The sequence below is a fragment of the Nocardiopsis sp. LOL_012 genome, from assembly GCF_048060475.1.
Taxonomy (GTDB): Bacteria; Actinomycetota; Actinomycetes; order Streptosporangiales; family Streptosporangiaceae; genus Nocardiopsis.
In genome coordinates this window covers 1-55,335 of the sequence record NZ_JBHMIV010000018.1, presented here as the reverse complement: position 1 = coordinate 55,335, position 55,335 = coordinate 1, and the positions used below count along the sequence as shown (strand labels likewise).

The 55,335-nt window shown below is 71.5% G+C and carries 54 protein-coding genes, 1 tRNA gene and 2 pseudogenes (1 of these 57 only partly in view); 27 read left to right on the top strand and 30 right to left on the bottom strand.

All coding sequences use genetic code 11. The features are described 5' to 3' along the window. The 4 genes from ACFHWE_RS13650 to ACFHWE_RS13635 form a co-directional block, all read left to right on the top strand. A protein-coding gene (locus ACFHWE_RS13650) for a CRISPR-associated protein (RefSeq protein WP_416601720.1) crosses the window boundary here: on the top strand, positions 1-1,546 show its 3' portion. It extends 605 nt beyond the left edge of the window; the window shows 1,546 of its 2,151 coding nt (coding positions 606-2,151); the start codon falls outside the window, past its left edge; its stop codon occupies positions 1,544-1,546. 173 nt (positions 1,547-1,719) lie between these two features. After that, positions 1,720-2,619: a polyphosphate polymerase domain-containing protein gene (locus tag ACFHWE_RS13645; protein WP_416601718.1), complete on the top strand. Its 900-nt coding sequence runs from the start codon at positions 1,720-1,722 to the stop codon at positions 2,617-2,619. 31 nt (positions 2,620-2,650) lie between these two features. Next, positions 2,651-3,337 (top strand): DUF4956 domain-containing protein, encoded by a 687-nt coding sequence (locus tag ACFHWE_RS13640; protein WP_416601717.1) that lies wholly within the window; start codon positions 2,651-2,653, stop codon positions 3,335-3,337. Continuing rightward, complete coding sequence (locus ACFHWE_RS13635) at positions 3,337-5,073, top strand: CotH kinase family protein (protein WP_416601716.1); 1,737 nt, start codon at positions 3,337-3,339, stop codon at positions 5,071-5,073. The genes ACFHWE_RS13640 and ACFHWE_RS13635 overlap by 1 nt, the downstream gene beginning before the upstream one ends. 74 nt (positions 5,074-5,147) lie before the next feature. Here ACFHWE_RS13635 and ACFHWE_RS13630 read toward each other — a convergent pair whose 3' ends face one another. From ACFHWE_RS13630 to ACFHWE_RS13615, 4 genes and pseudogenes are all read right to left on the bottom strand, one after another. Continuing rightward, complete coding sequence (locus tag ACFHWE_RS13630; RefSeq protein ID WP_416601816.1) at positions 5,148-6,611, bottom strand: sensor histidine kinase; 1,464 nt, start codon at positions 6,609-6,611, stop codon at positions 5,148-5,150. Beyond that, a complete protein-coding gene (locus ACFHWE_RS13625; protein ID WP_416601714.1) occupies positions 6,608-7,339 on the bottom strand; it encodes a response regulator transcription factor in 732 nt (243 codons plus the stop codon). The genes ACFHWE_RS13630 and ACFHWE_RS13625 overlap by 4 nt, the downstream gene beginning before the upstream one ends. 215 nt (positions 7,340-7,554) lie before the next feature. Then, complete coding sequence (locus ACFHWE_RS13620; RefSeq protein ID WP_416601712.1) at positions 7,555-7,803, bottom strand: DUF397 domain-containing protein; 249 nt, start codon at positions 7,801-7,803, stop codon at positions 7,555-7,557. 80 nt (positions 7,804-7,883) lie between these two features. Further along, positions 7,884-8,633 (bottom strand): annotated as a pseudogene (locus ACFHWE_RS13615) (helix-turn-helix domain-containing protein); the annotation flags it as partial. Between the two features lie 224 nt (positions 8,634-8,857). On the opposite strand from ACFHWE_RS13615, the gene ACFHWE_RS13610 reads away from it, so the two are divergent. Next, the gene (locus ACFHWE_RS13610; RefSeq protein WP_416601710.1) at positions 8,858-9,106 is read left to right on the top strand and encodes a hypothetical protein; all 249 of its coding nucleotides are present in this window, start codon (positions 8,858-8,860) and stop codon (positions 9,104-9,106) included. A 48-nt stretch (positions 9,107-9,154) separates the two neighbouring features. On the opposite strand, the gene ACFHWE_RS13605 is transcribed toward ACFHWE_RS13610, so the two are convergent. Next, positions 9,155-10,156: an AraC family transcriptional regulator gene (locus ACFHWE_RS13605; protein ID WP_416601708.1), complete on the bottom strand. Its 1,002-nt coding sequence runs from the start codon at positions 10,154-10,156 to the stop codon at positions 9,155-9,157. A 128-nt stretch (positions 10,157-10,284) separates the two neighbouring features. On the opposite strand from ACFHWE_RS13605, the gene ACFHWE_RS13600 reads away from it, so the two are divergent. After that, on the top strand, positions 10,285-10,713 hold the full coding sequence (locus ACFHWE_RS13600) for a DUF6069 family protein (RefSeq protein WP_416601706.1): 429 nt from the start codon (positions 10,285-10,287) through the stop codon (positions 10,711-10,713). Positions 10,714-10,774: 61 nt separating this feature from the next. Here ACFHWE_RS13600 and pgl read toward each other — a convergent pair whose 3' ends face one another. The 5 genes from pgl to tkt all read right to left on the bottom strand — a co-directional run bounded on the left by pgl (position 10,775) and on the right by tkt (position 17,399). Further along, on the bottom strand, positions 10,775-11,521 hold the full coding sequence (gene pgl, locus ACFHWE_RS13595; RefSeq protein WP_416601814.1) for a 6-phosphogluconolactonase: 747 nt from the start codon (positions 11,519-11,521) through the stop codon (positions 10,775-10,777). Between the two features lie 2 nt (positions 11,522-11,523). Continuing rightward, positions 11,524-12,444 (bottom strand): glucose-6-phosphate dehydrogenase assembly protein OpcA, encoded by a 921-nt coding sequence (locus ACFHWE_RS13590; RefSeq protein WP_416601705.1) that lies wholly within the window; start codon positions 12,442-12,444, stop codon positions 11,524-11,526. A 16-nt stretch (positions 12,445-12,460) separates the two neighbouring features. Continuing rightward, positions 12,461-14,011, bottom strand: a complete 1,551-nt coding sequence (gene zwf / locus ACFHWE_RS13585) for a glucose-6-phosphate dehydrogenase (protein ID WP_416601812.1) — start codon at positions 14,009-14,011, stop codon at positions 12,461-12,463. A gap of 92 nt (positions 14,012-14,103) precedes the next feature. Beyond that, positions 14,104-15,213, bottom strand: coding sequence for a transaldolase (gene tal, locus ACFHWE_RS13580; protein WP_416601703.1), 1,110 nt, complete (start codon positions 15,211-15,213; stop codon positions 14,104-14,106). A 92-nt stretch (positions 15,214-15,305) separates the two neighbouring features. Continuing rightward, positions 15,306-17,399: a transketolase gene (gene tkt, locus ACFHWE_RS13575; RefSeq protein ID WP_416601701.1), complete on the bottom strand. Its 2,094-nt coding sequence runs from the start codon at positions 17,397-17,399 to the stop codon at positions 15,306-15,308. 639 nt (positions 17,400-18,038) lie between these two features. Here tkt and ACFHWE_RS13570 point away from each other — a divergent pair. Further along, positions 18,039-19,007, top strand: coding sequence for a heme o synthase (locus ACFHWE_RS13570; protein WP_416601699.1), 969 nt, complete (start codon positions 18,039-18,041; stop codon positions 19,005-19,007). 66 nt (positions 19,008-19,073) lie between these two features. Here ACFHWE_RS13570 and ACFHWE_RS13565 read toward each other — a convergent pair whose 3' ends face one another. Further along, positions 19,074-19,484 carry a hypothetical protein gene (locus ACFHWE_RS13565; RefSeq protein ID WP_416601697.1) on the bottom strand — a complete coding sequence of 137 codons (411 nt, stop codon included), beginning with the start codon at positions 19,482-19,484 and terminating at the stop codon, positions 19,074-19,076. Between the two features lie 136 nt (positions 19,485-19,620). On the opposite strand from ACFHWE_RS13565, the gene ACFHWE_RS13560 reads away from it, so the two are divergent. Further along, positions 19,621-20,907: a PrsW family intramembrane metalloprotease gene (locus ACFHWE_RS13560; protein ID WP_416601696.1), complete on the top strand. Its 1,287-nt coding sequence runs from the start codon at positions 19,621-19,623 to the stop codon at positions 20,905-20,907. Here the strand turns inward: ACFHWE_RS13560 and ACFHWE_RS13555 are convergent. From ACFHWE_RS13555 to ACFHWE_RS13545, 3 genes are all read right to left on the bottom strand, one after another. Next, on the bottom strand, positions 20,843-21,949 hold the full coding sequence (locus ACFHWE_RS13555; RefSeq protein WP_416601694.1) for a COX15/CtaA family protein: 1,107 nt from the start codon (positions 21,947-21,949) through the stop codon (positions 20,843-20,845). The two genes, ACFHWE_RS13560 and ACFHWE_RS13555, sit on opposite strands and share 65 nt — an antisense overlap. A 74-nt stretch (positions 21,950-22,023) precedes the next feature. Then, positions 22,024-22,956 (bottom strand): EamA family transporter, encoded by a 933-nt coding sequence (locus tag ACFHWE_RS13550; protein ID WP_416601692.1) that lies wholly within the window; start codon positions 22,954-22,956, stop codon positions 22,024-22,026. 6 nt (positions 22,957-22,962) lie between these two features. After that, positions 22,963-23,328: a hypothetical protein gene (locus ACFHWE_RS13545; RefSeq protein WP_416601691.1), complete on the bottom strand. Its 366-nt coding sequence runs from the start codon at positions 23,326-23,328 to the stop codon at positions 22,963-22,965. 133 nt (positions 23,329-23,461) lie between these two features. Here ACFHWE_RS13545 and ACFHWE_RS13540 point away from each other — a divergent pair, with 133 nt between their 5' ends. Then, entirely contained in the window at positions 23,462-24,172 is a 711-nt protein-coding gene (locus tag ACFHWE_RS13540; protein WP_416601689.1) for an RICIN domain-containing protein, read from the top strand. Positions 24,173-24,250: 78 nt separating this feature from the next. On the opposite strand, the gene ACFHWE_RS13535 is transcribed toward ACFHWE_RS13540, so the two are convergent. The 3 genes from ACFHWE_RS13535 to ACFHWE_RS13525 form a co-directional block, all read right to left on the bottom strand. Further along, positions 24,251-25,039, bottom strand: a complete 789-nt coding sequence (locus ACFHWE_RS13535) for an inositol monophosphatase family protein (protein ID WP_416601688.1) — start codon at positions 25,037-25,039, stop codon at positions 24,251-24,253. An 84-nt stretch (positions 25,040-25,123) separates the two neighbouring features. Continuing rightward, positions 25,124-25,951 carry an ABC transporter permease gene (locus ACFHWE_RS13530; RefSeq protein WP_416601687.1) on the bottom strand — a complete coding sequence of 276 codons (828 nt, stop codon included), beginning with the start codon at positions 25,949-25,951 and terminating at the stop codon, positions 25,124-25,126. 1 nt (position 25,952) lies between these two features. Continuing rightward, positions 25,953-26,894: an ABC transporter ATP-binding protein gene (locus ACFHWE_RS13525; protein ID WP_416601685.1), complete on the bottom strand. Its 942-nt coding sequence runs from the start codon at positions 26,892-26,894 to the stop codon at positions 25,953-25,955. Positions 26,895-27,212: 318 nt separating this feature from the next. Here ACFHWE_RS13525 and ACFHWE_RS13520 point away from each other — a divergent pair, with 318 nt between their 5' ends. From ACFHWE_RS13520 to ACFHWE_RS13485, 8 genes are read left to right on the top strand one after another with little or no spacing between them, the layout of a single operon-like run. Continuing rightward, a complete protein-coding gene (locus ACFHWE_RS13520; RefSeq protein WP_416601810.1) occupies positions 27,213-27,998 on the top strand; it encodes a helix-turn-helix transcriptional regulator in 786 nt (261 codons plus the stop codon). Between the two features lie 27 nt (positions 27,999-28,025). Beyond that, positions 28,026-29,438: a Fe-S cluster assembly protein SufB gene (sufB, locus tag ACFHWE_RS13515; RefSeq protein WP_416601684.1), complete on the top strand. Its 1,413-nt coding sequence runs from the start codon at positions 28,026-28,028 to the stop codon at positions 29,436-29,438. 1 nt (position 29,439) lies between these two features. Further along, entirely contained in the window at positions 29,440-30,600 is a 1,161-nt protein-coding gene (sufD, locus tag ACFHWE_RS13510) for a Fe-S cluster assembly protein SufD (RefSeq protein WP_416601682.1), read from the top strand. Further along, a complete protein-coding gene (locus ACFHWE_RS13505) occupies positions 30,593-30,928 on the top strand; it encodes a non-heme iron oxygenase ferredoxin subunit (RefSeq protein WP_416601680.1) in 336 nt (111 codons plus the stop codon). The genes sufD and ACFHWE_RS13505 overlap by 8 nt, the downstream gene beginning before the upstream one ends. A gap of 7 nt (positions 30,929-30,935) precedes the next feature. After that, entirely contained in the window at positions 30,936-31,697 is a 762-nt protein-coding gene (gene sufC, locus ACFHWE_RS13500) for a Fe-S cluster assembly ATPase SufC (protein WP_416601678.1), read from the top strand. A 2-nt stretch (positions 31,698-31,699) separates the two neighbouring features. Next, positions 31,700-32,998 (top strand): cysteine desulfurase, encoded by a 1,299-nt coding sequence (locus ACFHWE_RS13495; protein WP_416601676.1) that lies wholly within the window; start codon positions 31,700-31,702, stop codon positions 32,996-32,998. A 20-nt stretch (positions 32,999-33,018) separates the two neighbouring features. Beyond that, positions 33,019-33,492 (top strand): Fe-S cluster assembly sulfur transfer protein SufU, encoded by a 474-nt coding sequence (sufU, locus tag ACFHWE_RS13490; protein ID WP_028648264.1) that lies wholly within the window; start codon positions 33,019-33,021, stop codon positions 33,490-33,492. Next, complete coding sequence (locus ACFHWE_RS13485; protein ID WP_416601675.1) at positions 33,492-33,860, top strand: metal-sulfur cluster assembly factor; 369 nt, start codon at positions 33,492-33,494, stop codon at positions 33,858-33,860. Before sufU ends, ACFHWE_RS13485 begins: the two co-directional genes overlap by 1 nt. Positions 33,861-33,920: 60 nt before the next feature. Here the strand turns inward: ACFHWE_RS13485 and ACFHWE_RS13480 are convergent, their stop codons facing one another. Together ACFHWE_RS13480 and ACFHWE_RS13475 are read right to left on the bottom strand one after the other, a co-directional pair. Then, positions 33,921-34,664 (bottom strand): DUF2470 domain-containing protein, encoded by a 744-nt coding sequence (locus tag ACFHWE_RS13480; RefSeq protein ID WP_416601673.1) that lies wholly within the window; start codon positions 34,662-34,664, stop codon positions 33,921-33,923. A 149-nt stretch (positions 34,665-34,813) separates the two neighbouring features. Next, entirely contained in the window at positions 34,814-37,105 is a 2,292-nt protein-coding gene (locus tag ACFHWE_RS13475) for a hypothetical protein (protein ID WP_416601671.1), read from the bottom strand. A 613-nt stretch (positions 37,106-37,718) separates the two neighbouring features. Here ACFHWE_RS13475 and ACFHWE_RS13470 point away from each other — a divergent pair. Beyond that, entirely contained in the window at positions 37,719-38,552 is an 834-nt protein-coding gene (locus ACFHWE_RS13470; RefSeq protein ID WP_416601669.1) for an SGNH/GDSL hydrolase family protein, read from the top strand. A 91-nt stretch (positions 38,553-38,643) separates the two neighbouring features. Here the strand turns inward: ACFHWE_RS13470 and ACFHWE_RS13465 are convergent, their stop codons facing one another. The 5 genes from ACFHWE_RS13465 to ACFHWE_RS13445 all read right to left on the bottom strand — a co-directional run bounded on the left by ACFHWE_RS13465 (position 38,644) and on the right by ACFHWE_RS13445 (position 43,602). Then, entirely contained in the window at positions 38,644-39,759 is a 1,116-nt protein-coding gene (locus tag ACFHWE_RS13465) for an EAL domain-containing protein (protein WP_416601667.1), read from the bottom strand. Between the two features lie 233 nt (positions 39,760-39,992). Beyond that, the gene (gene fabF, locus ACFHWE_RS13460; RefSeq protein ID WP_416601665.1) at positions 39,993-41,231 is read right to left on the bottom strand and encodes a beta-ketoacyl-ACP synthase II; all 1,239 of its coding nucleotides are present in this window, start codon (positions 41,229-41,231) and stop codon (positions 39,993-39,995) included. Between the two features lie 105 nt (positions 41,232-41,336). Then, the gene (locus ACFHWE_RS13455) at positions 41,337-41,576 is read right to left on the bottom strand and encodes an acyl carrier protein (RefSeq protein WP_416601663.1); all 240 of its coding nucleotides are present in this window, start codon (positions 41,574-41,576) and stop codon (positions 41,337-41,339) included. An 89-nt stretch (positions 41,577-41,665) separates the two neighbouring features. Continuing rightward, on the bottom strand, positions 41,666-42,622 hold the full coding sequence (locus ACFHWE_RS13450) for a beta-ketoacyl-ACP synthase III (protein ID WP_416601661.1): 957 nt from the start codon (positions 42,620-42,622) through the stop codon (positions 41,666-41,668). Between the two features lie 2 nt (positions 42,623-42,624). After that, positions 42,625-43,602 (bottom strand): ACP S-malonyltransferase, encoded by a 978-nt coding sequence (locus ACFHWE_RS13445; RefSeq protein ID WP_416601659.1) that lies wholly within the window; start codon positions 43,600-43,602, stop codon positions 42,625-42,627. Positions 43,603-43,847: 245 nt separating this feature from the next. Between ACFHWE_RS13445 and ACFHWE_RS13440 the strand changes: the two genes are divergently transcribed. Both ACFHWE_RS13440 and ACFHWE_RS13435 read left to right on the top strand, forming a co-directional pair. After that, a complete protein-coding gene (locus ACFHWE_RS13440; protein WP_416601657.1) occupies positions 43,848-45,068 on the top strand; it encodes a PucR family transcriptional regulator in 1,221 nt (406 codons plus the stop codon). A 279-nt stretch (positions 45,069-45,347) separates the two neighbouring features. After that, on the top strand, positions 45,348-46,187 hold the full coding sequence (locus tag ACFHWE_RS13435) for a hypothetical protein (protein ID WP_416601808.1): 840 nt from the start codon (positions 45,348-45,350) through the stop codon (positions 46,185-46,187). 12 nt (positions 46,188-46,199) lie between these two features. On the opposite strand, the gene ACFHWE_RS13430 is transcribed toward ACFHWE_RS13435, so the two are convergent. Then, positions 46,200-47,876: an alkaline phosphatase D family protein gene (locus ACFHWE_RS13430; protein WP_416601655.1), complete on the bottom strand. Its 1,677-nt coding sequence runs from the start codon at positions 47,874-47,876 to the stop codon at positions 46,200-46,202. 97 nt (positions 47,877-47,973) lie between these two features. Here ACFHWE_RS13430 and ACFHWE_RS13425 point away from each other — a divergent pair, with 97 nt between their 5' ends. From ACFHWE_RS13425 to ACFHWE_RS13410, 4 genes are all read left to right on the top strand, one after another. Continuing rightward, a complete protein-coding gene (locus ACFHWE_RS13425) occupies positions 47,974-48,378 on the top strand; it encodes a YjbQ family protein (RefSeq protein WP_416601653.1) in 405 nt (134 codons plus the stop codon). 186 nt (positions 48,379-48,564) lie between these two features. Then, a complete protein-coding gene (locus tag ACFHWE_RS13420; RefSeq protein WP_028648253.1) occupies positions 48,565-48,990 on the top strand; it encodes a DUF3052 domain-containing protein in 426 nt (141 codons plus the stop codon). A gap of 126 nt (positions 48,991-49,116) precedes the next feature. Beyond that, positions 49,117-49,587: a peroxiredoxin gene (locus ACFHWE_RS13415; protein WP_416601651.1), complete on the top strand. Its 471-nt coding sequence runs from the start codon at positions 49,117-49,119 to the stop codon at positions 49,585-49,587. A gap of 39 nt (positions 49,588-49,626) precedes the next feature. Then, a tRNA-Val gene (locus ACFHWE_RS13410) sits at positions 49,627-49,703 on the top strand. 178 nt (positions 49,704-49,881) lie between these two features. On the opposite strand, the gene ACFHWE_RS13405 is transcribed toward ACFHWE_RS13410, so the two are convergent. From ACFHWE_RS13405 to ACFHWE_RS13395, 3 genes are read right to left on the bottom strand one after another with little or no spacing between them, the layout of a single operon-like run. Further along, positions 49,882-50,469, bottom strand: coding sequence for an ATP-binding protein (locus ACFHWE_RS13405; protein ID WP_416601649.1), 588 nt, complete (start codon positions 50,467-50,469; stop codon positions 49,882-49,884). Continuing rightward, entirely contained in the window at positions 50,454-50,792 is a 339-nt protein-coding gene (locus tag ACFHWE_RS13400) for a recombinase family protein (protein WP_416601647.1), read from the bottom strand. Before ACFHWE_RS13400 ends, ACFHWE_RS13405 begins: the two co-directional genes overlap by 16 nt. Then, positions 50,789-51,103 carry a hypothetical protein gene (locus ACFHWE_RS13395; protein WP_416601645.1) on the bottom strand — a complete coding sequence of 105 codons (315 nt, stop codon included), beginning with the start codon at positions 51,101-51,103 and terminating at the stop codon, positions 50,789-50,791. The genes ACFHWE_RS13400 and ACFHWE_RS13395 overlap by 4 nt, the downstream gene beginning before the upstream one ends. Before the next feature lie 158 nt (positions 51,104-51,261). On the opposite strand from ACFHWE_RS13395, the gene ACFHWE_RS13390 reads away from it, so the two are divergent. Together ACFHWE_RS13390 and ACFHWE_RS13385 are read left to right on the top strand one after the other, a co-directional pair. Continuing rightward, positions 51,262-52,185 carry a helix-turn-helix domain-containing protein gene (locus ACFHWE_RS13390; RefSeq protein ID WP_416601643.1) on the top strand — a complete coding sequence of 308 codons (924 nt, stop codon included), beginning with the start codon at positions 51,262-51,264 and terminating at the stop codon, positions 52,183-52,185. After that, positions 52,139-52,267: a DUF397 domain-containing protein gene (locus ACFHWE_RS13385; protein WP_416601641.1), complete on the top strand. Its 129-nt coding sequence runs from the start codon at positions 52,139-52,141 to the stop codon at positions 52,265-52,267. The genes ACFHWE_RS13390 and ACFHWE_RS13385 overlap by 47 nt, the downstream gene beginning before the upstream one ends. 8 nt (positions 52,268-52,275) lie before the next feature. Here ACFHWE_RS13385 and ACFHWE_RS13380 read toward each other — a convergent pair whose 3' ends face one another. After that, positions 52,276-52,590 (bottom strand): transposase, encoded by a 315-nt coding sequence (locus ACFHWE_RS13380; protein WP_416601639.1) that lies wholly within the window; start codon positions 52,588-52,590, stop codon positions 52,276-52,278. 129 nt (positions 52,591-52,719) lie between these two features. After that, positions 52,720-52,968 (bottom strand): hypothetical protein, encoded by a 249-nt coding sequence (locus ACFHWE_RS13375; RefSeq protein WP_416601638.1) that lies wholly within the window; start codon positions 52,966-52,968, stop codon positions 52,720-52,722. 910 nt (positions 52,969-53,878) lie between these two features. Between ACFHWE_RS13375 and ACFHWE_RS13370 the strand changes: the two are divergent. Beyond that, a pseudogene (locus ACFHWE_RS13370) lies at positions 53,879-55,335 on the top strand (LamG domain-containing protein); the annotation flags it as partial.

Genomic DNA, 55,335 nt, shown 5'->3' with positions numbered 1-55,335 from the left:
GTCCCACCTGCGCCGACACCTGCGCCGCCAGAGCGAGGCGGAGGTCCTCGGCCCCCGGCAGGTCGCCGACCCGCTCCACCACGCCGCCTCCGTCGCCGACTTCGACGCCATCGTCCGCTACCGCCACCGGGTGTTGTGCGTGGAGGCCAAGACCCGGCCCGGCGACGTCGTGGCGCGCGCCGGGTGGACCGTGGCCAAGGCCCGCCGCGTGTTCGGCACCGCGGCACAGGTGCTGTTCGTCCACACCGGCCCCGCCGACCCCGCGTTGAGGAAGGCGGTCACCGGGTACAACCCCGCACTGTCGGCGAGGCTCGTACACGTGTGGAGTCTGGACGACCTCCTGGGTCGGCTGGCCTCCTTCGACGACCTGCGCAAGGCGTTCTTCCCAGGAACCGGGAGACCCGCCGCAGCGCCCGCCCCGGGCGTCCGGCCCGCGCCGCGCCCTCCGGCCCCGCACCTCCCCCCGCCCGAGTACCACCCCGGCCCTGGAGACGGCCCCCTCCTGGTCACCCCCTTGGGTGGCAGCCGCGTGGGCGCCCTGACCGCGCTGCACGCCCACCGGCCCTCCCGCGCGCTCATCCTGCCCTCGCGGCAGAGCCTGCGCGACAACGTGCGCACCGCAGCCGCCCGAGCCCTGCGCTCCGCCGAGTACCCCGGGGCCGGACCCGCCGACACCGCCCGGCTCAAGGAGGAGGGGTACCGGGACCGGGTGCGCCTGCCCGCCGAACCCGTCGACGGATCCGACGCCGAGGCCGTCGCCGACCTGGCCCGGGAGTGGATCACCTCCCAAACCGCCGGACCGGGGGAGCCGCCGCCCGCCGTCGTGGACGTCACGACCGGCACCAAGGCCATGAGCCTCGGCCTGGCCCTGGCCGCCCAGGAGACGGGCGCCTGCACGGTCTACCAGCTTCCCGGGACCCGCGAGGTGGTCTGCGCGGCCCACGGGAGGATCCCCCTCAAGGGCAGGGCGGCCGTGGACTGGCCGCTGGCCCTGACCGGCTACGCCCCGATCGGGGGACCGCTCGCCGAACACCTGTGCCCGCCGGCCCGCGGCCAGGTGGACGCCCCCCTCCTCGACGCGGCGCGCACCGCGCTGGTCCGTGCGGCGGGCGGACCCGTCGGCGTCTGGGCGGACACCTCCCTCACCGACCCCCGGGGGTGTCTGAGCGCACAGGAGCGGCCCAGCCTGGTGCTCACCTTCGACGACCGGGCGGTGGGGCTGGCCGCCCCCGCCTGGCACCGCCGCCGCCCCCACGGCGGAGGACGGCATCCGGTCACCCGCGGGGCGTGGGCCCAGAGCGTGTTCGCGGCCACCACCCACCTCCAGTTGCGGTGCGACGTGGCCGGGAAGGTGATCGCCCTGACCCGGCCGGGCGGAGACGCGGGGCGTGCGCGCGAACTGGTGGACTGGATCACCGGGGCCGAGACGGCGGAACCCGGTCCGGAGCCGCGCCTGTCCTTCGGGGAGCCCCTGCGCCCCCTGGTCGTGGACGCCGCCCCCGACGCGCTGCCCGAGCTGCTGCACACCGACGCCAGCCGACTGTGAAGCGGACCGGCGGCGGGATTCTCACCCGCCCCTAACCCTGAGCCGCGCACCCGTTCCCGCCTGCGATCGCGCACACCGCTCACAGGTTTCGCACAGGAAACTCCACGCCTCTTCACAGTTTCGTCGGATTCAGTGCTCTCTGTCGTCACCGAAACGATGATGAGGAGGCGTCCATGTCACCGAAGCATGGTGCCGGCGGTGGGCACCGCGCCCCGAAAGGCGTGGGAGACCGGCTCAGGGCCCCCGGCAGACTGCACGCGTTCAACCGGTACGAGATCAAGTACCTCGTCCCCGTCGGCAAGGTCGCCGACATCCGGGCCGAACTCGCGGGCCGGATGCTGGTGGACCGCAACGCCGGACCGGGCGGCTACGGCGTCTGGAGCGTCTACTACGACACCGACCGGCTCCGCTTCTACTGGGAGAAGGTCGAGGGCCTCAGGTTCCGCCGCAAACTGCGCATCCGCCGCTACGGCGAGACGGGCGACGCGCCCGAGGACACCCCGGTCTCCGTCGAGATCAAACAGAGGGTGAACAGGGTGACCCAGAAGCGCCGGGTCCTGCTCCCCTACGACACGGCCCGCGACCTGTGCGACCGGCGCGTCCGCGTCTCCCACCCCGGCGCCGACCAGCCCTTCGCCGACGAGGTGCTCGACCTCGTCGTGCGCCTGGACCTGCGCCCGGTCGCCATGACCGGCTACCGCCGCGAACCCTACGTCGGCACCGGCGCCGACCTGGGACTGCGCGTCACACTCGACCACCGCGTCCGGGGCCGCGACCGCGACTTCGACCTGCGGGCCGAGGCCGAGAACCGCTACATCATCGACCCCGGCCACGTGGTCATGGAAGTCAAGGCCGACGAGCGCGCCCCCTACTGGGTCACCGACATGGCGGCCCGGCTGGACCTCCAGGTGGAGCGCGTCTCCAAGTACTGCCAGAGCGTGGAGGCCTTCGGCAAGGCGCCCAGGTCCGTCTTCCACGTCCCCGAGGGCGACCACTCCGAGAGGCCCGGACCCCTGCCCGGGGCGGCGGCACCGCTCGGCGCACCGCGCCTCCTCCAGCCCCAGAGCCCGTGAACCCGTCCGCACCGACCCAAGGCGTTCCCCGATGAACCTCGACTTCAGCGTCACCGACCTGTCCGGCACCTTCAGCGTCATGGACGTCGTCCTGTCCCTGATGCTGGCACTGGCCACCAGCCTCGTGGTGGCCTGGACCTACCGGGCCACCCACCGCAACATCTCCTACAGCCAGAGCTACGTGCACACCCTCATCATCCTGGGCATGCTCATCGCCCTGATCATGCTCGTGGTGGGCTCCAACATCGCCCGCGCGTTCGCCCTGGTGGGCGCGCTCTCCGTGGTCCGCTTCCGCAACGCCATCAAAGAGACCCGCGACGTCGGGTTCATCTTCCTGGTCATGGGCGTGGGGATGGCCTGCGGCACCCGCTTCTACGCCCTGGCCGTCATCGCCACCGCCGTGATCTGCGCCGTCATCTTGCTCATGCACCGCTTCAACCTGTTCGCGCTGAACGTGCAGCGCCAGGTCGTCAAGGTCCAGGTCCCCGCGGACGGTACCGACCACGGCCCGCTGATCGACGACGTGCTCATCCGCCACACCGACGAGTACGAACTGATCAGCACCGAGACCGTGCGCGGCGGCTCCCTGCTGGAGCTGGCCTACACCGCCCGGCTCAAGAAGGGCGTCAAGCCCGGACGGTTGATCGAGGGACTGCGCGCCGTCAACGCCGGGCAGAAGGCGACCGTCCTGACCGGATACGACCAGACGGACCTGTGATGGCCGACCGAACACCGACCGAGCCCACCCCGCCGCACCGTCGCCTGAGGCACCGGATCCCGGTACGGCTGCGCCACCACTGGAAGCCGCTCGCGGCGGTCTGCGTGGGGCTGCTGGCCCTCCTCCTCGTCTTCGGCGAGGCGCGGGTACGCCCCTACATCACCTCGGAACTGTCCTCGGCGGTGACCGTCACCCAGGACATCGAGGGTACCGGCGACCTGTTCGACGGGGGCGGGCACAGCATCGAGGTGTCCTTCAACGAGGACGAGTACGCCGAGATGATGGCGACCTTCCGCGAGGAGGGGGAGAAGAAGTTCATCCAGGCCGACATCACCATCGACGGCACCCTGGTCACCGACGTCGGGTTGCGGCTCAAGGGCAACTCCACCCTGCGGAGCCTGAGCGGGGGCGGGACGTCCCAGGACGGCGGTGAGGGCGGCGGAGCGATGCCGCAGATGCCCGAGGGCATGGCCGAGGGGGAGGTCCCCCGGATGCCCGGGAACGCCACTGAGAACACGGGTGACACGGCTGCGAACGCCGCCGGGGACCAGGCCGCGGCCGGTGCCCCGCAGGGCGGCGGCATGGGCGGCACGGTCTCCCTGTCCGAGGAGGAGCCGGAGCGGTTGCCGTGGCTGATCAGCTTCGACGAGTTCGTCGCCGGGCGCGCCTACCAGGGCCACACCGAACTCGCCCTGCGCCCGGCCACGTCGGTCTCCGACACCGCGCTCAACGAGGCGCTGGCCCTGGACCTGACGGCGGCCTCCGGGCAGACCGCGCAGGAGTACACCTTCACCTCCGTGGCGGTCAACGGCGGCGAGGCGGTGCCCCGCCTGCTCATCGACCACCCCGACGCGCTGTGGAGCGAGGAGTTGGGGGAGGGCGTCCTCTACAAGGGGCGCGCCGGCGGCTCCTTCTCCTACCTGGGTGACGACCCCACCGACTACGAGGAGGCCTTCAAACAGGTGAACGCCGAGGGGGCACAGGACCTGCAACCGGTCATGGACCTGCTGAGGTTCGTGGTCGAGGCCGACGACGAGGAGTTCGCCGATGAACTGGACGCCTACCTGGACACGGAGTCCTTCGCCGCCTACCTCGCCACGCAGGACCTGATCTCCAACGGAGACGCCATGGACGGACCGGGCAACAACTACTATCTGTGGTACGACACCGGCCAGGAGCGCTTCACCGTGCTGTCCTGGGACCTGAACCTGGCCTTCGGCGGCATGGGCGGCGCCATGGCGGGCGGCGGCCCGGGCGCCTTCGGAGACCAGGCTACCGGGGAGGGCCAGGAGACCGGGGAGGCGGACGCGGCCGAGGGCATGGGGATGCCCGGAGGGACGCAGCCGTCCGGGGGCATGGAGCCACCAGGGGGGATGGGTGCGCCCCAGGGAACCGGCACGGACCAGGACGGAGCGGCCGCCGAGGACACCGGTGGGGATCGGGGTGGAAGGGGCGGCAGCGGCGCCCTCAAGGAGCGCTTCCTCGCCGACGAGGACTTCACCGCCCTGTACGAGCAGGCCTACGCCGACCTCCACGCATCCCTGGTCGCCGACGGCACCGCCTCCGACCTGCTGGAGTCGGCCGTCGACCGCGCCGCGCGGGCCGGTGACGACGGCGCTGAGGCCGCAGGGACGAGCCTGGCCGAACAGGTCGCCGCCGTCGCCGAGACCCCGCAGCGGGACGGCGGTTCGGCGATGCCGGGAGCCGTCGGGAACGCCCCGGAGGGGACCGGCTGATCGGGCAGGCGGCCCAGGGCCGTGGACGCGGCGTCACCGCCGCGCCCACGGCCCCGTCCGCGCCCGGTGCGGGCTCAGCCCAGCGGCAGGACCACGCGGAACACGCTTCCCCCACTGGCCGGGCACTCCGCCGTCAGATACCCCGCGTGGGCGGCGACGAACGCGGCGCTGATCGCCAGCCCCAACCCCGTTCCGGAACTCTGGCCCTGGCCGCCCACCTGGTAGAAGCGGTCGAAGACGTGTGGCAGCTCCTCCCGGGGGATACCGGGCCCCTCGTCGGCCACACTGATCACGGCGACCTCACCCACCCCGGGTGGGAGCCCGCCCACGTGTGCCGGCCCCGGGGGCGGCGGATCGTCCGTACGGGTCAGCCGCACCCGCACCGGGGTGCCCTCCGGCGTGTGGACCAGGGCGTTGCCCAGCAGGTTCTCCAGGACCTGCCCGATCCGGACGGCGTCGGCGACCGCGTGCACCGGTTCGGGGGCCTCCAGGGCGATCTCCCGCTCCGGGGCGCGGGCCCGCGCCGAACGCACCGCGTCGCCCGCGATCCCGGCCAGCTCCACGTCGCGCCGCTCGACCACGGGAGCCTCCTCGAACCGGGAGAGGACGAGCAGGTCGTCGACCATGCGGCCCATCCGCACCGCCTCCTCCTCGATCCGCGACATCCACCGCCCGGTGCGGGGGTCCGCGCCGACCACCCCCTGCTCCCGGCCCTGCCGGTACAGCTCGGCGAACCCCCGGATCGACGACAGGGGGGTGCGCAGCTCGTGGGAGGCGTCGGAGACGAAGCGCTTGGTGGTGGCCACCGACCGGTCGCGCTCGGCCAGGGCGCGGGAGAGCTCCTCCAGCATCGTGTTCAGCGCCGCCGCCAGCCGGTCGGTCTCCGTGTCCGTCCCGTGGTCGGGCACGCGCCGCCCGAAGTCCCCGGCGGCGATCGTCTGCGCGGTGGCCTCGATCCGCTTCAGCGGCCGGAGCTGGCCGCGCACCGTCACCACCGCGCCCGCGCCGAGCAGGAGCAGCACGGCCGCCCCCAGCGCGGTCTCGATGAGGACCAACTGGTTGAGTGTGCTGTCCACCCCGTCCAGGGACTGCGCGACCAGGTGGAACGTCCCGTCCTCGCCCTCGGTGGCCAGGACCCGCCAGGAGCCGTCACCGGAGGCGTCGGGCAGCTCGAAGGGCTCCCCGGACCGCTCGCGCAGGGCGTCGGAGTCCGTCTCCGAGAGGTCGGGCACGCCTTGGTCGCTCTCGGTCTGCCCCACGGTCTGGACCGGTTCCCCTCCGGAGTCCAGGACCAGGACGCGCAGGTCCGTGGGGAGCAGCGGCTGTGGCGCCTCGCCGTCCGGGACCGGGGGCCGCTCCGGCCCGCCCGCCCTGCTCAGGCCTTGGAGCCGGTGGTCGACCTCCTCCACCAGGGACCGGTGCAGCAGTGTCGTGCCGACCGCTCCGAAGGCGGCCAGCGCCACCGTGGCCAGGCACAGCACCGCCAGTGTCAGCCGCGCAGTCAGACTCAGCGAACGCGCGCGCCCGCCCGCGCTCACCGGCGCTCCCCGGACGGCAGCCGCAGGCTGTAGCCCACGCCCCGGACGGTGTGGATGAGGCGCGGTCCACGGGTGCCGAGCTTGCGCCGCAGGTAGCTGACGTAGAGCTCCACCAGCCGGGTGTCCTTGGTCTGGCCCTCCCACACGTGGTCGAGGATCTGCGGCTTGCTCACCACGCCGCCGGAGTTGACCATCAGGTAGCGCAGTAGGGAGAATTCGGTGGGGGAGAGCGCGACCACGTCGCCCGCGCAGCGCACCTCGTGCGCCCGCTCGTCCAGCTCCAGGTCCGCGTAGCGCATCACGTCCGCCTCCTGCTCCGCGGGAGCCCCGGACCTGCGCAGGATCGCCCGCAGCCGCAGGACCACCTCCTCCAGGCTGAAGGGCTTGGTGACGTAGTCGTCGGCCCCCGCCCGCAGCCCGGCCAGACGGTCCTCGACGGTGTCGCGTGCGGTCAGGAACAGCACGGGCAGGCCGGGGGCCGCACCGCGCAGGTCGCGGACCAGGTCCAGGCCGCTGCGGCCGGGCAGGGAGACGTCCACCACCGCGATGTCGGGGTCGAAGCCCTGAACCCGGGCCAGCGCCGTCTCGGCGTCGGGCGCGCCCCGGGTGGCGAACCCGCTCAGCTCCAGCGAGGAGGTGAGCAGTTCGAGGATGTTGGGCTCGTCCTCGACGAGGAGGACGCGTGGCGACCCGGACGGGTCCCGGCGGTCGCCGTGGTGCGTGGACATGCTGCGGCCCTGACTGTCGGTGGGCGGAGAACAGGCAGTGATGGTAGGCCGCGCGCGCTAAGGGAGGGTGAGAGCCGGAGGTGCGTGTCGCCCCGCGCTCCGACTTCTTCCCTCCTGGGGGCGAGGATCGTGCCGGGGTGAGATTTCGGGTCGATCTTCGCCGCACGGCGAAGGTCGGGCCTGCCGTAGCAGGGAAACTCCAGCGGTGTGGGGCCTCAGGCGTCGAAGCCGAACTCTCCGGCGCGGACGCCCTGGGTGAAGGCCGTCCACTCCTGGCGGGTGTAGACGATGTAGGAGCCCTCGGGGTGGTGGCTGTGGCGGACCGCCACGCGGCCGGTTCCGTCGCGCAGGGCCCCGGCCTCCACGCACGCCGCACCGCCGTTCTCGCTGTAGGTGCTGATGCGCCAGTCGATAGCGGCGCGTTCTTCGCTGGTGAGGTGCTGGAACGTCGGTTCGGGGGGCACGATGGCTCCTCGATCAGCGCCGAGAGGAACTCGACGGAGGCGTCTTCCGGCAGGGACTTGTCCCACAACCGATCATATCGAGCGGCGATCGGTTCGGTATCCGGCTGTTCGACGTAGACGGCCCCCTTGGGGGTCTCGGCGTACACCAGGTCGGGGTAGGGCTCATCCATCACGTAGTGCCTGAACCCCCCGGTCGGGCTTTCGTGCGCACCGGCGGAGAAGGGGAGCACGCGCAAGGTCACCGTGGGCAGCCCGGCGTGTTCGACGAGTTGTGCCAGTTGCTTCCGCATGATCTCCGGGGAACCGACGCACCGCCGGAGGACGGCCTCGTCCAGGACGGCGCGGATTCTCGGCGGCTCGGCGCGGGTGAGGAGCTTCTGTCGCTCCAACCGGAGTTCGGTACCCCGCTCGATGCGCTCCTCTGATCCGTCGAACTCCGCCGTGCGAATGATCGTCTCGGCATAGGCTCGCGTCTGGAGGAGCCCGGGGATCGTGGTGCTGTCGAACAGCCGGTGCTCGGTGGCCAGTTCCTCCAGCCACACGAAGTCGATGAACTCCTCCGAGGCGTCGGCGTAGCCGTCCCACCAGCCGGACTGCCAGACGCTCTCACTCAGCTTGAGGAGCCCGTCGCGTTCTCGCGGGTCGGTCACGCCGTAGAGGTCGAGCATGGCGAGCATGGCCGGACGGCGCACGGGATAGATCCCCTTCTCGAACCGGCTGATCGTCCCGTTGGTCCGCTGCATGAAATCGGCGACGTGTTCCAGGGTGAAGTCGTTGGCTTCCCGCAGTTCCCGGAGGCGTCGTCCCAGCCACCGGCCGCGCAGGGGCATCCGGTTCACGCGCTTCCTCTTCGCCATCGTCCCCTCTGATCTTCCAGCAGGATTTCTTTGGACAGAGTTGTGTTATCGGATTCCGCCTGTCGCCATAGCAGAAGGTGAGATGGCCATCACAGAGCGGGTATCGGCTGGTGGCCGGAACCGGAAACGAAGGCGGCCCGGACGGGAAGCGTGGAACCTGTCCGTCCGGGCCTGGTGAGCCACGGAAAGGGCCCTCCATGACGACGAACCCCCGCCCCGACTCCAACTCTGTCTACCAGAACACCCCCGAGCCCGCGCGTCCCCGAGCGTTCTTCGTGGACTTGTGGGACGAGGCCACCGATCGCATGGAGCACGCCTACTACGGCGTCACCGCGCCCGGCGGCCGGGGCGGCATGGCGCGGCCCGGCGACGGAACCGGCTTCCACAGCATCCGCAGCGCCGAGGCGTTCGCCGACCGCCTGTGCGGCGAACTCGTCTGGCTCTGATCCGCACCGCGGAGCCGCTCCGCCGGGGGCCGTCCCCCGGCGGAGCGCTCAGGAGGCGTCGGCGAACCCGGCGCGGTACCGGCCGGGGGAGAGGCCGAACTCCCGCTTGAACGCGTTGGCGAAGGCGAACTGGGACCCGTACCCCACCCGCGCCGCGATCGCGCTGATCGGGGCGTCCGACTCGCCCAGCAGCGCGCGGGCCCGGGTCAGCCGCCACCACGTGACGTAGGCCAGCGGGGGCCGCCCCACCAGCGCGGTGAACCTGCGGGAGAACGCCGCCCGCGACAGCCCCGCGCGCTCGCCCAGCTCCGCCACGGTCCAGGGGTGCGCCGGGTCCTCGTGCACGGCGCCCACCGCCGCGCTCACCGCCGGGTCGCTCAGCGCACCGGCCCACCCGCACGCGCTCTCGGGCTGTCCCTCCAGGTACGCGCGCAGGATGTACATCAGCAGGACCTCCAGCAGCGCCGGGACCACCGTGTCGCCGCCGTGGCGGGGGCCGTCCAGCTCCAGGCCGAGCAGCCCCACCGCCGTGGTGAGCTCCTGGTGCCGTCCCACCTGGGCGGGCAGGTGCACCACCCGGGGGAGTTCGGCGAGCATCGGATGGGGGCGTGCGGCGTAGGTCCGGTAGGCCCCGCCCACGGTCGTGCAGGAGGGCGGGTCCCCGTCCGGGGAGCCCACCGAGGCCGAACCGAAGCGCGGACGCGGCCGCGCCCCCTCGGAGTCGCACACGAACTCGCCCACCGGTCCCGGGCAGGTCGGGGGTGCCTGCGGCTCCAGGGCCGCCCCGCACGTCATGTCGTCGACGGGGGTCTCAGGACGGTCGGAGAGCACGTACTCGTGGCCGTGCGGCAGGAACACCACGTCCCCCACGTTCAGCCGCAGTGGTTCGACCCTCTCGATGCGCAGCCAGCACGACCCCTGGAGCACCACCTGGAAGCCCGCCCCGGACAGCCCCGGGAACCTCATACCCCACGGGGAGTGCCACTCGACTCGGGTCGCGCGCGGCTGCCCCGACCGGATCGTCCCGACCACGTCGCTGAGTACGTCCATGCGGTGAGCGTACCTCGGAGAACACCGACGGAAGACGCTCGCGCAAACAGGGGAGCGTCTGGCGCATGGAAAGTCTCACCGCCGGTCCCTACGGTCGATCCATACGCACACGACGCGAGGAGACGCCCATGCCCCAGACCGCCCCCGACACCGCCACCCCCGCCCGGCGCGGCGCGTGGCAGCCCCGCCTGACCGCCATCGCCGCCGCGGCCGTGGTCAACGTCCTGGTAGGCGCGGCTGCGCCCCTGGTGGGGGCCGACCTGGTGATCGCTCCGCCCGGGCAGGCAGAGTCCGCCGTCCCGCTGGCCGCCTTCGCCCTGTTCACCGTGGTCTTCGGACTCATCGGCTGGGGCACGCTCGCCCTCGCCGAGCGCTTCCTCGGCAGACGAGGCCTCCTGGTGTGGACGGTCGTGGCGCTCGTCTTCGCCGTCCTCTCCTGCGTCCCGTCCTTGACGGTGGGCGGCAGCGCGGCCACCGGCGCGCTCCTGGCCTCCACCCACCTTCTGGCGGCGGCGGTGATGATTCCGGTGTTCCGGCGCTCCTCGCCCACGGCCTGACCGGCCGCAGCACGGCGGCCCCGCACGGACGCGCTCGTCCGGACGGGGCCGCCCCTCACGCTCAGATCAGGGCCGCGGCCGCCTCGTCCACCCAGAACAGGGTCCGCTCCGCGCCGCGCGCACCCGCCACGGGCGCCTCGCCGGGGTCGCCGCCTGCCAGGCCGAGTCGCACGGCCTCCGCCTTGCCCTCGCCGGAGGCCAGCATCCACACCTCGCGGGCCGTGTTGATCGACGGCAGCGTCAGCGAGATCCGCCGCGGCGGGGGCTTGGGGGAGTCGTGCACCGCCGCCACGGCCGCCTCGTCCTCGCGCACCGCGGGCAGGCCGGGGAACAGCGAGGCCACGTGCGCGTCCGGGCCCACGCCCAGCAGACACACGTCGAACGGGGGGACCGGCGCCCGGCCGCGGGCCGCCGCGGTCAGCTCCCGCTTGTACCGGGTCGCCGCGTGGTCGACGCTGTCGCCGTCCATGCCGTCGGAGGCGGGCATGGGGTGCACGTGGTGCGCCGGGATCGTGATCCGGTCGATCAGCGCCTCGCACGCCTGCGTCTCGTTGCGCTCGGGGTCCTTCTCCGGCAGGAACCGCTCGTCGCCCCACCACAGGTGCACGTGCGACCAGTCCAGGCCGACGGCCCGAGCGCGCTCGCCCAGTGCCCGCAGGGTCGCGATCCCCACACCCCCGCCGGTCAGTGCCAGGTGGAACACGCGCTCCTCCCTTCCGGCCCGGGCGATCATGTCCGCCAGGCGCTCGGCGGCCGCCTCGGCGAGCCGTCCTCCGTCGGGGTGCCGGAGGACCTCGGGTCCACTCATACTCATGCTCCGCTTCCGGAGAGCACCGATCCCAGGTGGCCGGCGGCGCTCTCGTAGATCTCGTCAGGGTCCAGTCGGCGCAGCTCCTCGGCCAGCGACGTGGCCGCGCTGCGCCGCTCCAGGGCGACACGCTGGTCCGGCCGGCCCGAGCGCGACAGCGTGGCCACGCCCCCGTCCAGCCGGGTGAGGGAGATGTCCCCCCGGTCGGTGGCCAGGCGCACCCGTGTCAGGCCGGGGCCGTCGGAGACCTCGCGGGTCACCTCCACCCCCAGCCGGTCCGCCAGCCACGCCGCCATCAGTTCCGCGCTGGGGTAGCGCTCCTGCGCCGCCACCGACGCCGAGGTCACCCACCCGCACGGCTGGTCCATGGCGCTGGCCAGCAGTGAGCGCCACGGGGTGATCCGGGTCCAGCACAGGTCGGTGTCGCCCGGCGTGTAGTTCGCCGTGCGCCGCGTCAGGTCCTCCAGGGGGTCCTGCGCCTGGAACGCGTCGGTGATGCGGCGCTGGGCCAGGCGGCCCACCGGGTCCGAGGACGGGTCCTGCGGTCCCTGGCCCGGCCACCATGCCACGATCGGGGCGTCTGGCACCAGCAGCGGCGTGAGCACCGAGTCGGGGTGCTCGCCCAGCGGACCGTACAGTCGCAGCAGCAGGGCCTCGCCCGGTCCGGAGGTGCCCGGCCTGCGGATCTCCGCGTCGATCGCGGGTTCGGCGTCGGCGTCGCGCCGGATCAGGGCCACCACCCGCGAGGGGTGCTCCCGTCCGGCCTCGGTGGCGGCGCGCACCGCGTCGTAGTGTCCGGCCTCGTCGGTGATGATCACCAGGGTCAGGACGATGTTCATCGCGCCGCCGCCGACGCTGTGGCGCTCGGCCGTGAGCGCCTCGGTGATGGCCGCGGTGGTGGTGTTGGGCAGGTAGAGCGTCATGACGTCTCCTCGCGGATCACGGGCGCCGCCACTGGCGGCCGTCGCGGGCGAGCAGCGCCTCGCCCGAGGACGGCCCCCACGTGCCGGAGCCGTACTGCTCGGGCGGACCGGAGGCCGCCCAGTGCTCCTCCACCGGATCCAGGATCCGCCAGGACAGCTCGACCTCCTCCTGGCGCGGGAACAGCGGCGGGTCGCCGATGAGCACGTCCAGGATCAGCCGCTCGTAGGCCTCGGGGCTGCTCTCGGTGAAGGACTGCCCGTAGGTGAAGTCCATGCTGACGTCGCGCACCTCCATGCTGGCGCCGGGCACCTTCGACCCGAAGCGCAGCGTCACCCCCTCGTCGGGCTGGATGCGCAGCACCAGGGCGTTCTGTCCCAGTTCGGAGACGTCGGCGCGTGGGAACAGCTCCTGCGGGGCCCGCTGGAACACCAGCGCCACCTCGGTCACCCTGCGGCCCAGCCGCTTGCCGGTGCGCAGGTAGAACGGCACCCCCGACCATCGGCGGGTGTCCACCATCAGCTTCAGGGCGGCGTAGGTCTCGGTGGCCGAGTCGGAGGGGATGCCCTCCTCCTCCAGGTAGCCGGGGACCGCCGCACCGCCCTGCCAGCCCGCCGCGTACTGGCCGCGCGCGGTCCCGGTGGCCAGGTCCGGGGGTAGGGAGACCGCCGAGAGCACCTTCTGCTTCTCGGCGCGGATCGCGTCCGCGTCGTAGGAGACGGGCTCCTCCATGGACACCAGGGCCAGGAGCTGCAACAGGTGGTTCTGGATGACGTCGCGGGCGGCGCCGATCCCGTCGTAGTAGCCGGCCCGGCCGCCCACGCCGATGTCCTCGGCCATGGTGATCTGCACGTGGTCGACGAACCCGCGGTTCCACAGCGGCTCGAACAGGGTGTTGGCGAAGCGCAGCGCCAGGATGTTCTGGACCGTCTCCTTGCCCAGGTAGTGGTCGATGCGAAACACCGACGCGGGCGGGAACACGTCGTCCACCGCCGCGTTGAGCTCCTGGGCGCTCTCCAGGTCGTGCCCGAAGGGCTTCTCGATCACCACGCGCCGCCACGGGGTGGCCCCTCCCGGGCCCTCCCCCTCCTGGGCCGAGGCCAGACCGCTGCGCTTGAGCTGGGAGACCACGGTCGGGAACAGCTTGGGCGGCAGCGAGAGGTAGAAGGCGTAGTTTCCGCCCGTGCCGCGTACACCGTCCAGTTCGCGCACGGTCTCGGCCAGGCGGTCGAAGGCCGCGTCGTCGTCCAGGTTGCCGGGGACGAACCGGACACCTTCGCTGAGCTGGCGCCACACGTCCTCACGGAAGGGGGTGCGCGCGTGCTCCTTGACCGCCTCGTGGGCCTGGGCGGCGAAGTCCTGGTGCTCCCAGTCCCTGCGCGCGAACCCCACCAGCCCGAAGCCGGGCGGCAGCATGCCCCGGTTGGCCAGGTCGTAGATGGCGGGCAGCAGCTTCTTGCGCGCCAGGTCGCCCGTGACACCGAACAGCACCAGCACGCTGGGCCCGGCGATACGGGGCAGGCGGCGATCCAGGGCGTCACGGAGCGGGTTGGGCACCGCCCCGGGCATGACCGGTTCTTTCACGTTCCTGGTTTCCTGTCGGGTGCGGCCGTGGACCGGGACCCGTCCCCGCCTCGGCGGGGACGGGCGCGCCGGATGCGTCAGGCGAGCTTGTCGAGCTTGGCGGACAGGCCGTCGAGCAGGCTCTCCCAGGAGTCGACGAACTTGCGCACGCCCTCCTCCTCCAGTACACCGAACACCTCGGTCAGATTCACGCCGACACCCTCCAGCGCGGCGAAATCCGCCTCGGCCCGCTCGTAGGTGCCCAGCACGGTGTTGCCGGTGACCGGGGCGTGGTCGGCGGTGGCGTCCAGTGTGGCCTGCGGCATCGTGTTGACGGTGTCGCGCGCCACCAGTTCGGTCACGTAGCGGGTGTCCGCGTACTCGGGGTCCTTCACACCGGTGGAGGCCCACAGCGGGCGCTGCGGCGCGGCGCCCTGTTCGGCGAGCGCCGTCCACTCCCGGGAGGAGAACACCTCCTCGTAGGCCTGGTAGGCCAGGCGGGCGTTGGCGACGGCGGCGCGGCCGCGCAGGGCGCGGGCCTCGTCGGTGCCGATCGCCTCCAGGCGCTTGTCGACCTCGGTGTCCACCCGGCTGACGAAGAACGAGGCCACGGACTGGATCCGGGACAGGTCGTGGCCGTTGGTCCGCGCCAGCTCCATGCCCTCCAGGAAGGCGTCCATCACCTGGCGGTAGCGGGCCAGGGAGAAGATCAGCGTCACGTTCACGCTGATGCCGTGGCCCAGCGCCTGCGTGATCGCGGGCAGGCCCTCGGCCGTCGCCGGGATCTTGATCATCAGGTTGGGCCGGTCGACCATCCACCACAGGGAGCGGGCCTCGGCGATCGTGCGCTCGGTCTCGCGGGCCAGGCGCGGGTCCACCTCCAGCGACACCCGGCCGTCCACGCGGCCGGTGGCGTCGTAGACCGGGCGCAGGGTGTCGGCGGCCCAGCGGATGTCGAAGGCGGTGAGCATGCGCACGGCCTCCTCCACGGACACGCCGCGCACCGCGAGTTCGTGCACCTGCTCGTCGTAGGCGTCGCCCTCGGCGAGCGCCTTGTCGAAGATCGTCGGGTTGGAGGTCACGCCCGTCACGCGGTGCGTGCTCATCAGCGCGGCCAGGTTGCCCGACCGCAGCCGTTCGCGGCTGATGTCGTCCAGCCAGACGGACACGCCGGCGTCGGCGAGGGCCTCGATGGGTGCGTAGCTCATGTTCTCTCGTGACCTTCCTCGTGGGCGCCGCGCGCCCTCTCGCACACAGGGAGGCGGGGGGCCGCCGGGCGTCCCGGCGGCCCCCCGCGGCGTCAGCGCCCGGCCTTGGCGGAGCTGTCGCGCACCGCCGCGACGACCGCCTCCGCGGTGATTCCGAACTTCTCGTACAGGGTCTGGTAGGGCGCGGAGGCACCGAAGTGCTCCAGGCCCACGGAGGTCCCGGCGTCGCCCACGTAGGAGCGCCACCCCAGGGCGATGCCCGCCTCGACCGAGGTGCGCACGCGCACCGAGGAGGGCAGGACCCGCTCGCGGTACTCCTCGCTCTGGGCCTCGAACCACTCCACGCACGGCATGGACACCACGCGGGTGGGCGTGCCGGCCCTCTCCAGCTCGGTGCGGGCCTCCAGGGCGATGGGCACCTCGCTGCCGGTGGCCACGATGATCGCCTCGGGGGTGCCGCCGGCGGCCTCGGCCAGCACGTAGCCGCCGTGCACCGCGTCCTCGGCGGGGGCGTGGGCGGTGCGGTCCAGCACCGGCAGGTTCTGCCGGGTCAGGGCGAGCGCGGCGGGGCGGTCGGAGGTCTCCAGGACCTTGCGCCACACCACCGCCGTCTCGTTGGCGTCGGCCGGGCGGACCACGTCCAGGCCGGGGATCGCACGCAGCGACCACAGGTGCTCCACCGGCTGGTGGGTGGGGCCGTCCTCGCCCAGGCCGATGGAGTCGTGCGTCCACACGTAGGTGACCGGCAGCTTCATCAGTGCGGCCAGGCGGACCGCCGGGCGCATGTAGTCGCTGAAGACCAGGAACGTGCCGCCGTAGGGGCGGGTCGGGCCGTGCAGGGCGATGCCGTTGAGGATCGCGCCCATGCCGTGCTCGCGGACGCCGAAGTGGAGCACACGCCCGTAGGGGCTGCCCGGGAACATCGTGCTGGCCCGCTCGAAGGGCAGGAAGGACTGCTCGCCCTTGGGGGTGGTGTTGTTGGAGCCGGCCAAGTCGGAGGAGCCGCCCCACAGTTCGGGTAGCACGGGGGCGACGGAGCTGAGCACCTCGCCGCTGGCCTTGCGGGTGGCCATGCCCTTCTCGCTCGCCTCGAAGGAGGGCAGGGACTTCTCCCAACCCTCGGGGAGCTTGCCGGACTGGAGGCGGTCGAACAGGTCGCCGTGCTCGCCGGCGCCGCGGCGCCAGGCCTGGAACGCGGCCTCCCACTCGGTGTGCGCCTCGCGGCCCCGGTCCAGGGCCAGGCGGGTGTGCTCGATGACGGCGTCGTCGACGTGGAAGGGCTCGTCGGGCAGGCCGAGGATCTCCTTGGTGGCGGAGATCTCGGCGGTGCCGATGGCCGCGCCGTGGATCGCGCCGGTGTTCTGCTTGTTCGGTGCGGGCCAGCCGATGACGGTGCGCAGCTTGATGAAGGTGGGGCGCTCGGTCTCGGCCCTGCCGCGCAGGATCGCCTCGTACAGGGCCGCCACGTCCTCGACGTAGTCGCCGGTGGCGGTCCAGTCGACCTCCTCGACGTGCCAGCCGTAGGCGCGGTAGCGCTCCAGCACGTTCTCGCTGTGGGCGATGCGGGTGTCGTCCTCGATGGAGATCTGGTTGTCGTCCCAGACCACGGTGAGGTTGCCCAGGTTCTGGGTGCCGGCCAGGGCGCTGGCCTCGTGGCTCACGCCCTCCTGCACGTCGCCGTCGGAGCAGAAGGCGTAGACGTGGTGGTCGAACGGGCTGGCGCCGGGGCCCGCCTCGGGGTTGAACAGGCCGCGCTCACGGCGGGCGGCCATGGCCATGCCCACGGCGTTGCCGATGCCCTGGCCCAGCGGGCCGGTGGTCGTCTCCACCCCGGGGGTGTGCCCGAACTCGGGGTGTCCGGGGGTGAGGCTGTCCCACTGGCGCAGGGACCTGAGGTCGTCGAGCGTCAGGCCGTAGCCGGCCAGGTAGAGCTGGATGTAGAGGGTGAGGCTGGAGTGGCCACAGGAGAGCACGAACCGGTCCCGGCCCACCCAGTCGGGGGCGGCGGGGTCGTGCCTCATGACCTTCTGGAAGAGGAGGTAGGCGGCGGGCGCGAGGCTCATGGCGGTGCCGGGGTGTCCGTTACCCGACTTCTCGACCGCGTCCATCGCCAGCGCACGGACTGTGTTGACGGCGCGGTCGTCGAGGTCCGACCACTCCAGTTTCTGCGGTATGTGGGCGTTCACGGACTTGCCTCTCCTTCTCGTGCACCCGTTCGGCACGGTGTGCGTGAGGTGTCGTTGTCGGTGCGGTGTGCCGCCGCCGAAGCGCGGCGCCGCCAGGATTCGAGGAGGGGAACGAGTGTCACCCTGGGTACTGCGACCACGGCACGGCGTCTTCCCTCCCACCCGGGCATCACCCGGTACAACGGCGGAGGGGGTCGAGGGAATCCCCGCAGGGTCGGCCGAGTGCGACCCTATCGCTCATCCCCGGCGGGCCGTGGCCCGACACCGTCCATTACCCGCTGGTAGTGCGGCCTCGCCCGGGCCCGTCACCTGTGCCTGGGACGGGGCGGCGTGTGGCGTGCTGGCGGCGCGCCGGGGGGTGTGCGAGGGTGCTGTACACCCCTGGCCTGGCCCGGAGGGCGGGCCGGTCCGGAGGGCCCGCCTCGCGAGGGGGCTCGTCACCGGGGCCCGCGACGAAGTACTACAGTATGTCGTTGACGGGGTTTTCGCTGATCCTGACGTTTTGTCGGTCCGCTCGGCCCCGCGTGGCGAGCAGTGTCGAGACCTATCGAGTTGTCGAGGTATCCGCGTGTCTGGAATCGAGCCGGTCCCCCTTGCGGGGACGCCCACGAGCCGCCCGGACCCGAGGACGCGGTGCTGATGGCCCTCACCGACCGGTCCCCGCACTCGCGCTCGGCGGACGCCGGCGGCCCCGCAGCCGCCGGCCGGGCCTCCTTCACCGACCACGTGCGCGCCTACGTGGCCCTCTCCAAGCCCCGTGTCATCGAACTGCTGCTCATCACGACCATCCCTGTGATGTTCGTCGCGGCCGGCGGGGTGCCCCCGCTGGGCACCGCCGTGGCCACCCTGCTGTTCGGCACCATGTCGGCGGCCAGCGCCAACGCGATGAACTGCTACATCGACCGCGACATCGACCGTGAGATGCGCCGCACCCGCAAACGCCCCGGGGCGATGGACCTGGTCACCCCGCGCGGCGCCCTCGTCTACGGGCTGGTGCTGGCCGTCGGCTCCACCGCGGGGTTCGCGCTCCTGGTCAACTGGCTCTCCGCCGCGCTGTCGCTGCTGGCGATCGCCTTCTACATCTTCGTCTACACGATGCTGCTCAAGCGCCGCACCGCGCAGAACGTGGTGTGGGGCGGCATCGCCGGGTGCATGCCGGTCCTCATCGGCTGGTCCGCGGTCACCGGCGGCCTCGCCTGGGAGCCGTTCGTGCTCTTCCTGGTGGTGTTCTTCTGGACGCCGCCGCACACCTGGACTCTGGCCATGCGCTACCGCGAGGACTACGCAGCCGCCAACGTACCGATGCTGCCCGTCGTGGCCGGCGACCGCCGCGTGCTCCTGGAGTGCGTGCTCTACAGTTGGGCTACCGCCATCGTCTCCCTGGTCTTCTGGCCGGTCGCCGGAACCACCTGGTTCTACGGTGCCGTGGCCGCCGTGCTCGGCGCGCTGCTGGTGGTGCAGGCGCACCGTCTGCTCAGCCGCTCCCGCGCCGGGGTGAGCGGGTCCCGGTTGAAGACCATGGGCTTCTTCCACCTGTCCAACGCCTACCTGGCGCTGCTGTTCGTCGCCGTCACCGTCGACCCGCTCATCGCCGGCCTGCTCGCCTGACCCCGGCGCCGGTCGGAGCCCGCTCCGTCGCGGTTGGACGAGCACGGCGGAGCGGGCCGGGGCATGTCAGGACGTCTGGGGGGCGGGCGTCCGGCGCCAGGCCAGGACGGCGGCCCACGCCGCCACGCCGGTCAGGAGCAGCGCCACGGGCACGTGGGCCTGGATCGGTCCATAGCTGCCCATGGCAGCCTGGGGGAAGCCCAGCGCGAACGCGGCCGCGCTGACCAGCAGCAGCGTACGGGCCGCCCCCGGGCCGCGGCCGGCGCCCCACCACAGCCACGCGGCGGCCAGCACCTGCGCGCCCGCGGCCGCGTGGACCCCGAAGGCCCCGAAGTAGTGCAGCGGCAGCCCTCCCGGGTTGGTGGTCATGAACTGTCCGGCGGTCGCCCCCTCCCACAGGAGCAGGGCCAGGTGCGCGAGCGCGGCGACGCGGACGGTCCACAGAGCGGTCGGGGGAGCGGACGCCTTCGTGTCCATGAGGAGGCCTTTCAGTACGTGTGCGTGTATGCGGGTCGATTCTGTCCCAGGTATAGGAGTGGGCCGTGCGGCCTGCGGTTCGGTCTTCGCCCGGACGGGTTCTGGGACCGCTCCGTCCCGGCTACCATCGGTGCCCATGCCCCGACTCGACAGCAAGGCCATCCTCCAGGGCCGACGCTCCCGCTACTCGATGACCCTGATCACGGGCATCTCGGTCAGCATGGTGTGCCTCGTCGGCATGTTCGGCTACCTCTGGCTCCTCGCCATGGCGGGCGGCGCCGCCGCCGGGATCGACGGGGCCGTCGGCTTCGGTGTCAGCCTCGCCGCCGCGGTCGTGCCGGTGACCATCCTCGTTCCGCTCATCCTCATGCTCGACCGGATCGAGCCCGAGCCCGGGTCGGTGATGTTCTTCGCCTTCGTGTGGGGCGCGGGCGTGGCCGTGGTGGCCTCGCTGCTGCTCAACACCTGGGGCGCCAGCAACATCACCGTTCCGCTCTACGGCCAGGACCTGGGCGACTACGTGTCCACCGCGGTGGTGGCGCCCGTGGTGGAGGAGAGCGCCAAGGGGATGGTCCTGCTCGTCCTGCTCTGGCGCCGCCGCCACGAGATCGACACCTTCACCGACGGGGTGGTCTACGCGGCGATGGTGGCGACCGGGTTCGCCTTCACCGAGAACGTCCTGTACTTCCTCGGGGCCTTCTTCGACGGCACGCTCATCGCCACGTTCGCCATCCGCGGCCTCATCGCCCCCTTCGGACACCCCATCTACACCGCGATGATCGGGATCGGTGTCGCCTACGCGGCCATGAGCACCGGGATCGGGCGGGCCTTCGCCCCGGTCGCAGGATGGGTGGCCGCGGTGGCTCTGCACGGCATGTGGAACGCCTCGACCCGCTTCGGCTGGCTCGGGCTGGGCCTGGCCTACCTGGTGCTCTTCGTGGTGCTGATGTGCGTCCTGGCGACCGCTGTCAGGGACCGGCAGGCCCAGATCGGGGCCATCGCCCACTACCTGCCCAGGTACCTGGCCACCGGCCTGGTGACACAGGCCGACATCGCCATGCTCGGCTCCATGCACGCACGGCGCCGCGCCCGCGAGTGGGCCGCCCGCAACGCCGGCCGCCGGGGACGCGAGGCGATGAAGGAGTACCAGTTGGCCGCCACCGAGCTGGCGCTGCTGCACAAGAAGATGGACGCCGGCCTGGTGAGCACCGGATGGAAGGTGGACCGGGACTCGTTCCTGGCGCTGATGCACGTGGCGCGGGACACCTTCCTGGGGCGCGTGCCCGGACCCGTCGCCCCCGGCTGGGCCGAGCGGCCCGACGACTCCGGGTTCCTGCGCCGGGTGGACTTCGCCCAGGTCATCTCCCAGACGCGGGCCCGACAGGACGACGCCGCCCATCCGGGTCGGCGTTCTCCGCGCTGAGCTCGCGCTCGCCGCCTGGGACCAGTCGGGTGGTGGAGAAGTACAGGCGGGCGATCGCGATCCAGGTGAGGGTCGAGCCCAGCACGTGCGCGACCACCAGCCACTCGGGCAGCTCCAGCGCGTACTGGACGTAACCCAGGACCCCCTGCGCCACCACCACGGCGACCAGGGCCAGGGCACTCACCCTGACCGGCCTGCGCGCGTCGCCACGGAAGGCCGCGGCCGCGGCCGCGGCCGCGCCGAGCAGGGTCAGCCAGGCCAGGGAGGAGTGCATGCGCGTGACCGACTCCAGGGCGAAGCCCCAGCGCGGGGCCTCGGCGTCGCCGCCGTGCGGCCCGGTGCCGGTGACGACGGTGCCCGCCACCATCAGCAGGAAGCCGACCACCACCAGGCCGATGCCGAGGGCGTGCAGCCCGGGTCCGGTCGAGACCTGCGGGGTGCCCTCGGGCTCCTGGCAGCGCACGTACAGCGCCACGGCGATGAAGGTCACCACCAGGGACAGCAGGAAGTGGGCGCCGACCGAGGCGGGGTGCAGGCCGGTCCACACGGTGATGCCGCCGACCACGCCCTGGCCCAGCACGCCGAACGGGATGATCACGGCCAGCCGGGTCAGGTCGCGCCGCCGCGGCCGGGAGCGCAGGACCGCCACGAGGGTGATGACGCCGACCGCGAGCACCAGGAAGGTCAGGGTGCGGTTGCCGAACTCGATCGCCGCGTTGAGCGCCGGGTGGTCTCCGCCGACGGGGACGAAGCTCTCCGGTGTGCACTTGGGCCACTCCGAACAGCCGAGCCCCGAGGAGGTGACGCGGACGGTGGCCCCGGTGACGGCGATCCCGGCGTTGACCGCGACGTTGCCCAGCGCCCAGGCGCGCAGGGAGCGCGTGGTCGGCACCCAGATCGTGCGGGCGAGCAGGACCAGCGCCAGGACCCCGGCGGCGGCGACGGCGATCTGCCAGCCCCACAGGGGGACGCCGATCAGGTGGATGGTGTCCGGGGGGACCTGGGCCGCTGCCGTCGCCTGCGGGACCGTGAGCGCAAACATACGACAGACTGTAGTACACGCCCCCGGGTGCCCGTACTCAACCCCGGTATCCCGTTCGACCTGCGATGACGTGATCAGTCCGGGGGTGGGGCGGCGGGGTCGCGGACCCTCTTCCCGGTCTCCGGCCCCCGCTGTCGGCCCCCGCCGAGGGTGGCTCCGGCGCTGGCCGCGATGACGCAGGCGACCGCGAGCCACTGCCACGCGGTCAGCGTCTCACCGAGCAGCAGCAGGCCGGCCAGCGCGGCGGCGGCCGGTTGCAGGCTCATCAGCACCCCGAACACCCGTGGCGGCATCCTCCGCAGCGCCGTGAGTTCCAGCGAGTAGGGGACCACCGACGACAGGACGCCGACCGCGAGGCCGAACAGCAGCAGGCGCCAGTCCAGGAGCGCGGCCCCGCCCTGGGCCAGGCCCGCCGGAGCCAGGAACACCGCGCCGACCGCACCGGCGATGGCCAGCCCCGAGGCTCCGCTGAACCGTTGCCCCGTCGCCGCGCTGAGCAGGATGTAGCAGGCCCAGGCGGTCCCCGCCAGCACCGCGAACAGGACCCCCAGCGGGTCCAGCGCACCGGACTCCGCCCCGAGCGCGACCACGCCGAGGCCGGCCAGCGCGGCCCACAGCAGGTCGATCCGCCGCCGTGATCCCAGGATCGCGATGGCCAGCGGCCCCATGTACTCGATGGTTACGGCGATGCCGATGGGGATCCGGGCGAAGGCCTGGTAGATGAGGAAGTTCATCCCCGCCAGGGCGACACCGTAGCCCACCACCACCGCCCAGTCGCCCCGGCCGCATCCGCGCAGGGCGGGGCGTACCACCAGCCCCAGGAGTACCGCCGAGGTCAGCAGCCGCAGCCACACCACCGCGGCCGGCGGCAGGGCCTCGAACAGGCTCTTGGCCACCGCTGAACCGGTCTGTACCGAGACGACCCCGACCAGCACCAGGTAGACCGGGGGAACGGAGGCCGCCGCCGCGGCGGGGGAGAGGGCCCTGCGGACCGGCGATACGTTCATATCCGGTCATCCTATGTTTTCGTGCGCAGACTCCCGGGCCGGGGCATCCGGTCCCTGGGGCAGACGCCCGCCCCGGGCCGGGGCGACCAGGGCGAACAGCAGCAGCGCCCAGGCCAGGGCCACCACGGCGGGCTGGACGAGCGTCAGGAGCAGCCCGTACACCGTCCGCTCAGCCTGGCCGGTGAGGAGCTGGAGCCCCAGCCACAGGTAGGGGAGTGCCGCCGCCACCAGGTTCACCGCGAGCGCCGCCCACGCCGCCCCGCGCCGGGCGGGCCGCCGCCACAGCAGCAGCGCACCGCCCGCGGCCAAGAGGAAGAGAGGCGGTCCGAGCTCGCGGACCGCGACGAACCAGGGAACTCCTAGGGCCTCCATGACGGCCGACCCTATCGGTTCCGCTTCGGTGGAGCGCGGGGGCCTGAATGTGCGCGGAAGTACCCAAGTGGTGTGAAATGGTCCAGGGCCGCCCCGGCCCCGCCCCGGACCCGCCGCCTTGGGAGTGCCCCTCATGTTCGACCGTTTCGAGAGAGCCGTCCTTCCCCCCGGCGAGGGTGTGGTGCCCCGCTGGCCCTGGATCGCCGGGGCGGCGGCCCTGTTCCTGGCCGTGGCGATCGCCGGGTACGCGGTCGGCGCGCTGGTGCCCGCGGAGGAGCCCGAGGAGCCCGCCATGAACGTGGCCTCGGGCATCCTCGTCGCCCCGGCGGGCGCGCCGGAGGAGCCGGCCGGGGAACCCAGCGAGGAGCCCAGTGAGGAACCCTCGGAGGAGCCCGCACACCCGGCGGGGATCGACCCCGCGGCCGTCTACATGCTGTCCAACGTCAACGGCGGCCGCGTCCTGGACGTGGCCGGGGCGGCCACGGGCAACGGCTCCCCCGTCCACCTGTGGGACCGGCTCGACCAGCCGAACCAGCAGTGGCGCTTCATCCCCGTGGAGGGCGGATTCTACGAACTGGAGGGGGTGGCCTCGGGCAAGCTCCTCCAGGTGTCCACCGACCCCGCACAGGGCCCGACCGCCACCCTGCTCACCCGGACCGGCTCCCCCAACCAGCACTGGACCGTGGCCGACGTCGGCGGCGGGGTGATCAGGCTCGTCAACCGCCAGAGCGGGCAGGTGCTCACGGGGCAGGGCGCTGGCCAGGGCAACGGCACCGCCGTCGTCCAGGCCCCCGGCACACAGCAGGCCCACCAGCAGTGGCGGCTCGTCCCCATGGGCTCCTAGGAGCTGTTTTGAGCGCAGTGCCGCATGGCGGGGGCTTGCGAGGGCGTCCACGGGATTCTACAGCCCAGCGCCCCGGACTCAGTCGAAGAGCAGGGACCGGGCGGTCTTCCAGCACTCCCCGTCGGCGGCGTTGAGCAGTCCCACGGTCTCGTCGCCCGGCCGGTACCCGTCGCCGCCCGGGCGCAGGGACGTGCCGCCGGCCTCGGCCAGCATCAGGGTGCCGGGAGCGTGGTCCCAGGGACAGGTCTGTCCGAAGGCGATGAAGTCCAGTTCCCCCTCGAACAGGTGCGGGTAGTCCACCGCGGAGCAGTGCGCCCCCGGCCCCACGGAGGCGAAGGCCTCCTCCGCGCGCCGCCGCGCTCCGGCCGGGAGGGCCGTGGTCAGGACCAGGCCGCGCATCCGGGCGGGGTCGGTCGGCGCCGCCCCCCGGCGGACCCGCGCCCCGTCGCGCCAGGTACCCGAACCTCGTTCGGCGACGTAGACGCGTTCCTCCGTGGGACGCAGGATCCACGACGCGACGGTCTCCCCGCGGTGCACCAAGGCGGCCATCACCCCGAACCGGGTGTCGCCGTTGACGAAGTTGCGCGTGCCGTCGACCGGGTCGACCAGCCAGGCCGTCTCCTCCTCGTTCAGCGCCCTGAGCAGGCCGGGGTCGGCGGAGACCGCCTCCTCACCCACGACCGGCGCGGCGACGACCCCGCGCAGCCGGGCGCCGATCAGCTCCTCGGCCTCCCGGTCGGCCACCGTCACCAGGTCCCCGGGGCCCTTCTCCGACACCTCGTCCTCGGCCAGGGACCGGAAGCGGGGGAGGATCGCCGCCTCGGCGGCCTCACGGAGGATTTCGGTCACTGCGTCGACCTCGAACATGCCCTCATCCTAGGGACACGGCGCCGCGGCGGTTCGGCCGCCCGTGCCCTTGCGGTCTCCCGGCGCCGGGGCGTCCCCGAACGGTCACTCCCAGCGGAACAGGCGGCTCGCCAGCAGGGCGCCGACCGCGGTCCACACCGCCAGGACGGCGAAGGCCCCGACACCGGGCACCGAACCGTCGGCGAGCACCGAGCGCAGCCCCGACGCCAGGGCGGTGATCGGCAGGACGGACACCGCGCGCTCCAGGGACTCGGGGAAACTGCTGGTGGGGAACAGGACGCCGCCCAGCCCGAGCATGAGCACGTACACCAGGTTCGCCCCGGCCAGGGTCGCCTCCGCGCGCAGCGTCCCCGCCATCAGCAGGGCCAGCGACGCGAACGCCGCGGTCGCCAGCAGGACCAGGGCGAGAGCCGCCGCCGTGCCGGGGAGCCCGGCCGAGGGCGACCAGCCCAGGCCCAGCGCCACCGCGCACAGCACCGCCATCTGGATCGCCTGCACCCCCAGGACCGCCAGGGTCTTGGCGGCCAGCAGACCGAACCGGGACAGCGGCGTCGCGCCCAGGCGCTTGAGCACCCCGTAGCGGCGCTCGAACCCGGTCCCGATGGCCAGGCCGGTGAAGGAGGTCGACATGACCGCCAGCGCGAGCACCCCGGGGGTGAGCGCGTCCACCCGGGAGCCCTCGCCCACGTCGAGGACCTCGGTGAGGGTGAACCCCACCAGCAGCAGGACCGGGATGACCATGGTGAGCAGGAACTGCTCGCCGTGCCGGAGCATGACCCGCAGTTCCATCGCGGCCTGGGCGGTGACCATCCGCCACATCGGCGCGGCCCCCGGAGCGGGGCGGAACAGCGCGGCGTCCGGGGCTCCGGCGGCGGGAGCGGTGGTGGGTGTGCTGAAGGTGTGCTCGGTCATCTCAGTCGCGCAGTTTCCGGCCGGTGAGTTCGAGGAAGACGTCTTCGAGGGTACGCCGTCGCACGCGCAGGTCCTCGGCGAGGACGCCCTCGGAGGCGCACCAGGCGGTGACCGTGGCGAGGAACTCCGGCCCCAGTGCGTCGTCCTCGCCCGCGGTGACCACGTACTCGTGTCCGCCGCCCACGGCGGCCGCGGTCGCCACCGCGCCGCCCGCGGGCAGGGCGCAGCGCAGCGCCTCGGCGTCCAGCGGCACGGAGGCGGAGAAGCGCACCTCCCGGAGGTCGCCGGTCAGCTCGGCGGGGGTGCCCTCGGCGACCACGGAGCCGCGGTCGACGATGACGACGTGGTCGGCCAGGCGCTCGGCCTCGTCCATGTGGTGGGTGGTCAGGATCACGGCGACCCCGGCCGCCCGCAGCGAGGCGACCAAGTCCCAGGCGGCCATGCGCGCCTGCGGGTCCAGGCCGGCGGTCGGTTCGTCGAGGAAGACCAGCTCGGGGCGGCCGACGACGGCGCAGGCCAGGGAGAGGCGCTGCTGCTGTCCCCCGGACAGGCGCCGGAACGGCGTGCGCGAGGCCGAAGTGAGGCCGAGGCGTTCCAGCAGGAGCCCGGGGTCGATCGGCCGGGCGTGGAAGGAGGCCATCAGGCGCAGCCACTCGGCGGTGCGGGCGCCGGTGGGCACGCCACCGGACTGGGGCATCACTCCGACACGGGGCTTGAGCGCCGTGGCGTCGGCGGCCGGGTCCCTGCCGAGGACGCGGACGCTTCCGCCGTCCGCGCGGCGGAAGCCCTCACAGATCTCGATGGTGCTGGTCTTGCCCGCGCCGTTGGGGCCCAGCAGCGCCGTGACGGCGCCCCGGCGCGCGGTGAACGTCAGACCGGTGACTGCGGTGGTGGCGCCGTAGCGCTTGACCAGATCGACGACCTCGACCGCGGCTGTGTCCATGGGTCCCGAGTGTACGTGTGGGCCTGTGCGTCCGGTCACCGGCTCGTGGCGGAACCGGTGCGGGCGGGCCCGCCCGCACCCCGTGGGCCGTCCGCATCATGGACTGCCGTCTCACGATGTGATCGACCGGAGGGGGGTCGTCCCCTGTGGACGCCGAGGCCGCAGATGTCGGGCGGATGAAATCGCAGTTAGGCAAGGCTGACCTTCGTGATCAACGGCATGAGTGCCGGTTTGCCTACGCGGACTTATTTAGGCCACACTGATGTTGTCTAAAACGTGAGCAGAGCCGTCAGGACCGCCAGGGAGGAGGGGATCGCCGTGCCCGACACGTCCGGCGCCCCCCGCGCCCTGGCCGGACCCGAGCGCGGGGCCGAGAACGGCACGCGCGCACGGGTGGCCCGGCTCATCCTCGAACAGGGGCCGATCACCGCCTCCGCGCTGGGGGAGCGGCTCGGACTCACCCCCGCGGCCATCCGCCGCCACCTCGACCACCTGACCGGCGAGGGGATGGTCGAGGCCCGCGACGCCCGGCCCCACGGCGGACGGCGCCGTCGAGGCCGGCCCGCACGGGTCTTCGCCATCACCGAGGCCGGGCGGGACGCCTTCGTCCACGCCTACGACGACCTCGCCGCAGGGGCCCTCCGCTTCCTCGCGGAGACCGCCGGCCCCGAGGCCGTCGGCGCCTTCGCCCAGCGCCAGGTCGCCGACCTGGAGAGGCGCTACCAGCCCCTGTTGGACGCGGTACCCCGGGAGCAGCGGGTCCGGCTCCTGGCCGAGGCCCTGTCCAACGACGGGTACGCCGCCACCGCGGGCAGGGCGCCCGCGCCCGGCGGCGGCGACCAACTGTGCCAGCACCACTGCCCCGTGGCCCACGTCGCGGCGGAGTTCCCGCAGCTCTGCGAGGCCGAAATCGAGGCCTTCTCGCGGCTTCTGGGCACTCCGGTGCGCCGACTGGCCACCATCGCCCACGGTGACGGCGTGTGCACCACGCACGTCACCCCCGCCGACGACGTCCCCGGGCAGGCCCGGGACGGGCGGGCGGCGAACCCCGCACAGAACTCCACCCGCCCGGCGGCGGATGGAGCACCGCAACACGACAAGTGACGTCTGAAGTCCAGGAGGAGTCCGCGCATGACGTCTATCGCGCATCCCGAGCTCGAAGGGCTCGGAACCTATGAGTACGGCTGGGCCGACTCCGACGCGGCCGGGTCCAAGGCCCGCAGGGGCCTGAACGAAGAGGTCGTCCGCGACATCTCCGCGAAGAAGGACGAGCCGGAGTGGATGACCAAGCTCCGCCTCAAGTCCCTCAGGCTCTTCGACAAGAAGCCCATGCCCGACTGGGGTGCGGACCTGTCCAAGATCGACTTCGACAACATCAAGTACTTCGTGCGGTCCACGGAGCAGCAGGCCGCCTCCTGGGAGGACCTGCCCGAGGACATCAAGAACACCTACGACAAGCTGGGCATCCCCGAGGCCGAGAAGCAGCGCCTGGTCGCCGGCGTGGCCGCCCAGTACGAGTCCGAGGTCGTCTACCACCAGATCCGCGAGGACCTGGAGGAGCAGGGCGTCCTCTTCCTCGACACCGACACGGCGCTCAAGGAGCACCCGGAGATCTTCCAGGAGTACTTCGGCTCGGTCATCCCGCCCGGCGACAACAAGTTCGCCGCGCTCAACACGGCGGTGTGGAGCGGCGGCTCCTTCATCTACGTGCCCAAGAACGTGCACGTGGAGATCCCGCTCCAGGCCTACTTCCGGATCAACACCGAGAACATGGGCCAGTTCGAGCGCACGCTGATCATCGTCGACGAGGGCGCCTACGTCCACTACGTCGAGGGCTGCACCGCGCCGATCTACAAGTCGGACTCGCTGCACTCGGCGGTCGTCGAGATCATCGTCAGGAAGAACGCCCGCTGCCGGTACACGACCATCCAGAACTGGTCGAACAACGTCTTCAACCTGGTCACCAAGCGTGCCGTCGCCGAAGAGGGCGCCACCATGGAGTGGATCGACGGCAACATCGGCTCCCAGGTCACCATGAAGTACCCGGCCGTCTACCTCATGGGCGAGCACGCCAAGGGCGAGACGCTCTCGATCGCCTTCGCGGGCGAGGGCCAGCACCAGGACACCGGTTCCAAGATGGTGCACTGCGCGCCCAACACCTCCTCCACCATCATCTCCAAGTCGGTGGCACGCGGTGGCGGACGCGCCTCCTACCGGGGCCTGGTCCAGGTGCAGGAGGGCGCCGACCACGCCAAGTCCTCGGTCAAGTGCGACGCCCTGCTGATCGACACCATCAGCCGGTCCGACACCTACCCCTACAACGACCTGCGCGAGGACGACGCCGAGCTCGCGCACGAGGCGACCGTCTCCAAGGTCAGCGAGGACCAGCTCTTCTACCTCATGAGCCGGGGGATGGACGAGGACGAGGCCATGGCCATGATCGTGCGCGGGTTCGTCGAACCCATCGCGCGCGAGCTGCCCATGGAGTACGCGCTGGAACTGAACCGGCTGATCGAGCTTCAGATGGAAGGAGCGGTTGGTTAAGTTGACCGGCCCGAGCATCGAACCCAAGGCCCACAGTCACGGTCTCGGGGAGATCCCGTTCTCCAAGTTGGCCACCCACGGGTCCTTCGACGTGAACGACTTCCCCGTCCCGAACGGGCGCGAGGAGGAGTGGCGCTTCACTCCGCTGCGCCGCCTCAAGGGCCTGCACGACGGCAGTGCGCAGGCGGACGGCACCGACAAGCTCGACGTGGACGCCCCCGAGGGCGTCACCGTGGAGACGGTCGGCCGCGACGACGCCCGACTGGGCACCGCCGGACGCCCCGCCGACCGCGTCACCGCCCAGGCCTACACCTCCTTCGAGGAGGCCACGGTCGTCACGGTGGCCCAGGGCGCGGTCCTGGACCGGCCCGTTCGCATCACCCGCCAGGCACAGGGCGGCACGCGTTTCGACCAGTACGTCATCGACGTCAAGCCGCTGGCCGAGGCGGTCGTCGTCCTGGAGCAGACCGGCGGCGGCGTGCGCGCGGGCAGCGTGGACGTCCACGTCGGCGAGGGGGCCCGGCTCACCCTGGTCAGCCTCCAGGACTGGGACCGCGACGCCGTCGACGTCACCCAGCACAACGCCCAGATGTCCAAGGACGCCACCCTGAAGTCGATCGTGGTCACCCTGGGCGGCGACCTGGTCCGGCTCTCGCCGAAGGTGGCCTACAAGGACGGCGGCGCCAACGCCGAACTGCACGGCCTGTACTTCACCGGCGACGGCCAGCACCACGAGCACCGCTCGCTGGTCGACCACAACAAGTCGCACACCCGTTCGCGCGTGGAGTACAAGGGCGCCCTCAGCGGCAAGGACGCCCACGGCGTCTGGATCGGTGACGTGATCATCGGCGAGGGCACCACCGGCACGGACTCCTACGAGCACAACCGCAACCTCCAGCTCACCGACGACACCCGTGTGGACTCGGTGCCCAACCTGGAGATCTTCACCGGTGAGGTGGAGGGCGCCGGCCACGCCGCCGCCAGCGGCCGGCTCGACGACATCCACCTGTTCTACCTGCGCTCGCGCGGCATCCCCGAGGACGAGGCGCGCCGCCTGGTCATCCGCGGCTACTTCCTCGAACTCATCAACCGGATCCCGGTCGAGGACCTGCGCGAGACGATCATGGCCAAGGTCGAGCGGAAACTGGCCGAGCATGAGTGAGACCGGCCAGTGGGTGAAGGTCGCCGAGCTCTCGGAGATCCCCGAGGAGGGGGCCCTGGGGATCGAACTCGACGACGAGACCCCCATCGCCCTGATCCGCTCCGAGGGCGAGGTCTTCGCCGTGCGGGACGTGTGCTCGCACGCCGAGGTCCGCCTCTCCGAGGGCGAGGTCGAGGACGGCACGATCGAGTGCTGGCTGCACGGCTCCTGCTTCGACCTGGGCACGGGGGCACCGCTCAACCCGCCCGCCACACAGCCGGTCCCCACCTACGACGTGAAGATCGACGGCGACGACGTGCTCGTGTCGCCGGCTGAGAAGAATTCCTGAGGCTGAAATGACCAAGTTCGAAATCCGCGGCCTGCGCGCCGACGTCCTGATCGGTGAGGACGAGCGCCAGGAGATCCTCAAGGGCGTGGACCTGACGATCAACTCCGGTGAGACCCACGCCATCATGGGCCCCAACGGCTCCGGCAAGTCCACCCTGGCCTACGCCATCGCCGGCCACCCTCGCTACGAGATCACCGAGGGCGAGGTGCTCGTCGACGGCGAGAACATCCTCGACCTGAGCGTGGACGAGCGCGCCCGCGCCGGCGTCTTCCTCGCCATGCAGTACCCGGTCGAGGTCCCGGGCGTGTCCATGTCCAACTTCCTGCGCAGCTCCGTCACCGCGGTGCGCGGCGAGGCGCCCAAGCTCCGCCAGTTCTCCAAGGAGCTCCAGGGCGTCATGAAGGACCTGTCCATCGAGCCGTCCTTCGCCGCCCGCGGCGTCAACGAGGGCTTCTCCGGCGGGGAGAAGAAGCGCCACGAGATCCTCCAGTTGGAGCTGCTCAAGCCGAAGGTGGCCATCCTCGACGAGACCGACTCCGGTCTGGACGTCGACGCGCTCAAGGTCGTCTCCGACGGTGTCAACCGGGCCAAGGAGAGCGGTGAGATGGGCGTCATGCTCATCACGCACTACACCCGCATCCTCAACTACGTGAAGCCCGACTTCGTGCACGTGTTCGCCGGCGGCCGCGTCGCCGAGTCCGGCGGCCCCGAGCTGGCCGACACCCTGGAGGCCGAGGGCTACGAGCGTTTCGTGAAGGCGGGCGCGTAACCGTGACCCTCCGCGAGTCCGTCCGGCCCGACACGGGCCCGATCGACACCACGGCGGTCCGGAAGGACTTTCCGATCCTGTCCCGGACCGTCCGCGACGGGCGCCCCCTGGTCTATCTCGACTCCGGGGCCACGTCCCAGAAGCCCAGGCAGGTGCTGGACGCCGAACGCGGGTTCTACGAGCGCCACAACGCGGCGGTGCACCGCGGCGCCCACCAGCTCGCGGAGGAGGCGACCGACGCCTACGAGGCCGCGCGGGAGACCATCGCCCGGTTCATCGGGGGAGACGCCGGCGAGGTGGTGTTCACCAAGAACGCCACCGAGGCGATCAACCTCGTGGCCTACGCGATGAGCAACGCGGCCACGGCCGAGGACGGGCTCCGCCGCTTCCAGGTGGGGCCCGGGGACGAGATCGTCGTCACCGAGATGGAGCACCACGCCAACCTGGTGCCCTGGCAGCAGCTGTGCCAGCGCACCGGGGCGACGCTGCGGTGGTTCCCGGTGACCGAGGAGGGCCGCCTCGACCTGTCCGACCTGGAGGAGCTGGTCAACGAGCGCACCCGCGTCGTGGCCTTCGCCCACCAGTCCAACGTGCTCGGCACGGTCAACCCGGTGGCGCCCATCGCCGCCCGCGCCCGTGAGGTCGGTGCGCTGGTGGTCCTGGACGCCTGCCAGTCCGTGCCGCACATGCCGGTCGACGTCTCCGCGCTGGACGTGGACTTCCTCGCCTTCTCCGGGCACAAGATGCTCGGTCCCAACGGGATCGGCGTGCTCTGGGGGCGCAGGGAGCTGCTGGAGGCCATGCCGCCGTTCATCACCGGCGGTTCGATGATCGGCGTCGTGCACATGGACCACTCCACGTGGGCCGAGCCGCCGCAGCGGTTCGAGGCCGGAGTGCCGATGGCCCCGCAGGCCGTCGCCCTGGCCGCCGCCTGCGACTACCTCACGTCCGTGGGCATGGACCGGGTGGCCGAGCACGAGCACGCGCTCACCGCCTACGCGCTGGAGCGCGTCGGCGCGATCGAGGACGTGCGGATCGTCGGTCCGGCCGAGGCGGTGGACCGCGGGGGAGCGGTGTCGTTCACGGTGGAGGGCATCCACCCCCACGACCTCGGCCAGGTCCTCGACGACAAGGGCGTCGAGGTCCGGGTGGGTCACCACTGCGCCTGGCCGCTCCACCGCAAGCTGGGTATCGTCGCCACCACGCGCGCGTCCTTCTACCTCTACAACACCCTGGAGGACGTGGACGCACTGGCGGACGCGATCCGGGACGCGCAGCGGTTCTTCGGAACCCGGCCCTGACACGAGGAAACAGCCTGACCATGCAGTTGGACGCGATGTACCAGGAGATCATCCTGGACCACTACCGCAACCCCCACCACAAGGGGCTGCGTGATCCGCACAACGCGGAGGCGCACCACATCAACCCCACGTGCGGGGACGAGGTGACGCTCCGGGTGGCGCTGACACCGGCCGACGGCGCGGCGCTCGACGACCACGCGGTCGTCAGCGACGTCTCCTACGAGGGGATGGGCTGCTCCATCAGCCAGGCCAGCACCTCGGTGCTGACCGACCTGCTCATCGGGCGGACGGTCGCCGAGGGCATGGCCACCCTGGAGGCGTTCACCGAGCTGATGCAGTCCAGGGGTCAGGGCGAACCGGACGAGGACGTACTGGAGGACGCGGTCGCGTTCGCCGGAGTGTCGAAGTACCCCGCGCGGGTCAAGTGCGCCCTGCTGGGGTGGATGGCGTGGAAGGACGCGGTGTCGCAGTCCTTCGAGAAGGAGAGCGTCTGATGAGTGAGAACGAGACGACGACGGAGGCCCCCGAGCCGACCGCGCCGCTCTCCGCCGAGGCGGAGCAGTTGGTCGAGGAGATCGGCGAGGCGCTCAAGGACGTGATCGACCCCGAGCTGGGCGTCAACGTCGTGGACCTGGGGCTGCTGTACGGGGTGAACGCCGACGACGACGTCATCACCCTGGACATGACCCTCACGAGTGCGGCGTGCCCGCTGACCGACGTCATCGAGGACCAGGCCACCAGCGCGCTGGACGAGTTCGAGCGCGAGGTGCGCATCAACTGGGTCTGGATGCCGCCGTGGGGTCCGGACAAGATCACCGACGACGGCCGCGACCAGCTTCGCATGCTGGGCTTCAACGTCTGAGTCGGAGCGCGAACGGGCGGGCCGGTGACCTTCGGGTCCCGGCCCGCACCCGTGTCCGGCTCAGTGGTGGGCGATGCCGGCCAGAAGGTGTACCTGGTGGGCCAGGTCGTGCCCGCTGTGCGCGGGCCGGGAGAAGGGCAGCCGCACGTCGTGGTCCCCGTCGGCGGCCTCCACGCGCAGGCGCAGCCCGAACCGGTCCACGCCCAGCGGCCGGGTGCCGCCGTCGCGCAGGTGCGGGGGGAGGCGCCCCTCCAAAGCGTCGATCAGTTCGGGGTGGTCGCTGTCCACGTGGCGCAGCCACGGTGCCTCCCAGCGGCTGAAGGGATCGGTGCGGGCCGCGGCGAACTCGTCGGGGTGCAGCAGGTGGGCCCCCTCCGGGTCGGAGTAGACCAGCAGGGTGGGGCGCACCAGGGCCATGGTGTGGCCGTGGCCGATCTCCAGGAGACGCTCGTCGGGATCGGTCCGCAGTACCTCCAGGGCGCGCTCGCGCGCCGCCCCGGTGCCCAGGACGGACATGGTGCCGCTGACCCACAGCACGGCCCGCACGGGGTCCCGCAGCGGGACCGGGGCCAGGTCGGTGAACTCGGCCATGACGACCCGGTCGGCTCCGGCGGCCAGCAGGGGGTGGCCGTCGTGCAGGAGCAGGCCGACCTCGCCCGAGCGGTGGATGTGGCAGACCGTCCCGGGCAGGCGTATCGGAGTGCGTGACCGGGGCCGGGCGGAGGACACGGTCGCGGGGTTGCCCCGGACCAGGACGGAGCGCGCCCGGTCGGCGGGCGTGGGCAGGGGTGCGGAGGACGTCATGGAGGGAACCACCTTGTACTGATTAGGTAAGGCTAACCTATAGTACGGGGGTCGGTTCGTGCCAGGTCCCGGGACCGCTTTCGGTCGGTGGACGCGCCACGGACAGGGAAAAGGCCCCCGGAGCGCTCCGGGGGCCTTCTCGGGCGGGCTCAGCGGGCGGCGAACAGCCCGGCGCGCAGCTCTCCGGCGATGTCGGTGTCCCCGCGCAGTTCGAGGCGGTCGATGAGCGCCTGCGGATCGGCCGGAAGCCGCTCCTCGCCGTCGGTGATCCGCCGGGAGAGGATCCCCAGCGCCTCCTCCGTGGAGGCGTGCGCCGTGTAGCCGCTCAGGTGCAGGGCGCGCGAGGCCGGCGGGAAGCCGCTCAGATCGGTGGCGGGGAGCTTGCGCGCGTCGAGCCGGTCCCCGGTCACGGTGATGAACATCCGGTCGCCGGGCTGGGCCGCCTGGCGGCGCAGCAGGGGCCGCAGGGAGTCGAACGCGGGCTGGTCCCGCCAGACCAGTACCAGGAGGTCGGCGCCGGGGGCCGTGAGGCACAGCAGGCGCCCCGGTTGCAGCCCCAGGTGCACGGCGTAGCCGGTGGGGACCGCGACGGGTGCCCCGTTGAGGTGGTCGGCGGTGATGTCGACCCGGTGCCACCAGCGCCCGTCGGGGGCGTGGAAGCAGCGCGCGGCCATCGACGGGTCGTTCGCCGCCGACTGCTGCGCGGGGCCCCCCGGACGCACCGCCGCCCGCGGCGGTACCGCGGAGGGGACGCCGAACGGTGCCGACGCCTGCTGGGCGTCCTGGTACGGAAGGCCCGGCGGCGCCTGCGGTGAGGGGGGCGGGCCCTCCGGGCCCTCGGGGCGGCGCCGGATCGGCAGTCCGTTCTCCGTCGTAGGCCTGGAGGTGTCCGCGGGGCCCGGGTCGGCGGGCGCCTCCATCGGGACGGAGGGGTCGACGAGCACGCGCCCCTCCTTGAGGCTGACCCCGGGGGTGCTCAGCAGCCAGGCCCGCAGTTCCTGCTGGCGGATGCCGATCCGGCCCAGCCGGATCCCGGCCTCGGTCATGTCGGGGGCGTCGCCCAGGAGTTCGCGGGTCTGCCAGCGCAGGCGGTTGGGATCGTCGGCGATGAGCCAGCCGTTGTGCATCCTGCGGTCGGTGAACAGGGTGATGACCACGCGCCACAGCGGGGTGTGCAGTGTGGGCACGTTCACGGGGTGGTCCGCGTGTGCGTTGATGAGCCGGTCGATGGTCGTCGCCGATCCCAGTTGCTCGGACAGGTCGCGCAGGTGCTTGGTGATCTGCCCGCTCTCGGGGGAGTTGAGCCAGCGCAGGAGGCGCTCCTCCACCTTGCGCTGGGCCGCGCGGATCTCGGTGACGTCCACCGCGATCTGCTCCGAGAGCACCCTGATGCTGATGGGGTCGGTGGCGAAGAGCCGCTCGGCCGCCACGGTGCGCTCCAGCTCGGGCCAGGAGCGGAACATGCCGTCGACCAGGTCCACCAGGGGGTGCTCGCCGAGCGCGGGCGCCGGGGGCTGCGCCTCCACGTGGTCGGAGCGCATCGCCTTGGGGCGACTGAACGAGGGGCGGCGCAGGGTCCGGCCCGGTCCCAGCAGGGAACTGCGGAACTGCGAACGCAGGTCCCCTATACCGCCGCCCCTGTCCGTGCCGGACACGGCCTCGGCGCCGCCCGGGATCATGGCGGCCGAACTGACCATGCTGATGGGCGTGCCGCCGGGAGCGCCACCGGGTCCCTCGGTCCCGGTCGCCTTCTCGGGGATGCGCCGCCGCTCCTCGTCGCGCTGGGCGCGCAGGGCCCGCAGGGTGCGGATGGCGTGGGTCGCCGGGGTCTGCGGCGGCGCCGGGTCGTGCCCGGCACCCTCGGAGGCCCCGGACCCCTCGCCCACACCGGTGGCGTTGGTGAGGTAGTCCAGTGCGCTGCGCACGTGGGCGGGGGCCGAGTCGGGCAGCCAGTGGGAGATGGTGCGCACGGCCTCCAGCATCAGCGCGGGCGAGGGCGTGGGGCCGCCGGGCAGGTCGCAGCAGGGCTGGAGGGCCCGCCAGGCGACCGTGCTGATGATGTCGAGTGCGCCGCAGCCGCTGATCGGCCACGAGCCGATCTCCTGCGGTGTGGCCGCGATGAGGCGCTCCCAGTCCCCGGCGGTGGAGGCGACGGCGCCGCGGACGGGGTCGGACAGGTCCGAGCAGTCCACCTGCTGGGCCTGCAGACTGGGCAGGAACGAGGCCAGGGGGACGTGTCCCCACTGCTCCGCGGCCAGACGGGCGATGCCGTGGGCGAGCCAGGGTGGCCCGGCGATGTCCAGGACCTGGGAGACGGGCAGCGAGTGCCACCAGCCTTCGATGAGCCGATCGTGGCGGAGCAGGGGTGCCACGTCCGGCGAGCGCGACCACCGCAGGGCGGGGGCGAGGTCGACGAGGCAGATCGGGGAGACGGCGTTCATCCGCTGGGGACCTCGACCTCCTGGTGACTGCACGTGAATTGGAGGAACCGCACGGGCCTTCGGTTCGGCGCACCACAGCACTCGCCCATCACCCGACCGGGACGCGGCCGACCGAGCCGACGCCGATCAGTCGAGCACGGCTGACCGGGGGACAGGGGCGCCGTGAGTACGTGTCGTCCGTGATCGTACGTCGCTCAGCGCCACATGGGTAGTCCCGGGACCCCACGGGTTCGTCGACTTTTCTGTGACCTGGCTGTTCGACGTTCGATATCGACGGTACTCATTGTAGGGCGCGCAAGGGGGGCTATGCCCCGATTCATAGTCGATTAACTCCCTATCCATGGCTGAGCGGGTGCCTTGATGCTCCCTGTTTCGGCACTACGACCCCATGCGCGGGTATGCTTGGCGGCACTGTCCTCGCCCGAACGGACTTCGGCAGGGTGGCCGCTCCACAGCCGACCACCGGTCGGCGCTTCCGGGCCCGGGACCAGCGGCCGCACGCGGCCCCAGCAGGAGTTTCGCCTCGTATCCGGACCACCGGTCGCGGGGCGACCGAGCCGGACGATTGGTTGACGTGACAGACGTAGAGACGAATCCCCCTGCGGTCGCGCGTGTGAGCAGACCGGATGCCATCCGTTCCTACGTCGCGATCGGTGACAGCATCACCGAGGGGATCGATGACGGCAGTGGGCCCGGAGGGGCCTACCGGGGGTTCGCCGACCGGCTCGCCGATCACCTGGGTTCGTTCACCCCCGACTTCCGCTACGCCAACCTGGCCGTGCGCGGTCGGCGCATGCGCCACATCTTCGGCGAACAGACGGAGCAGACCCTGGAGTGGCGGCCGGACCTGGTGACCGTCCTGGCCGGCGGGAACGACGTGCTGCTGCCCGGCAGGAACCTGGACCGGCTCGGAGAGCAGTTCGAACGCGGGATCCGCCGCCTGCGCGACGCGGGCCTGCGCGTGGTGATCGTGTCCGGCCACGACACCGGGTGGATCCCCGTGCTGCGCTACTACCGCGGCCGTATCGCCGTCTTCAGCATGCACATGCGCGCCGTCGCTGAGCGCACCGGCGCGGAGATCGTGGACATGTGGGCGCTCAACTCCCTGGCCGACCCCCGTGCCTGGAGTGAGGACCGCCTGCACATGAACAGCGACGGCCACCAGATCGTCGCCGCTCGTATCGCCGACCTGCTCGGTGTCCCGATGGGCTCGCGCAAGGACTGGGAGGACCCGTGGGACACCCCGCCCCGTGAGGTCCCGCGCATCCTGCGCCGCCGCGAGAACCGCCGCTGGGCGCGCCAGTACCTCGTCCCGTGGCTGAGCCGCAGGGCCCTGGGCCGCTCCTCGGGGGACGGGCGGCTCCCCAAGCGTCCGGCGCTGGACTACCTGCACGACGAGGCTACCCGGCTCAGGATGGCCCGCGCCCTGGACGAGGGCGTCGGCTGACTCATCCGGAGCCGTTCCCGCAGGACGGCCGCACCGCGTGTGCGGACCCCCTCCGCGGATGCCGCGGCGGCGGTCCCAACGCGCACACCGGTCAGCTCCGGGAGAGCGACTGGATCAGGTCGGCCACGTGGACCACACCCACGACCTGGCCGTAGGTGTTGGTGGCGATCATGTCGTCGTAGACACGCGCGTTGTCCTGCCCGGCCACCCGCAGTGCGGCGATCGCCGACATCCACGCCGGAACCGTCCGGGGCGGCTCGGCCAGCCGCAGCGCCGGACGCTTGGCGTGCAGCGCGTGCCCGTACCTGCCGGTCACCGACAGCAGGAACCGGGTCCGGTCGATCACGCCCAGAGGGCGGTCCCGGTGGTCGATGAGGACCGCGCTGTTGAGCGCGGTGTCGCCGGTGAAGGCGTCCAGGACCTCCTCGCAGCTCACGTCGGCGCCGAACCCGACCGGTGGCAGCATGAACTCGGTGATCTGCGGGCCGGAGTCCTGCTGGTCCTGGGCGTCGGCGGCCGGCTCGGGAACCGGGGTCACACGCTCGCCCGGAAGCCAGGTGTCCTCGGCGAAGAACGGGCCGGTCCCCACCCGCAGGCCGCAGCGGCGCAGGCGGACCACGTCCTCGCCGTGCTTGATCCCCGAGGCCATGGAGTAGACGCCGCTGCCGCGACCGATCCGGGCCAGGCCCTCCACCACGGTGGTCCTGCGCTGGTCCGAGGCCACGTCCGCCACGATCGACGGGTCGAGGCGGATGAGGTAGGGCACCGTCTCCAGGACCAGGTCCGGGCTGACCAGCGCGGTACCGAACCCGCACCGGAACCCGGCCGACCTGAGCCGGGCCACGCCCGAGGTGACGAACTGCCTGGGCAGCGCGGACAGCTCGGGGCTGAGCATGAGCGTGATGTCGCTGGGGCGCCGACCGGATCGGCGCAGGCGGCTGTCGAGCAGGGAGACGAAGGCGTCCCCCGCGGTGAGCATCCGTGCGGGCAGTGGCAGGACCAGCGGCAGCAGGGTTCCCGAAGCGCCGGACTGGCCGATCAGGTTCACGAGCCACTCGGCGATGAGGATCTGCTCCCGGGGGGTCACCGCGCTGGAGGCGCTCCGGGGCACGGGCGGGGGAGAGGCGACCACCTCGACCGCGAGAACCGCCCCCGACTCCAGGTCCACGACCGGCCGGTGCGTGACGGAGCGAGAGGAGCGGTGCACCTCAGGAACGCTCGTTTCGATGGAGGATGAACCGGCATGATACTGGGACGCTTGCACAGACACGGCTCCCATGGTGCTCTCCCCCGAGGGGCGGAGAAAGGCATGTGTACTGCTGTTCAGCAGAACTTCACGCGTGTTCACCGTGTCTCGAACGGCCGTATGCTCTGCTCACACACGGAGGACGGCGACGGCCCCCGGAAGAGGACTTCCAGGGGCCGTGTGTTCGACCGGGCTCAGGGCCGGCGGAACACCAGAGCGACGTTGTGGCCGCCGAAGCCGAAGGACTCGTTGATCGCCGCGGCGTCGCCCTCGGGCAGGTCCCGCGGCTTGTCGCGGACGATGTCCACGACCGCGTCCGGGTCGAGTTGGTCGATGTTGATCGTCGGCGGGATCCGGCCCTCGTACAGGGCCAGGACCGTGGCGATCGACTCCACCGCCCCCGCGCCGCCGAGCAGGTGGCCGGTCATCGACTTGGTGGAGGTCACCGCGACCCGGTCGGTGGCGGAGTCGCCGAGCGCGGTGCGGATCGCCACGGTCTCGGCCACGTCGCCGGCGGGGGTGGACGTGGCGTGCGCGTTGACGTGCACGATGTCGCTCGGTGCGAGGTCGGCGTCGCCGAGCGCCTGGTGGATCGCCCGCGTCTGGCCCGTGCCCTCGGGGTCGGGCTGGACGATGTCGTGGGCGTCGTTGGTGTAGCCCACCCCGACGGCGTGCGCGTACACCCGGGCGCCGCGCCTGGCGGCGTGCTCGGCCGACTCCAGGACCACGATGCCGGCGCCCTCGCCCATGACGAACCCGTCGCGGCTCACGTCCCAGGGGCGGGAGGCGCCCTGCGGGTCGTCGTTGCGGGTGGACAGGGCGCGCATGGAAGCGAACGAGGCGATGTTCAGCGGGTGGATGGCCGCCTCGGTGCCGCCCGCGATCACGATGTCGGCGCGGCCGGCGCGGATCATGTCGACGGCGTTGGCGATGGCCTCGGCACTGGAGGCGCAGGCGCTCACCGGCGAGTGCGCCCCGGCGCGTGCGGTGAACTCCAGGGAGACCGCGGCGGCGGGGCTGTTGGGCATGAGCATGGGCACGGTGAACGGGGAGACCCGCTTCCAGCCCTTCTCGCGGAAGGTGTCGTACTGCTCCAGGATGGTGAGGATGCCGCCGATACCGCTGGAGACGACGGCCCCCAGCCGGAGCGGGTCGACCTCGGGCGAGCCCGCGTCGGCCCAGGCCTCCTGGGCGGCGATCAGCGCGAACTGCTGGGTGCGGTCGAGGCGGCGCAGCCTCGGGCGGGGCAGCTTCTCGGAGGGTTCCTGCGCGATGCGCCCGGCGAAGTGCACCGGGAGCGTCTCGTGCCACTCGGGGTCCAGCATGCTGATACCGGACCGGCCTTCGAGCAGTGCGGACCATGTGGTCGCGACGTCACCCCCGAGGGGGGTGGTGGCGCCGAGGCCGGTGACGACGACATCGGTCTGGGACATGATCCGATCGCCCTTCTCGTGGATCTGGCCCGGCCGCGGTGTGCCGGGAGGCGTTGGCGGGGTTCTTGGCCGGGCCGCCGACGGGTGCCGGCGGCCCGGGCGACGCTACTTCTGGATGAAGGTGACGACGTCCTGGACCGTCTTGAGGTCCTTGAGCTGGTCGTCGGGGATCTCCACACCGAACTTGTCCTGGGCGGAGACGGCGATCTCCACCATGGACAGCGAGTCGATGTCCAGGTCGTCGACGAAGCTCTTCTCCGGGGTGACCTCGGAGGGCTCGGTACCGACGATCTCCTCGATGATCTCGGCGAGTCCGTTCAGGATCTCCTGCTCGCTGTGGGCCATGTGTGTTCTCTCCTTGCTTGGTGTTCCGGCTCGGGGAGCCCCCGTGCCCGGGGTGTCTCGTGCGGCACTGCCGCGAGGGGCGGTACGGATCAGGGAAGGCGGATCACCTGGGCGGCGTAGGCCAGCCCCGCACCGAAGCCCAGAGTGAGGACGGTGCTCCCCGAGGGCAGCTCTCCGCGTCCGACCATGCGCCCCAGGGCGAGAGGGATGGACGCTGAAGAGGTGTTTCCAGCGGTGACGATATCGCGGGCCACGAGTGCCTGGGGCGCGCCCAGCTTGCGTGCGATGGCCTCCACGATCCGCAGGTTCGCCTGGTGGGGGACGAAGGCCGTCAGCTCCGAGGGCTCCACACCGGCCCTCTCCATGGCCTTCAGGGCGACCCCGTACAGCTCCGTGGTGGTCCAGCGGAAGACCGCCTGGCCCTCCTGGTGGAGGTACTTGTGCTCGCGCAGGTAGATCTTGTCGGCGCGCTCGCCGGAGGAGCCCCAGACCACCGGGCCGATCCGGTGCTCCTCGGTGGCGGAGACCACCGCGGCCCCGGCGCCGTCGGCGAAGATCACACACGTGGACCGGTCGTCCCAGTCCATCCAGTCGCTGAGCTTCTCGGAGCCGATGACCAGGACGTTGCGCGCGCTGCCGCCGCGGACCGCGTCCGAGGCGGCGGCCAGCGCGTAGCAGAAGCCCGCGCAGGCGGCGTTGAGGTCGAAGGCACCGGGCGCGTGGATGCCCAGCCGGGCGGCGACGGTCGCCGCGGCGTTGGGGATCTGGTCGGTCACCGTGCAGGTGGCGACGATCACCAGGTCGATGTCTTCAGGGGACAGGCCTCCGGCTGCCAGCGCCTTGCCTCCGGCGGCCACCGCCATGCTCTCGACGGTGTCCTCGGGGCCGGCGATGCGGCGCTCCCTGATGCCGACGCGGCTCTGGATCCACTCGTCGTTGGTGTCGACCCTGGCCTCTAGGTCGGCGTTGGTCACGACCTTCGGCGGCTGGTACTCGCCGAAGGCGGTGACCGACGCTCCCAGGGGAGCGCTCGGGGTGCTCAACATGGTCAACCTTCCTGGCCGGTGCTCGCGGGAGCGGAGGTGCCGGCGTGTTCCTTGATGAGGGCCGTGGCGCGGTCGACGTCGTCCGGTGTCTTCACCGCGAGCAGTTCGACACCGCGCAGCGCACGCTTGGCCAGGCCCGTGAGGGTGCCGGCCGGCGCCAGTTCGATCAGGGCGGTCACGCCGAGGTCTGAGAGGGTCTGGGTGCAGGCGTTCCAGTGGACCGGTGAGGAGATCTGCGCGACCAGGCGCCGCACGTACTCCGCTCCGTCCGCCACGACCGCCCCGTCCGCGTTGGAGAGTAGACGGGTGGAGGGGTTCTGCGGGGACAGCGCGTCCGCGGCGGCGCGGACCCGCTCCACGGCCGGGGCCATGTGCTCGGTGTGGAACGCGCCCGCCACGGACAGGGGCCGCAGCCGGGCGCGCGGCGGCGGGTTCTCGGCGAACGCGGCGAGCCGCTCGGTGGTTCCGGCGGCCACGATCTGCCCCGACCCGTTGTCGTTGGCGGCGGTGAGCCCGGCCTCCTCGACGGCCTGGAGCACGTCCTCGCGGACGCCCCCCAGCACCGCGGTCATGCCGGTCTCGGTGCGGGCTGCCGCGTCGGCCATCCCACGGCCGCGCTCAGCGACCAGGGACAGGGCCTCGTCGGGGGAGAGCACCCCGGTGACCGCGGCGGCGGTGAACTCTCCCACGCTGTGTCCGGCGACCGCGTCCACGAGGGAGTCCTTCGCGGGAAGGGCGGGGGAGGACAGGGGGCCGAGAACGGCGGAGGCCGCGGCCAGGCCCGCGCCGACCAGCAGCGGCTGGGCGACGGCCGTGTCGCGGATCTCCTCCGCCCCGGCCTCGGTGCCGTAGCGGACCAGGTCGAGCCCGGCCACCTCGGACCAGGCGGCGAACTGCTCGGAGAGTCCGGGCAGTTCGAGCCATGGGGAGAGGAAGCCGGGAACCTGGGCGCCTTGGCCGGGAGCAACGATAACAAGCACGTCATCAACCTTGCCGTGTAGAGGATCGCCGGTCCGATGGCGAGGGACACGAAGTTCCGGGAAGGCGTTTGTAGGTACTCCACAAAACGCCTGTACGGGCGTGTCCACGGGCTCGGAACCAGTGGAAAGCGTCACGTCCGACGATAGCCCCGTCCCGGCGAAGGCACCGGTGGCGGGGCGTGCGGCGTGCGGTTTCGCGGGGTGCGCCGGTCCGGGAGGTGGGGCGGGGATGCCACGCTAGAGGTGTGAACAGCCAACACCAGGACGTACCCGGCGCAGCGGACGACCGGGACCGCGTGCGCGCCGACACCGTCCGCCGCCTGGAGCGCTCCATGGGGGCGCTCGGCACGGCCGCCGTCACGCGGATGGAGGAACGGCTCGGCTGGTTCCGCCGCATGTCGGCCGAGGACCGGTCGTGGATCGGCCTGGTCGCCCAGTCCGGCGTGGCGGCCTTCGTCGACTGGTTCCGCAGCTCCGGGAGCGGTCGGCCCGCCATCACCGTCGAGGTCTTCGGGACCGCTCCGCGGGAGCTGACGCGCTCGGTGTCGCTGCAGCAGACGGTCGACATGATCCGCGTGGTCATCGAGGTGGTCGAGGCCCAGGTCGACTCCCTGGCCGCGCCCGGCGGCCGGCAGCAGTTGCGCGAGGCGGTCCTGCGGTACACGCGCGAGGTCGCCTTCAGCACGGCGAAGATCTACGCGCGTGCCGCCGAGGCCCGCGGCGCGTGGGACGCGCGGCTGGAGGCCCTGATCGTCGACGCCCTCCTGCACGGCGACAGCGAGGACGGGCTCGACACCTGGGGTTCGGCACTGGGCTGGTCGCACACGCCGGTCATCGCTCTGGCGGGCCAGGCCCAGGAGGAGGCCGGCACGAAGGTCCTCGACGACCTGCGCGCCGCCGCCCGGCGCATGGGCCACGACGTGCTGGCGGGCCGCCAGGGGGGCCGCGTGGTCGTGGTGCTCGGCGTCGGCGGCCGCTACCAGGAGGAGGAGCTGCCCGGGGCGGCGGCCGAGCCGCTGGCCGCGCTGTTCGGCCCGGGACCGGTGGTCGTCGGCCCGGCCGTCCCCGAACTGCGGGCCGCCGGGGCGTCGGCCAGGGCGGCCATCAGCGGGCTGCGGGCGGCGGCGGCCTGGCCCGACGCCCCGCGCCCGGTGCTCGCCGACGACCTGTGGCCCGAGCGCGCCCTCCAGGGGGACGGGGATGCGCGCCGCAGCCTGGTGGAGCGGGTGTACCTGCCCCTGACCGGTGCGGGCTCGCCGCTCCTGGACACGCTGTCGGTGTACCTGGAGCACGCCTCGTCGCTGGAGGCGACGGCGCGCATGCTGTTCGTCCACCCCAACACGGTCCGTTACCGGCTCAGCCGGATCGCCGAGCTGACCGGGCACGCGCCCTCTGACGGGCGCGGGTCGTTCGTGTTGCGGATCGCGGTGGCTCTGGGGCGGTTGGCTGCGGTTTCCAGAGAATAGGGCGATCTCCGTAACCTGATTGTTGTTTGCCGTATCTCCTGTCTTATGGATGTTTCACCTGGTTCGGGTATGTCTGTAACTGTCCGTATGTGGCATGAGGCCACAAACAGGCAGATAGTTTTGGGACGGGCGGAACGCCGACGGGACCGCCGACGAGGCCGTGCTTGCGCCCGAGGGTCCCCGCGACGCCCTCGCACGACGTTCTTGGGGGTCAAGTCTGTGTTCGAGCGCAAGAGGGGCCGGTCCGCGGTCACCGGGGCCCGGTCCGCGGCGGCGGCCGTGGCCGATCTCGTCCTCCAGCCCACGCAGGAGGGCGAGATACGCAGAAGGGTCCTGTTCTGGCTACCCGTGCCCCTCCCGGTCCTGGGCCTGGTCCTCCTCCTGGTCGGCGGGTCCCTCTCCGCCGCGGGCTGGACGATCCTCCTGGCCGCGTCCGTGGGTATGGGCACGCTGCTGCTGTCCACACTCGTCCAGCCCACACCGCTGCCAGAGGGCCTGGGACCGCAGGCCTCCGCACGCCGCTCCCTGCACCGCTTCCGGCAGTTCACGACACTGCGGATCTGCCTGGCACTCGTCGCCGTCGTCTTCGGCGCCGCGGCCTCGATCCTCGGTGGCGGTGCCTACCCGATGCTGGCCGCCCTGGCCCTGGCCTGGCCGCAGTTGCTGATGGCACTGCCCACGTTCTTCACCATCACCCGCGCGCGCCGGGCGATGGAGGCCTGGGGCACCACCGCCTACCTGTGGCACGCCCTGTCCCGTCCGGCCAAGGTCACCTGGCCGATCGCCACCCCCCTCGCCCGGGACTGGCGGGAGTGGCGCGCCCAGCGCGAGGAGGCCGCGCGTGAGCGCCAGGGCGCCGAGGCCGTCCCCGACGCGGCGGACGCCCCGGAGGACGGTGAGCGGGGTCCGGCCCCGGACGACGGCCCCGGAAGCGCTCCGGAGCCCGGCGGCAAGGACACCGACACACCGGGAGCGGGCACCAAGCACGTGGTGCGCGGCTCCACCGTGCACAGGGCGACCCGCCAGATCATGCGCCAGGGCGGTGCCCTGGGCCTGGCCGTGCGCCGCGGCACCCGGACCGGGCGCTCGACCCGGCGCCCCCGCTCCCACAAGAACTGAGCGCCCCGGCGCTCACACGCGCATACGCCGCTGGACCCGGGGGCAGGGGTCGGTCCCCGGGTCCGGGCAGTCGTACCACAGGGCCTCGGCCCGCGCCCCGTCGAAGCGCACCTCGCCCATGGTGTTGCCGTAGTACGGCGGACCCTCCACACGCCAGCGCGGCCAGGAACCCGGCACCCGCGCCGCCCAGGCCATGGCCCGGCCCACCACACGCAGCGGCCAGACCGTCGACAGCCGCGTGAGCCGCCGCATCGGTGCGGGCAACCGGTTGCACAGGGGCGAGGACACCAACTGGGCCACGCGCGTCCCACCGGCCGCGTCGCCGCCGTCGACCCTGGCGGCGTAGGAGAAGTGCACGTCGCCGCTGAGGAACAGCACCGTGGCCGGGGCCCCGCCGCGCTCGCCCCGGCACAGCGCGCGCACCCCGTCGGCCAGTCGGCGGAAGGAGTACTGGAAGGCCCCCCAGTGCTCCATGTCCATGGCCTGGCGCAGCCTCTCGGCCGGACCGCGGGCGCGCCGTCCCCACGCCCCCGCGCACACCGCCTCGTTCCACGCCTCCAGGTGCTGCACCGCGTGCGGCAGCAGCACGGGCACGGTCGAGGCCAGGACCACGTGCTCGTGGCCGCCGGTCAGGTGCGCGTCCAGCCAGTCGTGCCCCTGCGGCCCGAGAATGGAGCGCTCACCGGAGCCGCCCTCGCCCAGCGCGCGTCCGCAGCGGGTGTCGGCCACCAGGACGCGTACCCCGCCCACGTCGTGGCGGTGGCTCCAGCGGTAGGAGGAGGGCTCCTCGTGGGCGCGCCGGGCGAACGCGTCCAGGACGGCGCCCGCGTCGTCCTCACCGCGCACCGACGCCCACACCGGGTCCCGCTCGCGCTCGCCGGGGGACAGGTTGCCCAGGTGCTGGTACACCCAGTAGGCGCCCAGCGCACCGGTGATCCGGGCGGGCCACCAGGGCAGCGCCGCCATCCCCTCGCGCCAGGCCGCGGACGTGTTCCAGTCGTCGCGCACGTCGTGGTCGTCGAAGATCATCACGGTGGGCACCGTGGACAGCAGCCACCGCACCCAGGGGTCGCTCCACGCCTGCCGGTACAGCTCGGCGTACTCCCCGTAGCGGACCACCTCGCCCTCGGGCGCGTCGTCGCCGGCCTCCCGGGACCGGCGCAGGAAGTCGCGCATGGGCCGCTGGATCTCGTCGGCGTACACCTGGTCGCCGATGAGCAGCAGGACGGTGTTGACGCCCTCCCCGACGCCCTCCTCCGCCAGCCTCCGGCCCGTGGCGCGGAGCAGGTCGGGGCCGTAGCGGACCACTCCCTCGGGGGAGTCGTTCGTGGGGGTTCGGCACGAGCCGTACAGCAGGCGCGTGGGCGCCTGCGGGTCCAGGGTGCGCACGGTGCTCGGCGGCAGTCCCGCCTCCGGCTCCGGCCAGACCACGGCTCCGTCCAGCAGCACCTCGTAGGGCAGGGACGAGCCCGGCGCCAGCCCGGTGAGTTCGCACACGGCGTAGTGGTGGCCGTGCACGGTGAAGGTCCGGCTCTCGGCGGCCGTCCGCCCCCCGGCGCGGACCCGGACCAGGCAAGGGGCGTCGGTCTCCACCCACACGGTCGCGGTGGTCGGTCCCACGTGCCGCAGCAGGGGTCCCACACGTAAGGCCACAGTCACCGTTTCCCCTCTTTTCTCCCAGATTCTCATGCGTCGCCGACGAGTATGGCCCGCCAGCGGGCATATCGCCATCCACGGACCGAACAAGGTGGTTGCACGAGCGCCCCGGCTGCGCGAAGGTGGCGCTATGCGGACACAGACCCTTGAGCTGCACACCGGAGGAGCGGAGAGCATCACCGACATCACGGGCGCGTGCGCGGACTTCGTCGCCGGGGACGGCGACGGACTGCTGAACGTCTTCGTCCCCCACGCGACCGCCGGTGTGGCGATCATCGAGCTCGGGGCCGGGTCCGACGACGACCTGCTCGCCTCCCTCGACGACCTCCTGCCCGCCGACGACCGCTGGCGGCACAGGCACGGGTCCCAGGGACACGGGCGATCGCACGTCATGCCCGCGTTCGTCGCCCCCCAGACCACCGTGCCGGTCCTGTCGGGCCGGCTCGAACTCGGCACCTGGCAGTCCATCGCCGTCGTCGACCTCAACGTGGACAACCCCGACCGCCGGGTCCGGTTGTCCTTCCTCGGGGGATGACAGCGGTGACGGACCAAAGGTGACCGGGAGTGGACGGTGCGTTGACGGGAGATACCGCTAGCGTGTGGACTAGGCCATCAGCGATGGCCGCGGAACCGCACGGCCGGCGAGAACAGCCCGGCATCGTTGTGACAACTGCTTCGTGCAGGCAAGATTGAGAAAACCCATCTGTGGAGGAGAACTTTCGTGAGCGCGACCGCGGGCCAGGCACAGAGCGAACGCGGCTTGGCTGACCGACTCGGATTCAAGCCGGGTCAGGTGGTGCAGGAATTCGGCTTCGACGACGATGTCGACGAGGCACTGCGTGCGTCCATCGCCGAGGTGACCGGAGAAGCACTGGTCGACGAGGACTTCGACGGCGACGTCGACGCGGCGCTGCTGTGGTGGCGGTCCGACGAGGAGGGCGACCTCACCGACGCGTTGATGGACACGGTCACGCTGATCGCCGACGGCGGCACCATCCTGGTGCTGACCCCGAAGGCCGGGCGTGAACTGCACGTGTCCCCCAACGACGTCGCCGAGGCGGCCAACACCTCCGGCCTGTCGCAGACCAGCGCCGTGAGCGTCGGAACGGAGTGGTCGGGCACACGCCTGGTCGTTCCCAAGCGGTAAAGGGGCCCGCCCCGACGGGGTGAGGCACCCGGTGCCGCGCGTCCCTGGCGAGGACGCGCGGCCCTGTGGGGCGCCCGCCGACCGGCGGGTGCCGAGACGGCCCACGCACCCTGATAGGGATCGACCATGACCGGCACCACCGAGGGCGCGACGGCGCCCGACTTCACGCTGAGCGACCAGTACGGGCAGGACACCACCCTGTCGAAGCTGCGGGGCAGCCCCGTCCTGCTGGTCTTCTACCCGTTGGCCTTCTCCGGGGTGTGCTCCGGCGAACTCGCCGACCTCAGCGCGCGCCACACCGAGTTCACCGACCTCGGGGCCACCGTCCTGGCCGTGTCCGTGGACTCGGTCTTCGCCCTGCGCACCTGGTCCGACCGCGAGTCGTTCCCGTTCGCGCTGCTGTCGGACTTCTGGCCGCACGGCGCCGTCGCCGACGCCTACGGCGTGTTCGACTCCCGGCGCGGCACCGCCCGCAGGGGCACCTTCCTCATCGACGCGGCCGGCCGCGTGCGCTGGACGGTCGCCACCCCGGTCTCCGAGCCCCGCGACACGGGCGAGTACCTGCGCAGACTGCGTTCGCTGACGGAAAACCCGTGAGCACGGACCACCGCGAGACGGTATGATCACTCGCGATACGGGCGCGTAGCTCAGTTGGCTAGAGCAATTGCCTTACAAGCAATAGGTCAGGGGTTCGAGTCCCTTCGCGCCCACCATAGACGCCTTACTAGAACCCTTACCCAATGCAAGGGATTCGAGAAGCTCGTCCACAGAGGACAGCACGTGGAAGCCCTCTCCGCCATCGGAGGGGGCTTCCAGGCTGTTGAGTGCGATTGGTGCCCTCGGTGGTGACGAGGCGTGTACGGCCATCCTGGAGGGCGTGCAGCCCGTCGATTACAGACGGGCCAGCCCCACCAGTACCCGCTCCATGTCCTTCGTGCCGAGAGGTGGAGCGCTGCGGGGCATGGTCGAGGTAGACGGGGCGCGGTCGTATGGCGCTGTTCTCCGTGGCAAGGGCAGTGGGCGAAGGGGTGGGGGAGAAGCCTCGGCCGTTCGCCTCTCAGGCGGTCCGGCGGCGAGGGCGAGCACACACCACACCGTCTTGCCTCCACGCGGCGATGGCACCACGCCCCAACGTTGGCTGAGCATCTCCACGAGGAACAGCCCGCGGCCGTGCTCGGCATCAGTGGTTACCGGCCTCCGTGTGGGGGTGCCGTTTCCGGCATCCCACACCTCGATGAGGAGTTGGCCGCCCTGGACGCTGATCACCACGTGGATGAAGTGCCGCCGCGAGATCGCAGACACCGGCGTCGTCATCGTCAAGCCTCCGGCCTCGACCGCATTGGTCACCAGCTCCGACACGATGAGCTCGGCACTATCCACGACGTCAGGGGATGCCCCGTGGTGGAGGCTGCTGCGGGTGAACTCCCGGGCGAAGGCCACCGCGTTCGGCAAGGCCACCAACGTCAACGAGGCGAGCATTCCTCACCCACCTCCCACACCGTCACGCCCAGCTCGTGCAACTGGTCGATGACGCCGACCTGCAAGCTGGTGAACTTGGTGAAGTGCTCCAGTGTCGGCACCACCAGCTCCGTCGCCTCGCCCTCCTGGAACAGCTCCACCAGGTGGACGAACGCCGAGCGCTGCGCCAGGGGCGTATCCACCAGCACACGCGCCAGGCGGTAGCCGCGCTCACGGGCGCAGGTCGCCACCTGTTGGTGCAGTCGCGCCAGGTGCGCGTGGTCGGTCGGATCGGGGACGCGCATGTAGCCGAAGGCGACCGGCCTGGCATTGGTCTCGTTCATCGCTGTCGCCCCTCCACCAGACGCAGGCAGGGGCGGGCGTTGCCGTGTTCGTGGGGCTGGTCGCGGTAGGCGCGTACCAGATCGGCTATCTCGAAGATCTGCCCGTGGCTGCACTGGATGGTGCGCAGGCAGTTGCCCTCGTCGTCGAGGTGCTCCAGCGTGTAGCGCTCACTCGTGGCTGAGATGCTCACGCAGTCGATGTGCAGGAACGCTAGGTCATCACCATCGAGGTCGGGCAGGGGGTGGATGTTGTCCTCACGGAGGAGCGCATCCAGGCGCTCGAGGGCGGCAGGCGCCGTTGGCGTGTTCATTGATCGCCACCTTGGAAAAGTAGGGGCTTGGTAGTGGCTGCGCCACGCCCATGACCATTCCATTGCCCCAGGTAAGGCGGCTACGCATACAAGCCTTTTGGCCATTAGCCGTAAGGTGGGGTTGTCATTGGTAGCGACTGTGTAGTTAACTATCGGTCATGGCACGTGTACCCCCGGCGGAAAACCCCGCTATACGGCGCTTCGGGCGTGAATTGTCCCGTTTGCGTAATTTGGCGGATATGTCGCAAAGCCAGCTGGCCAGAGCGATCAATGTGTCGGGTGCGCTGGTCGGGCACATCGAGCGTGCCGAACGCACTCCCACGCAGCGCTTCGCGAGCAAGGCGGATGAGGTGCTCGAGGCCGGTGGCTACCTGACGGGCCTGTGGAAGGACGTCCAGCAAGCCGCCTATCCCGAGTACGCCGGAAGCTTCATGCAAGCCCTGCCGCACGCCCTCATGATGCGGGACTACCACCCCATGATCGTCCCTGGCCTGCTCCAGTGCGAGCCGTACATCCGTGCCTTCTGCCGCGCCAACAACCCGATGGAGACGGACGACTACATCGACCGTGTAGTCGAGCAGCGGCTACGGCGACAGGAACTGCTCATCGAGTCGGATCGGCCGGTGATCTGGGCGATCATCACCGAGGCGGTGCTCGGTAGCCTGGTGCGGACGCCTGACATTCTGGGTCGCCAGGTGGGCCGTCTCCTGGAGTTGACCAGCTCTGGGCGGGTTCAGCTCCAGGTGATCCCTGCTACTGTCCGCTTCGACGAGCACCCAGGCATGGACGGCCCCTTCACCATCCTGTCGCTTCCTGACCGACAAGAGGTGGCTTACCTTGAGGGTGCGGCTACCGGCGACCTCGTCACCGAGGCGGCAGCAGTCGAGCGCTTGTCCCTCAAGTTCGGCAGCTTGCAGGGCGTTGCCCTCTCCCCAGGGCAAACTACGAAGTACTTGAAGAATGTGCGAGGCGAGATCGATGGACAACATTCAGTGGCGCACCTCGAGCTACAGCAACGCGCAGGGTGGTCACTGCGTGGAGGTGGCGGAGACTCCCCGAACGGCGCTGGTGCGGGACACTAAAAACCGCGAGCGGGGGCATCTTGCTTTTTCGCTTGTGGAGTGGGGTGTGTTTGTTCAGGACGTGAAACATAGCGGCCTTTAGAGCTCATCTCAAAAGTCATCAGCATGCTTGGCCAGGTGCTTGTAGCAGATGAGGATGCAGGCGATGCCGAGCATGGCCAGGAAGGTCGAGGCCTTGCGCTCCCAACGCACGTTCAACCTGCGGTAGGAGCCCAACCAGGCGATGGAGCGTTCGACTTTGTACCGGTGGCGTCCCAGACGCTGGGGGGACGCGATGCCAGGACGGGCCAGGCGCACCCCGATGCCGCGCTCGCGCAGCCAGCGGCGCTGGTCCCGGGAGTGGTAGGCCTTGTCGCCGTGGAGCTTGGTGGGACGCCGCCGCCGGGGACCTCGCCGCGATCGCACCGCCGGGATGCCCCGGACAGGGGCTTGAGCGCTTCGGTGTCGTTGACGTTGGCCGCGGTGACCGCGCAGGTCAGCGGGAGGCCCTGGTTATCGCACAGCAGGTGGAGCTTGGAGCCGGGTTTGCCTCGATCAGTGGGGTTTGGCCCGGTGTTCTCCCCCTCTCTTGGCGCGGATCGACTGGGAGTCGACAGTGGCGCGGGACCAGTCCAGCAGGGCGCGTCTGCCCAGCTCGTCCAGGATGGTGCGGTGGATCGTGGGCCACAGGCCCGTCTCGGTCCAGGTCTGGAACCAGCGGTGGGCGGTGGCGCGGGAGGCAGTAGCGGCTGGACGATCTCCCAGAGCCCATCGGGCAACACATCGCTCACAGCAAGTGATCATGCCAGGCTCAGGAGCACATCGCAGGGCTTTTGAGATGAGCTCTTAGCGTTTGAGTGCTGCACTGCCAACGAGCGCAACTCAGGATCTTGCCCCATGTCTTTCTCGGCTTGCCCGAACGAACTTGTCCCATCCCGTGGATGATCCATGCTCCTAGGTTGAGAAGAAAAGCCAGGTCATCGCCTACGCCAACCTCGTCTTGGCCCTTCAACCGACAGCAGCCATGACTCGTGTCACTTTTGAGTGTTCCTATGGTCTGCGGCCCTCCGGGCTGGTCTGGTCATTTCGCAGAGCGTAGTCGGAGTGACTGGATCGGGTATCAGCCACACCGGCGTGGAGCATGGCGACGCCGAACTCGCCAAGCTGATGCGGAGCGCTCAACGGCTGCATGCCGGCCAGTGAACCTTGGAGCTGGACGCCGGTCACTCCTCGGGTAGAACCTGTACCACGAAGCGGCTTTGGGCGCCCGAAACGGCGTCACCACGGAAAACGGGCGATCGCCCAGTCCAAGTATTAGGACATCCTGCATCGGCTGCGCTGCTGCCTGGGCAGAGTTGGTGCTGGCCGCGTGCTTCAACTTCGAGAAGCCGGACGAAAAGGGATCGGCGCCTGCCGGGCGAAAAAGGTAAACAATTGGTTAATATCATCTTTATTTTGGTTGATTTATTTATGTACGCGACCTTTGGTGTCTAGGAAAAGATTGGCCGGATCCGGCCACCTGGATTCTGCCGTATGAGGTTTAATCGCTGTTCGGCTGCCTGGCTCACAGTAGTGGGCGTGATGGCGTGAGCACGGGGCTGAGCCGCGTGCCTTGTGGGCTCTTCTTGGAACGGGATACCTTCGCGGCGGTTTACGTCACCGATGACCGAATGGAACGGTTGTCGGCATCCCTCACTAGGACGGCTTCTTCTCCATGCGTCGCGCCCTGACCCGCATGACGGCGGCCTCGACCGCTACCGTGCTGGCCCTGACCCTGCTCCACGTCGCCCCGGCCTCAGCCGACGACGAGGACACCCCCCCCGCAGCCGGCGGTGAGTCCTCGCCCGACGGGCCGGAGGAGTTCAACGCCCTCGCCCTGGCAGCCGAGACGGGGGAGCGGGTGGAGATCACCTCGCTGACCGACGAGAAGACCCGACACTTCGCCAACCCCGACGGCACCCTCACCGCGGAGATCTCCGCACTCCCGGTCCGGGTACGCACCTCCGAGGGCTGGACCGACGTGGACACCACCCTGGTCGACACCGGCGACGGCCTCCTGCGCCCCCGCGCCACCAACGCCGACCTGGCCTTCTCCGCCGGCGGCGACGCCCCCATGGTCACCCTCGGCCTGGGCAACAACTCCGTCTCCCTGGGCTGGGACGGCGACCTGCCCTCCCCGGAGCTGGAAGGCAACCAGGCCACCTACCCCGACGTGCTGCCCGACGTCGACCTCGTCCTGACCGCAGGCGTCGAAGGCTTCACCCAGGTCCTGGTCGTGCACACCCCCGAAGCCGCCGCCTCCCCCGAACTGGCCGAACTGGAACTGGCCCTGGACACCGCCGGTGTCACCATGATCGCCGACACCCACGGCAACCTCACCGCCACCGGCGACGAGGGCGGCCAGAGCGTCTTCTCCGCCCCCGCCCCCACCATGTGGGACTCCACCGGAGCCGACCAGGCCACCGCCACCGGCGAGGACCCCACCACGGCGCCGCTGACCACCTCCCAGGTCGAACCCGTCCCCACCACCGTCGAGGTCGACACCCTCAGCCTGGCCCCCGACCAGCAGATGCTCACCGACGAGGCCACCCAGTACCCGGTCTACATCGACCCCTCCATCAGCGTCTCCCGCCCCAACTGGGCCTACGTCGACGCCGCCTACCCCAACCAGGAGTATTTCAACAGGTCCATCGAGAGTGTGGGCATCGGACGCCTCTCCGACGCCAGCGGCACCTATACCCGCCGCGCCCTGTTCCAATTCTGGGTGGCGGGCCGCACCAAGCAGGACACCACCACCATCCACTCGGCGACCCTGCGCACCGAGGTCACCCACGGTTACACCTGTAACAGCAACTCCTACATCGAACTCCACCGCACCGACCGTTTCACCGGCTCCACCAACTGGAACAACCAGCCCACCGCCCGCGACCACCTCGACACCCAGAATGTCGTGGGCGGCTGGTACGAGTGCCCGCTGAGCACCGGAACCGAGTTCGACGCCACCGACGCCTACCAGTGGGGCGTGGACAACAACGAGGAGTACATCTACCTGCGCTTGAAGGAGCGCGACGAGAACTCCAACAGCGCTTGGCGCCGTATCGATATCGAGAACGACCCGCCGGTGCTGGTGGTGGACTACAACAACAAGCCCGACCAGGTCGACACCGACTC

Bases quoted from the DNA above. Each gene is read 5' to 3' on its own strand.
- ACFHWE_RS13640 (WP_416601717.1), top strand. From the start codon at position 2,651: ATGAACCTCGACTTCAGCGTCACCGACCTGTCCGGCACCTTCAGCGTC.
- ACFHWE_RS13545 (WP_416601691.1), bottom strand. From the start codon at position 23,328: ATGGAGGCCCTAGGAGTTCCCTGGTTCGTCGCGGTCCGCGAGCTCGGA.
- ACFHWE_RS13635 (WP_416601716.1), top strand. From the start codon at position 3,337: ATGGCCGACCGAACACCGACCGAGCCCACCCCGCCGCACCGTCGCCTG.
- ACFHWE_RS13395 (WP_416601645.1), bottom strand. From the start codon at position 51,103: ATGAACACGCCAACGGCGCCTGCCGCCCTCGAGCGCCTGGATGCGCTC.
- ACFHWE_RS13645 (WP_416601718.1), top strand. From the start codon at position 1,720: ATGTCACCGAAGCATGGTGCCGGCGGTGGGCACCGCGCCCCGAAAGGC.
- sufU (WP_028648264.1), top strand. From the start codon at position 33,019: ATGCAGTTGGACGCGATGTACCAGGAGATCATCCTGGACCACTACCGC.
- ACFHWE_RS13430 (WP_416601655.1), bottom strand. From the start codon at position 47,876: ATGAGAATCTGGGAGAAAAGAGGGGAAACGGTGACTGTGGCCTTACGT.
- ACFHWE_RS13450 (WP_416601661.1), bottom strand. From the start codon at position 42,622: ATGTTGAGCACCCCGAGCGCTCCCCTGGGAGCGTCGGTCACCGCCTTC.
- ACFHWE_RS13525 (WP_416601685.1), bottom strand. From the start codon at position 26,894: ATGGACACAGCCGCGGTCGAGGTCGTCGATCTGGTCAAGCGCTACGGC.
- ACFHWE_RS13425 (WP_416601653.1), top strand. From the start codon at position 47,974: ATGCGGACACAGACCCTTGAGCTGCACACCGGAGGAGCGGAGAGCATC.
- ACFHWE_RS13455 (WP_416601663.1), bottom strand. From the start codon at position 41,576: ATGGCCCACAGCGAGCAGGAGATCCTGAACGGACTCGCCGAGATCATC.
- ACFHWE_RS13475 (WP_416601671.1), bottom strand. From the start codon at position 37,105: ATGAACGCCGTCTCCCCGATCTGCCTCGTCGACCTCGCCCCCGCCCTG.
- ACFHWE_RS13405 (WP_416601649.1), bottom strand. From the start codon at position 50,469: ATGCTCGCCTCGTTGACGTTGGTGGCCTTGCCGAACGCGGTGGCCTTC.
- fabF (WP_416601665.1), bottom strand. From the start codon at position 41,231: ATGTCCCAGACCGATGTCGTCGTCACCGGCCTCGGCGCCACCACCCCC.
- ACFHWE_RS13555 (WP_416601694.1), bottom strand. From the start codon at position 21,949: ATGTTTGCGCTCACGGTCCCGCAGGCGACGGCAGCGGCCCAGGTCCCC.
- ACFHWE_RS13600 (WP_416601706.1), top strand. From the start codon at position 10,285: ATGCCCCAGACCGCCCCCGACACCGCCACCCCCGCCCGGCGCGGCGCG.
- pgl (WP_416601814.1), bottom strand. From the start codon at position 11,521: ATGAGTGGACCCGAGGTCCTCCGGCACCCCGACGGAGGACGGCTCGCC.
- ACFHWE_RS13530 (WP_416601687.1), bottom strand. From the start codon at position 25,951: ATGACCGAGCACACCTTCAGCACACCCACCACCGCTCCCGCCGCCGGA.
- ACFHWE_RS13605 (WP_416601708.1), bottom strand. From the start codon at position 10,156: ATGGACGTACTCAGCGACGTGGTCGGGACGATCCGGTCGGGGCAGCCG.
- ACFHWE_RS13570 (WP_416601699.1), top strand. From the start codon at position 18,039: ATGGCCCTCACCGACCGGTCCCCGCACTCGCGCTCGGCGGACGCCGGC.
- ACFHWE_RS13540 (WP_416601689.1), top strand. From the start codon at position 23,462: ATGTTCGACCGTTTCGAGAGAGCCGTCCTTCCCCCCGGCGAGGGTGTG.
- ACFHWE_RS13390 (WP_416601643.1), top strand. From the start codon at position 51,262: ATGGCACGTGTACCCCCGGCGGAAAACCCCGCTATACGGCGCTTCGGG.
- zwf (WP_416601812.1), bottom strand. From the start codon at position 14,011: ATGCCCGGGGCGGTGCCCAACCCGCTCCGTGACGCCCTGGATCGCCGC.
- tal (WP_416601703.1), bottom strand. From the start codon at position 15,213: ATGAGCTACGCACCCATCGAGGCCCTCGCCGACGCCGGCGTGTCCGTC.
- sufB (WP_416601684.1), top strand. From the start codon at position 28,026: ATGACGTCTATCGCGCATCCCGAGCTCGAAGGGCTCGGAACCTATGAG.
- ACFHWE_RS13505 (WP_416601680.1), top strand. From the start codon at position 30,593: ATGAGTGAGACCGGCCAGTGGGTGAAGGTCGCCGAGCTCTCGGAGATC.
- ACFHWE_RS13610 (WP_416601710.1), top strand. From the start codon at position 8,858: ATGACGACGAACCCCCGCCCCGACTCCAACTCTGTCTACCAGAACACC.
- ACFHWE_RS13625 (WP_416601714.1), bottom strand. From the start codon at position 7,339: ATGTCCACGCACCACGGCGACCGCCGGGACCCGTCCGGGTCGCCACGC.
- ACFHWE_RS13560 (WP_416601696.1), top strand. From the start codon at position 19,621: ATGCCCCGACTCGACAGCAAGGCCATCCTCCAGGGCCGACGCTCCCGC.
- ACFHWE_RS13550 (WP_416601692.1), bottom strand. From the start codon at position 22,956: ATGAACGTATCGCCGGTCCGCAGGGCCCTCTCCCCCGCCGCGGCGGCG.
- ACFHWE_RS13485 (WP_416601675.1), top strand. From the start codon at position 33,492: ATGAGTGAGAACGAGACGACGACGGAGGCCCCCGAGCCGACCGCGCCG.
- ACFHWE_RS13565 (WP_416601697.1), bottom strand. From the start codon at position 19,484: ATGGACACGAAGGCGTCCGCTCCCCCGACCGCTCTGTGGACCGTCCGC.
- ACFHWE_RS13400 (WP_416601647.1), bottom strand. From the start codon at position 50,792: ATGAACGAGACCAATGCCAGGCCGGTCGCCTTCGGCTACATGCGCGTC.
- ACFHWE_RS13415 (WP_416601651.1), top strand. From the start codon at position 49,117: ATGACCGGCACCACCGAGGGCGCGACGGCGCCCGACTTCACGCTGAGC.
- sufC (WP_416601678.1), top strand. From the start codon at position 30,936: ATGACCAAGTTCGAAATCCGCGGCCTGCGCGCCGACGTCCTGATCGGT.
- ACFHWE_RS13480 (WP_416601673.1), bottom strand. From the start codon at position 34,664: ATGACGTCCTCCGCACCCCTGCCCACGCCCGCCGACCGGGCGCGCTCC.
- ACFHWE_RS13535 (WP_416601688.1), bottom strand. From the start codon at position 25,039: ATGTTCGAGGTCGACGCAGTGACCGAAATCCTCCGTGAGGCCGCCGAG.
- ACFHWE_RS13375 (WP_416601638.1), bottom strand. From the start codon at position 52,968: ATGATCACTTGCTGTGAGCGATGTGTTGCCCGATGGGCTCTGGGAGAT.
- ACFHWE_RS13590 (WP_416601705.1), bottom strand. From the start codon at position 12,444: ATGACGCTCTACCTGCCCAACACCACCACCGCGGCCATCACCGAGGCG.